General features: G+C 23.2%; 47 protein-coding genes, 1 tRNA gene and 1 other RNA gene (2 of these 49 running past the window's edge). 24 read left to right on the top strand and 25 right to left on the bottom strand.

Going from position 1 to position 57,671, the window contains the following annotated elements; genetic code table 4:
• The 4 genes in view from mnmG to MCAN360_RS05505 are tightly spaced (at most 50 nt apart) and all read left to right on the top strand, a layout consistent with a single transcriptional unit that may run on beyond the window.
• Positions 1-508, top strand: partial view of a tRNA uridine-5-carboxymethylaminomethyl(34) synthesis enzyme MnmG gene (mnmG, locus tag MCAN360_RS01810; protein WP_173402250.1) — the 3' end only. 1,319 nt of this gene lie to the left of the window's left edge; only the last 508 of its 1,827 coding nucleotides appear in the window; the start codon falls outside the window, past its left edge; the stop codon is at positions 506-508.
• Between the two features lie 5 nt (positions 509-513).
• Positions 514-945: a 23S rRNA (pseudouridine(1915)-N(3))-methyltransferase RlmH gene (locus MCAN360_RS01805; protein ID WP_045433910.1), complete on the top strand. Its 432-nt coding sequence runs from the start codon at positions 514-516 to the stop codon at positions 943-945.
• Between the two features lie 50 nt (positions 946-995).
• Entirely contained in the window at positions 996-1,814 is an 819-nt protein-coding gene (locus MCAN360_RS01800; protein WP_045433908.1) for an HpyAIV family type II restriction enzyme, read from the top strand.
• A gap of 10 nt (positions 1,815-1,824) precedes the next feature.
• Positions 1,825-2,910: a DNA-methyltransferase gene (locus MCAN360_RS05505; RefSeq protein WP_045433905.1), complete on the top strand. Its 1,086-nt coding sequence runs from the start codon at positions 1,825-1,827 to the stop codon at positions 2,908-2,910.
• A 214-nt stretch (positions 2,911-3,124) separates the two neighbouring features.
• Here the strand turns inward: MCAN360_RS05505 and MCAN360_RS05500 are convergent, their stop codons facing one another.
• Entirely contained in the window at positions 3,125-4,486 is a 1,362-nt protein-coding gene (locus tag MCAN360_RS05500; protein ID WP_045433902.1) for a variable surface lipoprotein, read from the bottom strand.
• Positions 4,487-5,631: 1,145 nt separating this feature from the next.
• On the opposite strand from MCAN360_RS05500, the gene MCAN360_RS01785 reads away from it, so the two are divergent.
• Positions 5,632-5,723 (top strand) — tRNA-Ser (locus MCAN360_RS01785).
• Between the two features lie 44 nt (positions 5,724-5,767).
• Here MCAN360_RS01785 and MCAN360_RS01780 read toward each other — a convergent pair.
• Positions 5,768-6,298, bottom strand: coding sequence for a cysteine hydrolase family protein (locus MCAN360_RS01780; protein ID WP_045433900.1), 531 nt, complete (start codon positions 6,296-6,298; stop codon positions 5,768-5,770).
• 147 nt (positions 6,299-6,445) lie between these two features.
• Between MCAN360_RS01780 and MCAN360_RS01775 the strand changes: the two genes are divergently transcribed.
• From MCAN360_RS01775 to MCAN360_RS01765, 3 genes are all read left to right on the top strand, one after another.
• Positions 6,446-8,197 (top strand): APC family permease, encoded by a 1,752-nt coding sequence (locus MCAN360_RS01775; RefSeq protein ID WP_231852587.1) that lies wholly within the window; start codon positions 6,446-6,448, stop codon positions 8,195-8,197.
• Between the two features lie 100 nt (positions 8,198-8,297).
• Entirely contained in the window at positions 8,298-11,300 is a 3,003-nt protein-coding gene (gene dnaE / locus MCAN360_RS01770; RefSeq protein ID WP_045433895.1) for a DNA polymerase III subunit alpha, read from the top strand.
• Positions 11,301-12,173 carry a 5'-3' exonuclease gene (locus MCAN360_RS01765; RefSeq protein ID WP_045433893.1) on the top strand — a complete coding sequence of 291 codons (873 nt, stop codon included), beginning with the start codon at positions 11,301-11,303 and terminating at the stop codon, positions 12,171-12,173.
• 21 nt (positions 12,174-12,194) lie between these two features.
• Here MCAN360_RS01765 and MCAN360_RS05495 read toward each other — a convergent pair whose 3' ends face one another.
• From MCAN360_RS05495 to MCAN360_RS01700, 13 genes are all read right to left on the bottom strand, one after another.
• Positions 12,195-17,069, bottom strand: a complete 4,875-nt coding sequence (locus MCAN360_RS05495) for a valine--tRNA ligase (protein WP_245391244.1) — start codon at positions 17,067-17,069, stop codon at positions 12,195-12,197.
• A complete protein-coding gene (locus MCAN360_RS01755; protein WP_045433890.1) occupies positions 17,069-18,076 on the bottom strand; it encodes an ECF transporter S component in 1,008 nt (335 codons plus the stop codon). Before MCAN360_RS01755 ends, MCAN360_RS05495 begins: the two co-directional genes overlap by 1 nt.
• Positions 18,077-18,164: 88 nt before the next feature.
• Positions 18,165-19,244: a YhjD/YihY/BrkB family envelope integrity protein gene (locus MCAN360_RS05490; RefSeq protein WP_045433887.1), complete on the bottom strand. Its 1,080-nt coding sequence runs from the start codon at positions 19,242-19,244 to the stop codon at positions 18,165-18,167.
• Complete coding sequence (gene gatB / locus MCAN360_RS01745) at positions 19,228-20,652, bottom strand: Asp-tRNA(Asn)/Glu-tRNA(Gln) amidotransferase subunit GatB (RefSeq protein WP_045433886.1); 1,425 nt, start codon at positions 20,650-20,652, stop codon at positions 19,228-19,230. Before gatB ends, MCAN360_RS05490 begins: the two co-directional genes overlap by 17 nt.
• Complete coding sequence (locus tag MCAN360_RS01740) at positions 20,642-21,973, bottom strand: amidase family protein (RefSeq protein ID WP_045433884.1); 1,332 nt, start codon at positions 21,971-21,973, stop codon at positions 20,642-20,644. The genes gatB and MCAN360_RS01740 overlap by 11 nt, the downstream gene beginning before the upstream one ends.
• Positions 21,963-22,265: an Asp-tRNA(Asn)/Glu-tRNA(Gln) amidotransferase subunit GatC gene (locus tag MCAN360_RS01735; RefSeq protein ID WP_045433882.1), complete on the bottom strand. Its 303-nt coding sequence runs from the start codon at positions 22,263-22,265 to the stop codon at positions 21,963-21,965. Before MCAN360_RS01735 ends, MCAN360_RS01740 begins: the two co-directional genes overlap by 11 nt.
• A gap of 21 nt (positions 22,266-22,286) precedes the next feature.
• Positions 22,287-23,120: a pseudouridine synthase family protein gene (locus tag MCAN360_RS05485; protein WP_045433880.1), complete on the bottom strand. Its 834-nt coding sequence runs from the start codon at positions 23,118-23,120 to the stop codon at positions 22,287-22,289.
• On the bottom strand, positions 23,113-23,736 hold the full coding sequence (scpB, locus tag MCAN360_RS01725) for an SMC-Scp complex subunit ScpB (RefSeq protein ID WP_045433877.1): 624 nt from the start codon (positions 23,734-23,736) through the stop codon (positions 23,113-23,115). Before scpB ends, MCAN360_RS05485 begins: the two co-directional genes overlap by 8 nt.
• Positions 23,726-24,535 (bottom strand): segregation/condensation protein A, encoded by an 810-nt coding sequence (locus tag MCAN360_RS01720; RefSeq protein ID WP_045433874.1) that lies wholly within the window; start codon positions 24,533-24,535, stop codon positions 23,726-23,728. Before MCAN360_RS01720 ends, scpB begins: the two co-directional genes overlap by 11 nt.
• A gap of 9 nt (positions 24,536-24,544) precedes the next feature.
• Positions 24,545-25,333 carry a lysophospholipid acyltransferase family protein gene (locus MCAN360_RS01715; RefSeq protein ID WP_045433872.1) on the bottom strand — a complete coding sequence of 263 codons (789 nt, stop codon included), beginning with the start codon at positions 25,331-25,333 and terminating at the stop codon, positions 24,545-24,547.
• A 12-nt stretch (positions 25,334-25,345) separates the two neighbouring features.
• Positions 25,346-25,648, bottom strand: coding sequence for a 4'-phosphopantetheinyl transferase superfamily protein (locus MCAN360_RS05480; protein WP_045433870.1), 303 nt, complete (start codon positions 25,646-25,648; stop codon positions 25,346-25,348).
• Positions 25,649-25,748: 100 nt separating this feature from the next.
• Positions 25,749-27,077, bottom strand: a complete 1,329-nt coding sequence (locus MCAN360_RS01705; protein WP_045433867.1) for a C1 family peptidase — start codon at positions 27,075-27,077, stop codon at positions 25,749-25,751.
• Between the two features lie 21 nt (positions 27,078-27,098).
• Positions 27,099-27,788, bottom strand: a complete 690-nt coding sequence (locus tag MCAN360_RS01700; RefSeq protein WP_045433865.1) for a potassium channel family protein — start codon at positions 27,786-27,788, stop codon at positions 27,099-27,101.
• Between the two features lie 279 nt (positions 27,789-28,067).
• On the opposite strand from MCAN360_RS01700, the gene MCAN360_RS01695 reads away from it, so the two are divergent.
• The 13 genes from MCAN360_RS01695 to rpsR all read left to right on the top strand — a co-directional run bounded on the left by MCAN360_RS01695 (position 28,068) and on the right by rpsR (position 45,849).
• Entirely contained in the window at positions 28,068-29,624 is a 1,557-nt protein-coding gene (locus MCAN360_RS01695; protein WP_045433863.1) for a TrkH family potassium uptake protein, read from the top strand.
• 9 nt (positions 29,625-29,633) lie between these two features.
• Positions 29,634-37,727 (top strand): GDSL-type esterase/lipase family protein, encoded by an 8,094-nt coding sequence (locus MCAN360_RS01690; protein WP_045433862.1) that lies wholly within the window; start codon positions 29,634-29,636, stop codon positions 37,725-37,727.
• 86 nt (positions 37,728-37,813) lie between these two features.
• Positions 37,814-38,115, top strand: an RNA gene (rnpB, locus tag MCAN360_RS02930) — RNase P RNA component class B.
• A 102-nt stretch (positions 38,116-38,217) separates the two neighbouring features.
• Positions 38,218-38,961, top strand: coding sequence for a DNA-processing protein DprA (locus MCAN360_RS05475; protein WP_045434407.1), 744 nt, complete (start codon positions 38,218-38,220; stop codon positions 38,959-38,961).
• A gap of 110 nt (positions 38,962-39,071) precedes the next feature.
• Positions 39,072-39,788, top strand: coding sequence for a purine-nucleoside phosphorylase (deoD, locus tag MCAN360_RS01680; RefSeq protein ID WP_045433859.1), 717 nt, complete (start codon positions 39,072-39,074; stop codon positions 39,786-39,788).
• Entirely contained in the window at positions 39,788-41,083 is a 1,296-nt protein-coding gene (locus MCAN360_RS01675; RefSeq protein WP_045433856.1) for a thymidine phosphorylase, read from the top strand. Before deoD ends, MCAN360_RS01675 begins: the two co-directional genes overlap by 1 nt.
• A 31-nt stretch (positions 41,084-41,114) precedes the next feature.
• Positions 41,115-41,777, top strand: coding sequence for a deoxyribose-phosphate aldolase (gene deoC, locus MCAN360_RS01670; RefSeq protein WP_045433165.1), 663 nt, complete (start codon positions 41,115-41,117; stop codon positions 41,775-41,777).
• Positions 41,778-41,818: 41 nt separating this feature from the next.
• A complete protein-coding gene (upp, locus tag MCAN360_RS01665; protein ID WP_045433853.1) occupies positions 41,819-42,442 on the top strand; it encodes a uracil phosphoribosyltransferase in 624 nt (207 codons plus the stop codon).
• A 133-nt stretch (positions 42,443-42,575) separates the two neighbouring features.
• Complete coding sequence (locus MCAN360_RS01660; protein WP_045433851.1) at positions 42,576-43,532, top strand: Cof-type HAD-IIB family hydrolase; 957 nt, start codon at positions 42,576-42,578, stop codon at positions 43,530-43,532.
• 2 nt (positions 43,533-43,534) lie between these two features.
• Positions 43,535-44,230 (top strand): ribonuclease HIII, encoded by a 696-nt coding sequence (locus MCAN360_RS01655; RefSeq protein WP_045433849.1) that lies wholly within the window; start codon positions 43,535-43,537, stop codon positions 44,228-44,230.
• Positions 44,231-44,556: 326 nt separating this feature from the next.
• The gene (gene rpsF, locus MCAN360_RS01650; RefSeq protein ID WP_045433846.1) at positions 44,557-44,982 is read left to right on the top strand and encodes a 30S ribosomal protein S6; all 426 of its coding nucleotides are present in this window, start codon (positions 44,557-44,559) and stop codon (positions 44,980-44,982) included.
• A 50-nt stretch (positions 44,983-45,032) separates the two neighbouring features.
• Positions 45,033-45,503 carry a single-stranded DNA-binding protein gene (locus tag MCAN360_RS05470; RefSeq protein ID WP_045433844.1) on the top strand — a complete coding sequence of 157 codons (471 nt, stop codon included), beginning with the start codon at positions 45,033-45,035 and terminating at the stop codon, positions 45,501-45,503.
• 13 nt (positions 45,504-45,516) lie between these two features.
• Complete coding sequence (gene rpsR / locus MCAN360_RS01640) at positions 45,517-45,849, top strand: 30S ribosomal protein S18 (RefSeq protein ID WP_045433842.1); 333 nt, start codon at positions 45,517-45,519, stop codon at positions 45,847-45,849.
• An 88-nt stretch (positions 45,850-45,937) separates the two neighbouring features.
• Here the strand turns inward: rpsR and MCAN360_RS05465 are convergent, their stop codons facing one another.
• From MCAN360_RS05465 to MCAN360_RS05455, 3 genes are read right to left on the bottom strand one after another with little or no spacing between them, the layout of a single operon-like run.
• Complete coding sequence (locus MCAN360_RS05465; protein WP_045433840.1) at positions 45,938-47,110, bottom strand: ABC transporter permease subunit; 1,173 nt, start codon at positions 47,108-47,110, stop codon at positions 45,938-45,940.
• Entirely contained in the window at positions 47,103-48,056 is a 954-nt protein-coding gene (locus tag MCAN360_RS05460) for an ABC transporter permease subunit (protein WP_045433838.1), read from the bottom strand. Before MCAN360_RS05460 ends, MCAN360_RS05465 begins: the two co-directional genes overlap by 8 nt.
• Positions 48,057-48,078: 22 nt before the next feature.
• A complete protein-coding gene (locus tag MCAN360_RS05455) occupies positions 48,079-49,023 on the bottom strand; it encodes a variable surface lipoprotein (protein WP_045433835.1) in 945 nt (314 codons plus the stop codon).
• A 174-nt stretch (positions 49,024-49,197) separates the two neighbouring features.
• Between MCAN360_RS05455 and MCAN360_RS05450 the strand changes: the two genes are divergently transcribed.
• The 3 genes from MCAN360_RS05450 to recU are packed head-to-tail and all read left to right on the top strand — an operon-like array spanning position 49,198 to position 52,676.
• Positions 49,198-50,046 carry an MAGa7180 family putative nuclease gene (locus MCAN360_RS05450; protein WP_045433833.1) on the top strand — a complete coding sequence of 283 codons (849 nt, stop codon included), beginning with the start codon at positions 49,198-49,200 and terminating at the stop codon, positions 50,044-50,046.
• Positions 50,039-52,117, top strand: a complete 2,079-nt coding sequence (locus tag MCAN360_RS01615; protein WP_045433830.1) for a UU173 family protein — start codon at positions 50,039-50,041, stop codon at positions 52,115-52,117. The genes MCAN360_RS05450 and MCAN360_RS01615 overlap by 8 nt, the downstream gene beginning before the upstream one ends.
• 55 nt (positions 52,118-52,172) lie before the next feature.
• Positions 52,173-52,676 (top strand): Holliday junction resolvase RecU, encoded by a 504-nt coding sequence (gene recU / locus MCAN360_RS01610; RefSeq protein ID WP_045433828.1) that lies wholly within the window; start codon positions 52,173-52,175, stop codon positions 52,674-52,676.
• A gap of 61 nt (positions 52,677-52,737) precedes the next feature.
• Here the strand turns inward: recU and MCAN360_RS01605 are convergent, their stop codons facing one another.
• The 7 genes from MCAN360_RS01605 to topA form a co-directional block, all read right to left on the bottom strand.
• Positions 52,738-53,034 (bottom strand): HU family DNA-binding protein, encoded by a 297-nt coding sequence (locus MCAN360_RS01605; protein WP_045433824.1) that lies wholly within the window; start codon positions 53,032-53,034, stop codon positions 52,738-52,740.
• A 63-nt stretch (positions 53,035-53,097) separates the two neighbouring features.
• Positions 53,098-54,069: an NAD(P)H-dependent glycerol-3-phosphate dehydrogenase gene (locus tag MCAN360_RS05445; protein ID WP_045433821.1), complete on the bottom strand. Its 972-nt coding sequence runs from the start codon at positions 54,067-54,069 to the stop codon at positions 53,098-53,100.
• A complete protein-coding gene (gene der / locus MCAN360_RS05440; RefSeq protein WP_045433818.1) occupies positions 54,069-55,388 on the bottom strand; it encodes a ribosome biogenesis GTPase Der in 1,320 nt (439 codons plus the stop codon). Before der ends, MCAN360_RS05445 begins: the two co-directional genes overlap by 1 nt.
• A 2-nt stretch (positions 55,389-55,390) precedes the next feature.
• Positions 55,391-56,059 (bottom strand): (d)CMP kinase, encoded by a 669-nt coding sequence (gene cmk, locus MCAN360_RS01590; protein WP_045433815.1) that lies wholly within the window; start codon positions 56,057-56,059, stop codon positions 55,391-55,393.
• 57 nt (positions 56,060-56,116) lie between these two features.
• Positions 56,117-56,311 carry a hypothetical protein gene (locus MCAN360_RS05435; RefSeq protein WP_045433813.1) on the bottom strand — a complete coding sequence of 65 codons (195 nt, stop codon included), beginning with the start codon at positions 56,309-56,311 and terminating at the stop codon, positions 56,117-56,119.
• Between the two features lie 13 nt (positions 56,312-56,324).
• Positions 56,325-57,437 carry a hypothetical protein gene (locus MCAN360_RS05430; protein ID WP_045433811.1) on the bottom strand — a complete coding sequence of 371 codons (1,113 nt, stop codon included), beginning with the start codon at positions 57,435-57,437 and terminating at the stop codon, positions 56,325-56,327.
• 94 nt (positions 57,438-57,531) lie between these two features.
• A protein-coding gene (gene topA, locus MCAN360_RS01575; RefSeq protein WP_045433809.1) for a type I DNA topoisomerase crosses the window boundary here: on the bottom strand, positions 57,532-57,671 show its 3' portion. The gene runs 1,696 nt beyond the window's last position; only the last 140 of its 1,836 coding nucleotides appear in the window; its start codon lies off the right edge, out of view — the gene reads right to left on this strand; the stop codon is at positions 57,532-57,534.

The following is a 57,671-nucleotide window of genomic DNA, read 5'->3' as shown; positions in this document are numbered from 1 at the left end:
TAATGTTGACGAAAGACTTTCAAAATATGCGTATGAAAATAAAATGATTAATGAAGAAGAATATCAAAAAGTAGTTAACAAATATCAAGAAATTCAAAATAAAATCAAGGAACTAAAAAATATTTATGTTTCTTCAAAAAGCGAACTAGGAATTAAATACAATGTTATTAACGGGCAATCATATTTAAAATTATTATCTAATCCTGAAGTAAATCCAATTGACATTTTAGGAGAAAATTACCCTTATTTAAACGAAATAACTATTCAAGTTAGATTATTTGGTTACTTAAAAAAACAAGAAACTGCTGCTGAAAAAATGGTTAGATTAGAAAACTTAAAATTGCCTGAAGACATTGATTATTGTTTAGTTGATAATCTTGCTACCGAAGCAAGACAAAAACTAGAAAAAATAAGACCAACTACAATTGGTCAAGCAACACGAATAAGCGGAATTAATCCTGCAGATATTCAAATGCTAATGTTTTATTTAAATAACCGAAAAAAATAAAAATTATGAAAATTAATTTAATAGCTGTTGGATCATTAAATTCAGACAATAAAAAAATATATGATTCTTACATTAACAAAATAAGTTTTTTAGCAACAATAAACTTAATTGAAATTAAAGAAATCGTTAATGAAAATATTGAAATTAAAATCGCTAAAGAAACACAGGCAATTTTATCAAAAATACCTAAAAATTCAAAAGTGATTTATTTATCCTTACAAGGTAAACAAATGAGTAGTGAAGAGTTTTCTGATCTTTTTATAGAAGATAATCTAACGTTTATTGTTGGGGGTTCAAATGGCGTTGATGAAAGTAAATTTAATAACAAAATTTGCTTTTCTAAAATGACCTTCCCACACCAAATGTTTCGATTAATGTTAATCGAACAGATTTACAGAGGATTAGCAATTAAGAAAAATATTAAATATCACAAATAATAGTTTAAGTTAAAAAACTTAAACTTTTTTTATAAAATTAGAATGGTAAAATGATTATAGAATATAAAGAATTTTGTGATTTATTATTAAGTCACATCGAAGAAGGGCAGAATTTTTATATATCCCTTTTAGAAAATATTATTGCAAACCCAAAAAGATATATTGGATTTTTTAGATTATCAAACCCTAAAACAAAATTAATTCAAAATATAACTCAAAGTAGAGAAATAAAATTTGGTGATTTTTTAGAAAATTTAGTTGAAAAATATATTCAAAAAATAGGATATAAAATTTTAAATAAAAATATTAATTCAAATATAAATAATGAAAAATTAAAAATTGATTTGTTTTTTGAAGATAATAATTTTTTATACCTTATTGAAATGAAAGTAAGAGATGACCATGATAGTGCAAAAAAGAGGGGTCAATTTTTAAATTTTATTAATAAATTAACTGCAGTAAAACAAAAATACTTAAATAAAAAAATTAAAGCTGTTATGTGATTTGTTGATGATTTATTAACTAAAAATAAAAAATATTATAATCAAGAAATTTCTTCAGTAAAAATTAAAAATTGTCAAATTTTCCTATGCTATGGTAAAGAATTTTTGAATATGGTAAATAATGGTAAATTAATTTGAAATGAATTAATTTTATTATTAAAGAAATATAACGAAGAAAACATCAAAAATGATGTAAATATTCCTGATTTTGGGAATAGTAAACAAATATTAAATGCTCTTTTAAAGATTAAAAACTCTGCTTGAAAAAAGTTAAATTCAGATAATCAAATTTATAAAATGTTAAGAGAAGAATTTTTTAAAAATGGTAATAATTTGGAAGAAGCTAAAAAAATGCGAAATAAATAAGGTAGGATTTATGGAAATTAAAAATAAGATAATACAAGGCGATTGTATAGAAGTATTAAAAAATATTCCAAGTGAAAGTTTTGATTTTTGTTTCGCAGATCCACCTTATTTTATGCAAATAGATCCTAATAAAAAATTATTCAGAGTAGAAGGTAATGAATTTTTAGGATGCAATGATGAATGAGATAAATTTTTATCATTAGATGAATATAAAAAATGAACTATAAATTGATTAAAAGAAGTGCAAAGAGTTTTAAAAAGAAATGGAACAATTTGTGTAATTGCTGGAATGCAATCAGTTTATGAAATTGGAAATATTTTAAGAGAGTTGGGTTTTTGAGTTATTAATGATATTATTTGGCAAAAATCAAATCCGACACCTAATTTTAGTGGAACAAGATTAAATAATAGTCATGAAACATTAATTTGAGCACAAAAATCTAAGAAATCAAAATTTACTTTTAATTATAAAACTGGAAAATATTTAAATAATGGTAAGCAAATGGGTTCAGTTTGAACATTTCCTGTTTGTTCAGGAAATGAAAGAATTAAAACAAATGATAACAAAAAACTCCATACAACCCAAAAACCAGAAGCTCTTCTTTACAGAATTATTACCTTATTTACTAAAAAAGATGATTTAATTTTAGATCCTTTTGGCGGAACTATGACAACTGCTGTTGTTGCTAAAAAAGCCGGTAGAAATTTTACAATGATAGAACTTGATTCTGAATATATAAAATACGGACAAAAAAGAATAGATGAAACTAAAATTGAAATTGGTGATGTTGAAAATGCGGTTTTTGATAAAAAACCACTAAAAGTTTCAATCGCTGAAATGATAAAAGAAAATTATTTGCATATTAATGAAATCTTTTATCACAAAAATGGAAAAGAAGCAATTTTAATTAATAATAAGGGACATTTAAGATACAATGATTTAGAAGCATCAATGCATGAAATAGCAGGTAAAATTTTAAATATAGAAAGAAGATTAAATGCTTTTGATTATTTCTTTGTTAAAAGAAACAAAAAATTAATTTCAATTTCAGAAATTCGCGAAAATTATCGTGAAAAATTAAAACAATTAAAATAATAATAAAAGATATAGCGTTATTGTTTGTAGTAAATAAGAAACGCTATATCTTTAATTTTTATAGACTTTAATAATTTTTAAAAAATTGAAAAGTTTATAACATATATAATGAAGCCTAAAAGTTGGACCAAGTAAATTAGAAAAGATTTGGGGTTCATTATAAAAAGTTAACTTTTTTTTATGTTTAAAATGCTTATATTTTTAATTGCATAACTTACTTTATAAAGTTATGGTCTTCGTGACCTACCAAATATAATTTTGTTAGTTTAAAATTTTGTGAGTCATTTATTTTTTCTACACTAGTGATAAAATATTTCAACATTTCACCGTTTTCGTTAGAACTCGGATATTTAAATTTTCGGGTTGTAAAATTTAATTTTTTAATATGATTATCTTTATCACTATATTCACCTATAAATTGTAATTTTTCAATTAATTTATAATCATTTTTAGAAATAGTAAATACAATAACAACGTTTTTATCTTCGGGTTGTATACCGGATTGTATAATATTTATTTTAACTTGTTCACTATCATTGAACATTCCGTCGTTTTTGTCATCTCCAAGATTTGGTTCAAATATTTCTTCGTTAGCAATAATCTTCTTCGTTTTTGAATGTATTTTATTTATTAATGTTTTATCAATGTTTTTTATTACATGTCAACGATCATTTTCTTTTTTAGGATTAACAGGTGCAGGAGAAGTATCAGAAGGAGTTTGTTGCCCATCAGATGCTGAAGGTGTTACTTGTTGTGCTTGATCTTTTGATCCTGCTTCTGTTGAAGATGTTTGTTGTTTTGTGTCTTTTTCATCTTTTTTACCATCATCTTGTTTTGGAGTGGTAGGTGCCGGTGTAGAAGCAGGAGAGGTTGGTTCTTTGGTTTTTTCTTCAGTTTTTTCTTCAGATTTTTCTTCAGATTTTTCTTCAGGTTTTTCTTGCTTTTTAGCTTCTTCAACTGCTTTTTGTGCTTTAGTTTTAGCAGCTTCAATAATTTCTTTTGCTTTTTTATAATTTTCTTCTGTTTGAGCTTCTTCTAATAATTTTTTAGCTTTAGCAACTTCTTCATCAAAAGTTTTCTTAATTTCAGAATATTTTGGATCATTTAAATCATTTTCTGAAAAGCTATTTGCATCACTTTGAACACCTTCGTATAATTTTTTAGCTTCAGCTGTTTTTTCTTTGTTTTTAGTTTCTTCAACTGCTTTTTCTGCTTCAGTTTTAGCAGCTTCAATAATTTCTTTTGCTTTTTTATAATTTTCTTCTGTTTGAGCTTCTTCTAATAATTTTTTAGCTTTAGCAACTTCTTCATCAAAAGTTTTTTTAATTTCAGAATATTTTTGATCTTTTAAATCATTTTCTGAAAAGCTATTTGCATCACTTTGAACACCTTCGTATAATTTTTTAGCTTCTTCAGTTTTTTGTTCAGAAATTGTAGGTTTTTGAGGATTGTTTAATTCTTCATTTTCTTTTGGAGTTTCTTCTTTTTTATTATCACAAGCCGCTGATATTATTGGCAATGTGGTTAAAGGAGCTAAAAAACCAAAAGTTAATAAAAATTTCTTTAGTTTTCTCATTTATATACTAATTTACCTTTCATAGTTTCTTAATAACTAAAATTAATTTTTGACTTAATTTCTTATCAATTATCCTCTTTTTTTTTTTTTTTGAATTTGGTAAAAAGTAGTACTAAATATACACAAAAAATTAACAATATTAGAATATAACTTTTTATATTTATTTAAAATATTAAGAATAAAAAATTAAAAATTGATTTGTTTTTTTGAAGATAATATTTTTTTATACCTTATTAAAATAAAAACAAGAAATAACCATGATAGTACAAAAAAAGAGTGATCAGTTTTTAAATTTTATTAATAAATTAACTACAGTAAAACAAAAAAATAAAGTTATTATGTAATTTGTTGATGATTTATTAACTAAAAATAAAAAATATTATAATCAAGAAATTTCTTCAGTAAAAATTAAAAACTATCAAATTTTCCTATGTTGTGGTAAGAAGTTTTTTAGGATGTAATGATGAATGGGATATTTTTTTATCATTAGATTAATATAAAAAGTGGACAAAAAATTTATTATAAGAAGTACAAATAGTTTTTTAAAAAAATGGAACAATTTGAGTAATTGTGGAATGCAATCAGTTTATTAAATTGGAAATATTTTAAGACAGTTAGCTTTTTGTTTTATTAACGATATTATTTGGCAAAAGTCAAATCCTACACCTAATATTTATTTAAATAATAGTAATGAAACATTAATTTGAGCACAAAAATATAAGAAATCAAAATTTACTTTTAATTACAAAACTGAAAAATATTTAAATAATGGCAAACAAAAGGATTAAATTTAAACATTTACTGTTTATTCAAAAAAATAAACAATTTTAATTAACAATAAAGGGTATTTAAAATACAACGATTTAGAGGTATCAAAACATGAAATAGCATGTAAATTTTAAATATATAAAGATGGTTAAATGCTTTTGATTATTTATTTGTTAAAAGAAATAAAAAATTAATATCAATTTCATAAATTCGCAAAATTATAATAAAAAATTAAAACAATTAAAATAATAATAAAAGATATAGCGCTATTGTTTATAGTAAATAAAAAACGCTATATCTTTATTTTTCATAGACCTTAATAATTTTTAAAAACTTAACAAACTTTATAACATATTATATAATTATTTTATTAAAACGGGCAATTACCCAAGTTGGCTGAAGGGGACAGTCTCGAAAATTGTTAGGAGTTTAAAAGCTCGCAAGGGTTCGAATCCCTTATTGCCCGCCATATCATTTTTATAATGTTCAAAAGATCGCATGATGTGATCTTTTTTATTTAATTATAATTCCAGAATTTTCCATTAATTTCAAAGCAAATTTATGAAATTTTTTTCTATTATGATTTTTTGTTTGAAATGTATCAACTAAATTGCTATAAACAATAATGTTTTTATCTTGATTTTTTGAATTAAAATATGTTTTCAATGTTAATGCAAATTGTAAAACACATATATCTGTGCAACATCCTATGATTTCAAAATTATCATAATTATCAAAAAAATTTTTATTTTCAAAGGCTCAAAAAGAGTTTGTCGTATTTTTATACACAATATTTTTTGCAAATTCTTTTAAATCATCAACAATTTCAACTTCATCAGTATTTTTTAAACAATGTTGGCAATAAGTCTTAAGCTCAATATCATTTATTGAATGCCAATCATTCATAAAAATAATTTCTTCATTTTTATTATTTAATAAAAAATTTCTTATTTTAGGTACTAATTTATCAATATACATACTGGATAAATTTCCAATTTTACAAAAGCCATTTAACATATCAATTACAAAAATAATTTTTTTCAATATACACCCCTTACAAAATTCTGTTACATTTTTTTATGAATTATTATGTTATATTTTAACATAATGACAGACCATAGTATAATATTAACGGTTACATCTTTTGTGGGACATAATGTTGATGTAACTAAAATTCGAATTTTATTTATCATGAAAGGAAAAAATATGGCCGAAGAACAAATGGTTGTTACTTCAAGCACAAAGAAGAAAATTTCTTTCTTTGCAGCTATTTTAGTTGTTATCGGTGCTACAGTTGGTGTTGGTATTTTTCTAAGATCTAAATCAGTTCTAGAATATTCAGCTGGAAATATAGCTTTAGCACTTGCAACCTGATTAATAGCTGGTTTTGCTATAGTTACTTTAGCTCTTGCTTTAGTTGAAGTAACATCAGGACGTAACGACAACTTAGGTATGATTGGTTGATCAAAAGCTTTCAATACTTTAGCTATTTATAAAGCTAATAAGTTCTTTATGACTTATCTATATCTACCATTTACATACTTCTTTATGCCTTACTATGTAATTGTACAATTCCAAGATGCAGTTGCTGGTTTCGGTGGAAATACAAACTTTGGAGAAACCACATCTGCTCCATGAATTTACTTTGCTATTGGTTTAGCATTAACATTATGAATGATTTTTTCAGCTGGTTTAAGTGGACGTGCTGGAAACATTCAAAACTTAATTATTACCTCAGTTAAGTTTATTCCATTAGTTGCTATTGTTATTATTGGTTTTATCTTCTTTAAACAAAGATTAGATGCTAGTGATGCATCATCACCAATTTGACAACCTATAACAAAAGAAACATTATTTAATAAGAGCACAAACTCATTCTTGAAATTAACACCAGTTTTAGGTATTTTTGGATCATTAGCAGGTATTTTCTTTGCTTTTGATGGATTTTATGTTTCAGCTGGTATTCAATCAGAAATGAAAAACCCTGAAAAAACTCCTGCTGCTTTAGTTATTGGTTTATTCTCAATCACATTTATTTACATCTTAATTGCTGCAGCTATGTCATTAGGAGCTAAATCAGGTGGTTTCTATGACTTTGGTGATTTATTAAAAGAAAAAGGTCATGGATGATCATTTGGTTTATTAAATACATTTATTGCTTTAGGTGTTATTGGTGTTCTAAACGGTTTCACAATGTGAGCTACCCGTTTTGTAGAAGACTTAATTAAGGAAGGTGAAATCTACGTTCCTGCTAAAGCATATAGATACATGAAACAATCAAACACCCCAATCGTTGGTGCTTTATTCTGTCTATTCTTATCACTACCATACATGTTATTATTCACAATAATCGGTGCTTATGCATACATCGATAGATGAGATGTTGATAATGATAATATTTATGGATACCACATCGGTAGACTATTATCATTCTCAGACTTAATGGCTGACTGAATGGCTGTTTATGCATTTGTATTTATTGCTATGGCAATCGTTGGTACACTAGAAAATAGAAAGAAAAACTTTATAGCTGTTCAACGTAACAAACACACAGTTTGAGCAGGATATACAGCAATTATAATGGTTATGCTAACATTATTATTCAAGATGTTAGATCCATTTGTATCTCTAGGATTAACATTGGCTCAATACGCTAAAGCTGATGCTAAGGGAAAAGAAGGATTAACATCAGACTTAATCGCTTATGGTTCTACTTCAGGTTTATTTGTTGTTTACCTTGTAATCATGTTTGGTTTAACTCCATTAGAAAAGAAAATTGCTTTATACAAAAAAGCTAAATATGAAAAAATTCTAAAAGGTGAATACTGCTCATGCCAAGCAGAACACTACTGCCCATGTGTAATTGCTGACGTTCAAGAAGCTCAAGAACTAAATAACTTAGTTCTACAAACTTTTGAAACAGCTCGTAAATACAAAATGTAATTATTTTATTAATTAAAATAGCTAGTGCTTTCAATAGCACTAGTTTCTTTTTTATAAAATTGGTTTTTAATTAAATAAAAAAATAAACTATAATTAAATTATGAAATTATTAAACATTCATTTAAATACAACTTATTCTTTTTTTGAAAGTACGATTACCGTTGATGATGCTATAAAAGAAGCTATAAATAATAAAGTTGAATTTCTTTCTTTCACAGAAAAAAATAACTTTTTTAGTTTAGCTGAAGCTAATTTAAAGTGTCAAAAATATAATATTAAACCAATTTTCGGTCTTGATGTAACATTAAATGTTGATAATAGTTCTTTTAAATATGTTTTATTTGCAAAAAACAAGAATTCATTCAATGATTTAAAAACTATTTCACATGAACTTTTAAATAATAATCAAATAACTTTAAATAAAATATTAAATAACTTTCCTGAAATTTTAATAATTGAAAATCCTATCCAAAGCTATTTTAAAAATACTAATAAAGTAATTACACAAAAAAACTATTTTATTGGATTATCAATTGATGAAATTGATTACAACTATAAAAATAATCTTGAATATAAAAATCTAATTGATAATTATGAAAATATTTTAATTTTTAATAATTTCAATACATTAGATTTTCAAGATTTTTCTATCTTAGAAACGCTTTATAAAATTAATAATAAGCAAAAAAATCCTGAATATAGTAATTCATTATTTTTTGAAATGGATAGTAATAATTTAGTTACACAAAAATTAATTATAAAAACAAATGAATTTATTAAATCATTATATTTTCCTATTTTAAAAAATGATTTTTCATTACCTATTTTAAAAAACAAAGATAATATAAATTCTAACGAATTTTTAAGATCAATATTATGAAAAACAATTAATGATAATTTTGAAATTAAAAATTTATTTAAAAACAAAGAATATCGATTAAGATTAAAAAAAGAATTTGAAATTATATCATTATTAAAATTTGAAGACTATTTTTTAATTATTCAAGATTGAATACAATGGGCTAAAAAAAATAATATTTCTATTGGTCCTGGAAGAGGTTCGTCTGCAGGTTCTTTGGTATCATATATTTTAGGCATAACTGAAATAGATCCGATTAAATACGGCCTAATTTTTGAAAGATTTTTAAACCCAAAAAGAATTTCTATGCCAGATATTGACGTTGACGTTCAAGATGACAGGAGATATGAAATAATAAATTATTTAATAAATAAATACGGTTATCAAAAAGTTGCTAATATTGTAACATTTTCAACACTTGGCAAGAAATCTGCAATTAGAGATATTTTAAGATCATATAATATTTCACCAACTAAAATTAATCAAATATCAAAGCTTATTTCAAGCGATAATATCAATTTAGAAACTGAAGTTAAAAATAATATTTTATTAACAAAAGAACTTGAACAACTAAATCCAAATGATTCGACTTTTAAAAATAAAATAATTAACCAAACATCAAGAATATCAGGTTTTTATCGTCAAACCGGAACGCACGCAGCAGGAATAATAATTTCTAAAGAACCAATAATTAATTTAATTCCTACTTTTAAAAACAGCGAAAACTTTCAACAAAGTCAAATAAGCATGGAATACCTTGAATATTATGGTTTAATAAAAATAGATATTCTTGGTTTAAAAACATTAACCACAATTAAAGAAATTGAAAATAATATTCAAAAAAATCATAATTTAAAAATCAATTGACAAGAAATTAACTTTTATGATCAAAAAACATTTGATATTTTATCAAAAGGTAATACGGTAGGAATTTTTCAAGTTGAAAGCCCTATTATGGTTAAAGCCTTAAAATTAATTAAGGTTAACTCATTTAATGATATTAGTGCAATTATTTCGCTTAATCGTCCTGGTCCAATGGCTTATGTTAAAAGCTATGCTAATAGAAAATTTAATCTTGAACAAGTGCCAAAAATTTCTTTTGAATATGATGAAATTTTAAAAGATACATATGGGATAATAGTTTATCAAGAACAAATTATGCAAATTGCTCAAAAAATTGCTGGAATGAGTTTTGAAGAAGCTGATTTATTAAGAAAAATAATCTCAAAAAAACAATCATCTGAAATGCAGCAAATAAAAAATAATTTTATTTCTTTAGCTATAAAAAATAATTATTCATTTAATGTTGCTAATGATATTTTTAACAATATTGAAAAATTTGCAGATTATGGGTTTAATAAATCACATGCGGTTGCATATTCAATGCTAACTTTTAAAATGGCATATTTAAAGGCTAATTTTCCTTTAGAATTTTATGCTTCTTGTATAAGTTCTGCAAATGGTGCACAAGATACAATTTCAAAATTTGTCAATGAAGCCAAAAGTATTGGAATAGAAATAATTTCACCGAATATTAATCTTTCAGAAGAAAACTCAATTATTAGTGGAAATAAAATAATTCTTCCTTTTGGGATAATTAAAGGTATTGGACCCGAAATTATTAAACTAATTTGTGAAAATCGTAAAAAAATAAAACAATATAAAAATTTTTTACATTGTTTTTTCAATCTTTCACAAATAAAATCTTTCGGAAAATCAACAATGGAAATTCTTATAAAATCAGGCGCCTTGAGAGATTTTAAGCTAAGTCAAAATACAATGCTTGAAGAAATAAACCCTAAATCTGATTCATCATTATTTATTAAACAAAATATTTTAAAAAATTCAAATGAAATAATGGATATGTTAATAAATTTTGAACCATTAAACAATCTAAAAGATGATGAAAATGAAATACAAAAAAATGAAATAAACTTATTAGGACAAGTTTATAATTATTCAACAATAAAAAACTATGAAATTGAAAATAATCGCTTAATAGATACTAGACCCGGCAATGAATATTTAATAATAGTACAATGTATTAATGTTAAAATAGGTAATGATAAAAAAAATAAACAATATCAAAAAATAGATTTTCAAGATTCTAGTTACAAAGTTGTATATTTTAATTACAACATTGATGAAAAATTAAATCAATTAAAAAATAAAATTGTTCAAATTAAATTTATAAGAAAAAATGATGATATCATACTTTTAAAAGAATGAAAGGTAATAAAGTAGATGAAAAATAAAATTTTAATTATTGATGGAACTTATTTAGCTTATCGTTCTTTTTTTGCAATGAATACTAAAGTTTATTTAACAAATAATGAAGGAAAACAAACTAATACAACATATTTATTTTTAAAAACTATCTTAAATCTTTTTGCGTCATATAAACCAACTCATATATTTATTGCATTTGATTCAAAAGAAAAGACATTTCGACATAAAATGTATAATGAATACAAAAGTGGAAGAATAAAAATGCCGGACGAATTTTATGAACAAATCAATTTAACAAGAACTATATTGTCATATTTAAAAATTGAAAATATTGATAAGGTTGGATTTGAAGCTGATGATTTAATTGCTAAAATATGTAAAACTCATGAAAATGAAGAAAAAATAATTTTTTCAGCTGATCAAGATTTAAATCAATTGATAGATAAAAAAACAAGTATAATAAAAAAACATAAAAATGAGATTATTTTACTAACCAAAAATAACTTTAAAGAAATTTATGATTTCGAACCATATCAAGTTATTGATTATAAAGCAATTGTGGGTGATAGCAGCGATAACTTTTTTGGAGTTAAGGGTATAGGTCCTAAAACTGCTTGTAAATTATTATCAGAATATAAAAATTTAGAAAATATTTATAATAATCTTATTAATATAAAAGAAACAATTGCTAAAAAATTTATTGAATACAAAGAAAATGCTTTTAGAGATCAAAAAATTGCAAGGCTTGTAACTGATTTTGAATTAAACAATATTGAACTCGAAAATCTCGATATTAATAATATTAAAGTAGATGATGAAACAATTAAAATATTAGATAATTATCAACTTTATTCAATTAAAAATGCTTTATTAAAATTTAAAAAATAAAATTGGGTCTTAATCCCAATTTTATTTCGATTTTTTAATTTCAAGCTCAGTTAAATAAATTGCTAAATTCTTTTTATGCATAGCTAATTTATCTTGTTTTTCTTTTATTTTTTCACTAGTTGCATTTTTCATAAATTTAGGATTTTTTATAAATTGCTCATTGAACTCTATCTCTTTTTTTGTTTTTTCAATTTCTTTTTCTAAAATGATGATCTCGTTTTCCTTATCTTTAATACTTTGCTTAATAAATACCTTAGCGAATGATGTTTGGAATGAAAGATCATTATTTTGAGTTAATGTAAAATTAGATAATTTAAAAATAATTAATTGTTTTATTGGTTCTAATTCATTATTTTCAACAAAGTAATTTAGCGTTTCTGCTTTTGAAATTTGTTTATCTTCACGATATTTTCTTAAAAGGGTGATTAATTCTATTAAATTATCAGTTTCTTTAATGTTTATCTCATCATCAAGATTATAAAAAATAGATTCATTTTGAAGTAATTCCTCTTTATAAATTTCTTCAAATAAATAATCAGTTAGAAAAGGCATATAGGGATGTAATGCTATTAAAATTGCCCTAAATAGATAATGAATAAAGTAATTATTATTTTTAAATTTTAAAAATTCTAAATATCATGACGAAAATTTATTAATTATAAAATCTTGAATATGTTTATAAATAACTGTAAATTCATAATTTTTCATAGCATCATCAATATTTTTGTTCATTTTGTTAAACTCAAATAATATTCATTTATCAAAATTATCAATTTTACTCTGATTAAGTTTTTCATTTATATTAACAGGTATATTTTTTATCAACCTAGCTATATTTCAAACCTTATTAATAAATAATCTTGCACTTTGAATTTTTTCATCTCCAAAATTAATATCAAGACCAGGAGTGCAATTAAAAATTAAAGCCATTCTTAAAACATCGGATCCGTATTGATCTATAACAGCAATTGGATCTATTCCGTTACCAAGGGATTTTGACATTTTTCTTCCTTGGGAATCACGTACTAAACCATGCAATAAAACTTCTTTAAATGGAATTTCTTCCATAAATTCTAATCCTTGAAAGTACATTCTCGAAACTCAAAAAAATATAATATCATAGCCAGTTACTAATAAATTTGTTGGATAATATCTTTTTATTTTTTCATCTTTTTGCGGTCAACCTAAAAAAACAAAAGGTGAAAGAGCTGATGAAAATCATGTATCTAAAACGTCACTATCTTGAATTCAATCTTCTCCTGGTTTTTCAATTTGAACTAAGATTTCATTATTTTTATATCAAGCAGGAATTCTATGACCTCACCAAATCTGTCTACTAATTGTTCAATCATGAACGTTTTCCATTCATTTTACTAAATTGTCTTTAAATCTTTGAGGAATAAATTTAACCCCTTCAGATGAATCAAGATTTTTTAATAATTTTTCAGATAAATTTTTCATCTTAACAAATCACTGAGGCTTAACTAAAATTTCAATCGGTTGTTTTGAACGATCACTATATCCAACATTTGATACAACATCTTCAATTTTTTCAATAAAACCATTTTCTTCTAATTCATGTGCGATTTTAATTCTTGCTTCGAAACGATCAAGATTATGATATTTACCAGCTAAGAAATTCATTTTACCTTCATCATCAATACATTCAATAATTTCAAGATTATTTTTCTTAATTATGTCAATATCATCAATTGCATGTGCTGAAACTTTCATAACACCAGTTCCAAAATTTAAATCAATACTACTTGATGAAATAATAGGAATTTCTTTTTTTGTCAATGGATGTATAATTGTTAAATTCTTCAATTGCTTTAAGCGAGAATCAAATGTATTTAAAGCTAAAGCAACATCAGAAAACATAGTTTCAACACGTGTTGTTGCTACTACTAAAAATTCGTTATTCATTCCCTTAATTGGATATTTAATATAATACATTTTTTGCTTAATTTCAGTTGGAATAACTTCAATATTTGAAAGAGCTGTTTTTAATTTAGTATCTCAAATAATAGCTTTTGTATCACGGTATATCAAACCTTTTTTATACATTTCAACAAATACTTTTAAAACTGCTTCGTTAGCATCTTTATCAAGAGTAAAACGTTCCATTGTATAATCTAGAGCTAATCCTAATTTACCCCACTGTTTATCAATATTATTTGAATATTCATCTTTTCATTTTCAAATTTCATTAACAAAAGCTTCTCTTCCTAGGTCATATTTATTTTTATTTTGTAATGCTATTTTTTTTTCAACAACAGCTTGAGTTGCTATGCCAGCATGATCTTTGCCAGGAACTCACATAACATCATATCCTTTTAATTTCTTATATCTAATAATTGTGTCTGGGATATAATTGTCTAGCGCATGACCGATATGCAATTTACCAGTAACATTTGGCGGTGGTAAAATAACTGTAAAAGGTTCTTTATTTAAATCATGGGTTGAAAAAATCTTCATATCAATTCATTTTTTATTACGACCATTTTCAACTAATTTATGATCAAAATTTTTATCCATTTTTCCTCCTATATTTACATTTAAATTACTAAAATCAATAATCGTTTTATCATCATAATCCCTTTTATCAATAATGTCTTTTTCTAAATAGTCATTTTCAGAATTTAAAAAAAGTAAATCTCTAAATTTTTGATTTTGAATATTATCTTTACTTATTCATTCAATTAATTGGTTTCATTTGCACCATATATAATGATCTGGTTCAATTTCATATTTAAAAATATTTTCATAGTCATCTGTTTTTTCAATAAAATCTTGTTTGAAATCACTTATTTTTTCAGAATCAGAAATTAAGATTTTTTTAACAAAGGGATTTATTGGATTATCTAAAATTTTAGTAGTCTTACCTTGTTCAATAACTTTTGAATTATTTAAAATACATAATTCTGTTGTTAAATTTTTTAAAATTTTTATATTGTTTAAGAAATAAATTGCTAATGCTTCGTTATCTAAAACAAATGAATTAAGTTTGTTAATAATATCTATTTGAACATTTTCTTTTAATGTTTGAATTTTTGTTCCAATAATAATCAAACTAGGATTGTTGATTAAAATTTTATTAAATTCTAAAGTTATTTTTTCATCTAGAGTTAAATATGATAAATTCATTGATAATTTATCTAATGAAATATTTGAGTTAGCTAATATTTTATAAATTGTTGATTTAAGAATTAGCTTAATAATTTCTTTCTCACTCTTTTTAAAATTTTCTAAAACTTTTTTGTATCCATTAAATTGATCAAATAAATTAACAACTAGATTATTAATTTCTTTTAAACTATAAAATATTTTTCAAATTGGTTTTGAAATCAATAATTTAAAATCAATTTCAGTTTCTTCGCTATTTAAAATGCTTATTTCATTTAAAAGTTCAGAAATCTTATTACTTATGAATTTTAAAATATTATCTTTTTCTAGAATATTTTTTGAATTTTCAGAATATAGCTCTTTAATTTGTTGCTTTATTTTTTTGCCTTCGTTTTCAATATTTCAATAATAGTCTGCTTGTTTTTCAATAAATTCATATTCATATTGTTTTATTTGTGAAAGATTAATATAATTTTCTGGTTTAATATTTTGATCATCAAAATTTAAATTAAATTCTTGAGTTATACTTTCGTCTTGCTCATTTTTTAGCAATTTAAAACGTTCAAAATATCTTTTTGAGCTATTTTCTAACATTTTATTAGAAATATATTGAATACGTTTTTTTAATTCTTTTTTAGTTTCAAAGCTACCTATAGAATTTATTTCACTAATTACACTATCTCTTAATGAATAAGTTTCTTTAATAAATTCAATAAATGTAATGTGACTTAAATTTTGAATTTTTGAAATATATTTTTTAAAAAATGAATAATAAATTTTATTAATATAATATCTTGAATAATAATGTAAAAAAGAATCTTGTTTTAAATTCTTACCTAGATAAAATTTATTAAATTTTGTTTCCTGAAAAAAACCATATTTAAGCTTAGAAAAATATTTTTTAATTTCATTTCTTTTATCATTTTTAATTTTAAAAATTTTAAAATTTTTTAAAAAAAGTCTTTTTAAAAAGAATGTTTTAGATTTTGAATTAATTAAATATCTTTTATTATAAATTTCAAAATATTTATTTTTAGCATCTTTATATTCCTTATATTTCATTAAGGTTATGCCATTTTCATAATTTTTAATTATATTTTCTAAATAAATAAAAAATTCTTGTTCTTTACTTTGAATAATCTTTACTATTTTTTTAATTAAATAAAATATATTTTGCATTAACAAAATTTGATCATTATAATCTAATTTTTTAATTACTTCGGAACCAATTTTATCAAGAATACTATTTAGCTCTACAACAAAAGGTTTTATCTCTTTTTGCATGCTAATATTAATTTTTGTATATTCTAATCTTAGATGATATTTTGAATCTTGATAAACATCAAGCCAGCTTTGGTTAAAAACATTAACTAAACTTTCAGCAAGTTTACTTTCTTTTATGTAATTTTCTAAATAAGAAAATAAAGTTTCCTTAGTTTTTGTATCAAATAAATTATCATCATTAAAACCATATGATAAATTTTTTTGATATTCTGAATTATTATGAATCAAATGAAATTTATTATCATCTGTTTGAAATTCAATAAATCCCTTAAATTTAGTATTTTTTTTATCCTTATCAACTAATAAATTAAAAATAGTATCTTGTGTTTCTAAATTATTTCCAAAAATACCTAAAATACTATTTTTTGAAAGATTTAAATTTAAATTATGTATTAATGTTTTAAAAAAGGATGATTTATTTTTTTTAAATTTAACTCTTTTTTCTAATTCCAAAATTCTTAGACCTATAATTTTTTTCTTATTCATTAGAACCTATCGCCTTCCTTTGATTTTACTAATGAAGAAACTACTTTATAAGTTGCTAAAATAATACCTAAATTAAAGAATATTTTTATTGGGCTTGTTAAAGTTTGTCCAGTAAAATTAACTCAGAAATCTGTTTTTAATGTTGCAGTATCAGCTCATGCTAATAAAACAGTATTTACTAATTCTAAAATTGCACAAAATGTTATTATTGCCATTACCTCGATAAAAGTTTGATAATTTTTTTTCAAAAATAAACGATAAATAACAACAAAAATAATCATTCCCATAAATCCAGATGTTGTTAATAACATATAAAAATTTTTATTTTTAATAAATCTATTATGCTCAAAAATTGAGTTATCCAATTTATAAAATATTGCCATAATAATTAAAACCTGCAAGGCTAAAAAAACAATTGTTGAAATAAAAGAAAAATTAATCATTGCTGTAGGTTTTTTCTTTGTTTCAAGCAAAATTATTTTTACTTCATAAAACGCTATTTTTTCTGAAAAATATTGTAAATCTTCAGAATTTCCTTTTGCTAATGCTTCAGAAAATTGAATTTTAAAAAACTCAACAATTTGTTTATATTTAAAAATACGATAATTTCTTGAGAAAAATAAACCATTAATATTAAAAAAGTAATATGCAGCTAATCCAGGAACAAAACCGGCTATTGAAACAGCAATTGTATAAAGAAAATTATAATATGTCGGTACTAGTGCAAATGAAATAAAATCAGCTAAAATTCCCGTTATTATTCCAACAATCGGTCCAAAGATAAAACCAGTTATTTTAATAGGCAATCCAATGAAACTAAATTTAAATGTTGGAAGTGCGCTTATAGGCAAAATTCTAACAGATATTAAAAAGAAAACAACGGAAATAGCAATCAAAACACCCACAAAAGCAATTCTTTTGGGGTTTCATTTTTTAAAAGAAATATTTGTTTGTGATCTTAATCAATGTAAATAATGAGTTAAACCACCAGGTAATTTTGAATTCATATTGTTTCCTTTAATTTATTTTTATACTTAAAAATAATTATATTATTATTTAAAATATATATTTTAATAATAGAACTTTGATTTCTACTTATCTTCGAATAAATCATTTACTTTTTTCTAAAATTGGTAAATTAATAAAAATTTTGTAAAAACTTGAATTTACTATTACACCTGTATATATGAAATATGATGTCACACTTAAAAGCAAAATAATATACATAAATGATGCTACGACACCAAATTTATCATAATTAATTAACGATGTTAATGAACCAAAAATTAATATATAAAGAGATGTGGGGATAGCAACAACTAAAGCCCCTGGGCTAACATGTGAAAATTTAATTTTAAAATTCGGAGCAAACTTAAAAAAGAATAAAAAACTTAAATAAGTAATAATAGGTAAAAATAATATTGTTGGTAGTCAAAAAATAAGTTGGAACTCTCAAGGCAAACTCTTTAACGTTATCGCCTCAGTAATTGCTATATTAAAAACATTTTTTAAGATAAAAGTTAAAAATGAAGAAATTATTAATAAAAATACAATTAATATTCCGGTTATTACAATTGATGTTAAAAAACCTTTAATTCTTATTTTTCAAAGTGGAATTTGATTTTTATGTTCGTATAAAGCATCAAATGAAAAAATAAATTTACTATATCCTTTCGATCCTATCCACAAAATAGAAATTGTTAAAAGAATAAAAGCTACAGCACCTCCAGGACTATTTCAAATATGTAAAAACGCAGGAATAACTTTTTCAATACCAGGAATTAATTGACCTAATATTGTAACTTTTATAATTATTTCAAATTCAGGGTTTATTGCCCCGATTATTCCAATAATAAGACCAAGTGTTGGAATAAATGATAAAAACATATACATGGCGTAACCAGATGGTACGAATGCAAATTCATTAGAATTAATTTTGGCGTACGCAGATTTAACAATTTCTTTACCTTTTATTTTAGAACTTCTTAAATAATTAGGAATTGCTATAAATAAAATACCATAAATAATAGTTTTTATCATTTTTTCAAGAATATTTTGTTTTTGTTTGTTTTTAACAATTTGTTTCGAGACTAAAGAATTATTTAATATTGGTTTTTTTTCTAAATTATCGTCATCTCAACCAGTTTTTAAAAAATTCTTATTTTTTTTCTTCATATAATTCCTTAATTAATTGATTTAATTTTTGAATATCTGCCTTTCCTGAAGTTTTTTTCATAACCTGCCCGGTTAAAAATTTAATTGCTCTCTGATAATTATTTATAAACTCTTTTTCTAATGTTGGATTTTCGTTAATAATCTCAGTTACTATATCAGATAATGATATTTCTTTTATTTGTATAAAAAAATTATTTTTCTTAGCTATTTCAATAAAAGATAAATTAAAATCTACTAATCAAATATTAAGAATTTCTTTAATACTATTTTTATTAATTTTATTATCTAAATATCAATTTATTAATAAAGAAATATCATCGATTTTTAGATCTTTTAATTCTACTACTTTTGAATTTAAATTTAAAAATGAAACTATTTCTGAGAAGAAAATGTTAGCTGTTTTTTTAAAATCATTAGTTTTTAAATTATCTAAAAAATTAGCATATTCTAAATTATCAATAAGTTGTGAAATTTGCACATTATTTAAACCCAATGAAATATACCTTTTTTCTTTTTCAAAAGGAAGTTCCTCAATTGAAATACTTTTTACAAATTCAGGATCAAGGTTTATATAAGGAATATTAGGTTCTGGAAAATATTTATAATCAATTGCATCTGATTTTGAACGCATTGAAATAGTAATATTTTTTGATTCGTCAAATCTTTTAGTTTGTTGTTCAAATGTTAGATTATTTTCATAGCAATTAACTTGATACTCAAATTCATAAGCAATTGCTTTTTCAATATTTGAAGTTGAATTTAAATTCTTAATTTCAACACGAGTGTTTAAATCTGAAGTTCCTTTTTTTCTAACAGAAATATTTAAATCAACTCTTAAACTTCCTTCGTTCATTTTTGCATCAGAAATATTTAGTGCCAAGGCTGTCTGTCTAATTGCTTCAACGTAAGCGATTGCTTCTTTTGATGAATGAATTACTGGATTTGAAACTATTTCAATTAATGGAATTCCAGAACGATTGTAATTTAAATATGTGTTGCTGTTTTCATGCAATGACTTTGCTGTATCTTCTTCAAGATGTATTCTTTCAATATTAATTTCTTTTCATTCATTATCAACCTTAATTAAAATTTTTCCATTTTTTCCAATTGGGTTAAATTGTTGAGTAATTTGAAAACCTTTTGTTAAGTCAGGATAAAAATAATTTTTACGATCAAAACGAACATTATGATCAATTTCCATTTTTAAGGCTTTTGCTAATTTTATTCCTTTAACAATAGCTTGCTTATTTACAAGAGGTAACGAGCCTGGATATGCTAAATCAATATGAGAAACATAAATATTAGGATTAGAAGTATACAAATTAGGTGATGAAGAAAACATCTTAGTTTTTGTATTTAATTCTAAGTGAATTTCAATTCCAATAACTAATTCTCAATTATTTTTCATTTAATTCTCCTAATTTTTTTTCTAAATAAAGTGCATGCGAAAATAATTTTGTGTCTTGATTTCTTTTACAATCAATTGCAATATTAAAAGGTAAATTTGTTTTAGAATCAAAACCTAATTTAATTGATAATGATGGATTACCAACTAAGTTTGCATATGTCAGAATATAATCTAAATATGAAACATATTCTGGCTTTTTATTTATTTCTGGAGCTACATCATTTGAAGCTGGAAAAATAAAAACATCAGCCATATTATGAATTTTTTCAAAATATTCAATTAACACTCGACGCATTTTTTTAGCTTTAACAAAATATTTAATTTGATTTGAAGCCTCTAAAAAATATGATCCAAGAATTAAACGTGATTGTACCATTTTGCCCAAATATTTAGAACGCGTTTTTTGAAAAGTTTCAACTCAGTTTTTTCCTTCTTCTCTTTGTCCAAAAGAAACTCCTGTTAAGTTGGCTAAATTAGAAGACGCTTCTGAAAATGCTATAACTTTATAAATAACATCAATAGAATTTAAGATCTTAATATCTTCAAAAATTTCAATTAATTCTATTCCTGCATTTTCTAGTTTATTTAAAAATTTTTTATAAGCATTTGCTATTGAAGGATTCAACTTATCAAAACAATTTAAATATGCAACTTTTTTTGGTTTAACTTCTAAAATATCTTCAGCATTAAAGCTTAAATTTAAAGATGTCATATCTTTTGAAAAATCCTGCTTATATAAAATTGACGATATCTCAATTAAATCTTTAACGTTATGTGTAAAGTAAGCAACTGTATCAAGTGATGAAGCAAAAGCAAATAATCCATATCTACTTATTGCACCATATGATGGTTTAAAACCTATTTTTCCAATATTTGAGGCTGGTTTACGTACTGAATCTCCAGTATCTGAACCAATTGCAAAATCAATATCTTCGTCAAATGTTGCAGCCGCCCCTGAAGATGAACCTCCAACCAAATGATTTAAATTAAGTGGATTTTTAATTAAGCCATGCGCTGAATATTCCCCTGAACCACCCAAACCAAACTCATCTAAATTAGTTCTTGCAACACAACAAGCACCATTTTCTTCTAATAATTTAATTACAGTTGCTTTATATTGCGGTTTAAAGTTAGATAAAAATAAACTCGAACCAGTACAAGGAACATTAACATCCGCATAATTATCTTTAACTGTAAAAACCTTATTTGCTAATATTCCATTTTTATTAAGTTTAGCATCTTTAAAAACATAGGAAACTGCATTATTTTTGTTATTCAATAATTTGTCAATTATTAAAGAAATATCTTTTTTATTCTCCATTTACAACTCTTTTCATAATTACTAAATTATCATCTGATTGATAAGCATTTTCTAAAATATTTTCTTTTGTTATTTTTGTTTCATCATTGATTTCATCATCTCTTAAATCAAAAAAAGATATCTTATTTTCATTGATATGTGAAATTGGTTTTACATTATCCAAATTAATTTCATCTAATTCTTTAAGCTGAGTATCAATTAATGATAATAAATTTGATGATAATTCAAAAACTTCCTTGCTTGGTTCTAATAATAAATTATTTGCTAATTCTTTTAATTTTTCGATCGTCATTTTATGTCCTTAAAAATAAAACTATCATCTTGGTTGTGAGATAAAAATTTGATTATTATATTCTTCGAATTCTTCAGGTAAAGATAAAAACTTAACAGAATATGAATGTAAATAAAGTCTTTTTGCTCTTTTTCCATTATATTTAGTATCACCTAAAATCGGAGTTTTTAAATATTCGAGTGTTGCTCTTATTTGATGTTTTTTTCCTGTTATTATCTGTGCAAAGCTTCTATTTCCTTCTTTATAAAAAATTGTTCTAGCCTTAACTCCAAAATCAGGATTTACTCTCATTTTTTCATTTTTAATATCTTTTTCAAGTCTTACCGTTATATCAAGTTTTTCCTCGTTAAATTCAGATACAAATTGATAAATTTTTTCAAAATTTTTTTGATATTCATCAAATACAACTAAAGTTCTATAATTTTTAGCATAAACAACTAAACCACTAGTTTTTTTATCAATTCTTCCTATCGAGGCAGGTTTAAAAGAGGAAGTTTTTTTAAAGTTTAAATATTTATAAACCTGATCATCTAAGCAATTTTCTTCTGAATGCATTGCAACATTAGTTGCCTTATCAATAATTAATAAATTCTTATCTTCATAAATTACTTTAAAGTTAATATTTGCATTATTTCTTTTTTCCGGTTTAGCTATTTCTGAAATTCCATATACTAAAATCTCATCACCTAATTGTAATTTATATTGTTTATCATTGGTTCTTATACCGTTTACTTTAATATCTTTTTCTCTGAAAATTCTTTCGATTCTTGACTTTGGAACATTATCACAAACTTTTAATAAATATTTAAAAAGAATTCTTCCTACATCATCTTTTTTTGCTTTAAATTTATTCATTGAAATCCTCTTGTTCTAAAAATACACCATCATTATTTGTATCACTTCTTTGTGAATCAAACAAGTTAAAATCTTTTTCAATCATATCCTCATCAACATCGCTATAACGACTAAATTCAGGAAATGGTGGTAATTCTGCTAAAGTTTTTATTTTGAAATAATCGTAAAATTTATTCGTTATTCCATATAAAATTGGATTCCCAGGAGTTTGCGCTACTCCAACTTCTTCAATAATTCCTTTTTCTAATAAACTTGCAACAATACCATCACTTACAACTCCTCTTATGTTTGAAATAATAGAACGCGTAACAGGTTGTTTATATGCAACAATACCTGCAACTTCAATAGCAGCATTTGATAATCTTTGTTTTCTAGCAATTGTTACTAACTCTGAAATATAATCTTTAGCAAGTTCAACAGTTAGAAATTTATAAACATCGTTAAATTCGTAAACCTTAATTCCACGATCTAAATTATTAAAATATGACATAAAATCTTTTAATAATTTTCTACCTTCTTGAATTGTATTTAATTTAAAAACATCCTTGATTTGCTCTGAACTTATTCCTTCACTACCTTGAATAAAAAGCAATGCTTCAATAATTTTATTCTTCATATTCCAATCCTTTTTTAAATGTAATTATCCCTTCATCTTCTTTTTGTTCTAATATAACAATCTGTTGTCTAGCTAAATCTAAAACAGCTAACAAAGTTATAACAAAATGTCCAACTGATGGAACATTAAAAATTTCTTTAAATGAAAGTTCATTTTTATTTCTAAATAATTCAATAATTCTTTTCTTTTGTTCTTCAGGGCTTACCGCAACTGTGGAAATAGTAATATTTCTAATTAATTCAGAATATGTTCTTTCAAACATTTTTCTCAAAGTAATAACAAGTTTAGAGCTGTTAGAGTGACCATCTAATACTGACGAATCAATTTCTTTTACAAATTCCTCTGTTTCTTCAGGTTCTTTTGAATACAAAAATTGTCTTTTTTCTTCTTGTTCTTTCAAAAGCAATGATATTTCTTTAAATTTTTCGTATTCTGCTATTTGTTCTAAAAGTCGTTTCTTTTCTTGTTTAATTTCTTCCTCAGCTTCAGGATCTTGAAGAAGCATTCTGGCTTTTAACTGTAAAAGTGTGGCTGCCATTACTAAATATTCAGATGCTATATCAATTTCATATTCCTTAATGTTCTTAATAATTTCTAAATATTGAGTTGCTAATTCAAATAAATCAATTTCAAAAATACTAATGTTTTTATCTTTAATTAAAGTAACTAGTAAATCTAGTGGTCCGTCATAATTTGATAATCTAAAAATATGCTTATCACTTTGAAGTTCAGATGTTTTATCACTAATTTCATCAAATGAAACATCATCTATTATTTGCTTATTAATTTCTTCATTCATTTTAGAAACCTATTTTCTTTTTGAATATGTGTTATTAACTGTTTCTTTTGAAGTAATTATTTGCTCAACATAATCTTTTGAAACAATTTCTTGTACTCAATTTGCAAAATCCTTTTTGTCTAAAGTTTGAAATTGTTGAGGTTTAATAGCTGGGTGAAATTTAACAGTTACAACTAATTTTTTAGATCTGTTGTTATCTAAGCAATTACATGCATTATTAATTGTAACCGGAACAACTGGAATGTATGTTGATTGTGCAGTTAAAAATACTCCTGTATTAAATGTATGAATTTTTCCATCTGGTGTTCTATTACCTTCCGGAAAAATAACTCCACATGTTTGATTCTTTTTAACATGTTGACCAAAATCCTTCAATATTGCTAATGCCTCTCTTGGTTTTTTTGTATCAATAAAAAATGTATCAATCAATGAAGCAATTTTTTCAATAAATTTCTTTTGTTTAATCTCTTGTCTTGCGATAAAATTAGCTGATCTAGATTTTCTTTGACCATCTCCGTGATTTCATAATGCCGAAACAATGATTAATGGATCTAAATAAGTTGAATGGTTAGGTGTTAAAAAACAAGGTCCACTTGGAATATTTTCAAATCCTTCAACTTTTACTTCAATATTTAAATGTCTTAATATGTTTGATCCATATTTTTGAACAAAAAAATGTTTTTCTTGTGGTTTGTAATATTCAGGCATATTTTTATTTCTTCTTGCTTTAGCTTTTAATGTTGATATGTTATGAATTAATGGAATAAGTCTAAAAAACTTTCTTGTTCTTAATTTCATATTTAACTCCTTTTATTTTTTAAATGCTACAGCTACAACATAACCATCTTCATTAGTTGTTGAGAGCTGAAAATCTTCAAAAATATATCTACCTTGGTTAGTTTTTTTTATATGTATTTTTTTAAACTCATATAAGTTATTATCAATTTTAAAAATACATTCTTTTAAAGCTCATCTTGTGGCTAAAAAAGTTGCTTTTTTTTCTTTTTCGATTTTAATATATTCTTCGATTTCATTTGGATGTAAAAATCTATTTAAAACTTCTTTTTTTATTTTTTTAAATCTTTTAATTTTTGTTAAATCAATTGAAATCATAAAAACTTCCTAGTAAATAATTATTAATTATAAATTAATTAATAATAAATAAACAACAAAAAATAAAAAATGCATAAGTTACAATCTTATGCATTATATATTATTCATCACACAATGGATCAAATGGAGTAATTATTGAAATCGGTTTGTTAAATGCTTCTAAAACTTCTTCGGGAAGATATTTTTTATCAATAATTGCCATGTAATTATAATCAGTAAATCATTGATCGCTCATTGATCAAAAACCTTTGTTCCCAACATCAGTTCCTCAACTATTTTCAACTTTCCAATATAAAGGATTTCCGTCTTTATCTAAATTAACCCCAACCATATTCATTGCATGTGCTATAACTGATGCCCTTGATTCAAATTTTTCCGCTTTTGAAAATTCGGGTGTTTTTGTTAAAGTTAAATCATAATTGTATAACTCTGAATCTAAAATCCCTTCCTTATTTGAAAACGATGACACATCACATGCAAATCAAACAGGTTCCCCAGCCTTAATTTGATTTATCATAACTCTCTTCATTAATTCAATATCTACATTAACCATTGTAAAAGGTTGCCCACCAACCATATTGTTACTTAACGGAGCTTGAATTATTGAATTTAACGGAAATTTATTTCTAGGATCTGAAATTAAATCAATTTTATTATCTAAAAAATCACCAATATATTTTTCATAAAATTGAATTGGAGACATCTCGTCAAGTGATATATATTTTTTATCTTTATCCATATATTCAAATTTGAATGTTTTAGGTGGTTTTCCTAATGATTTAACTAAAATGTTATAAACATCTTCCAAAGCCTGAACTCTTAATTTTTTTACATTGTTTATATTTTTTGTTTCAGAATATACTTTTTTCATTTTTAAAGTATAAGCTTTTAATCTTCAATTAATTTGTGTAACCATATCATTTGTAGCTTCAGAACTAAATGATTCATTCATTGCGTTTTTTGTTACGACTCCATATTTTTTAACTAAATTAACAAAAAATTCTCAATAACCACCATCTGAAATCGGACTTGCGTTAAAACGTCTAAATAGTCTATCTTCATTATCAAGTTCTAAACCATTATTTTCAATTCAATCTAAGTAGAAATTTGCTTTTTCTAGCTTATCAAAAAAGTGAATATAGTTTTGTGAAAGTTCTAGTGATTCAATATTTAAATCATCCATTAATTTTGTTCTAATAGAATTAATTCCGGCAAAAATTCAACATCTTCCACTAGCTTTTTGATTTGTAATATTACCATTTTTTGTTTCATTAGAAAAAACAAAATTATGCTTTTTAACAACTTCGTTATTTAATGAACTTTTTCTTAAACCATTTTTAAAAATAGAAGACTCAATTATTTTATTAGTTAAGTCATTTTCATATTTTTCTTCCATTTTTTTTAGCATTTCTTTACTTATAAATTCCATAAAAACTCCTATATTTTTATATTATTTTGTTTTTGTACAAAATTCAGTTACTTTAATAATATCTTCTAATTTTCCTATAAAAGTTATTAAATCATTTTCTAAAATTTGAAAATCTCCACTTGGTAAAAAGAATTTTTTATCCCTTTGAATTAAAGAAACCGAAACATCATATTTACTTCTGAATGCAGTATCACTAATTTTTTTATTAATAATTTCACTATTTTTAATAAATACTGTCGAGCTAACAAAACCATCTTGTATTTCTACAATTCCTTCAGAAAAATGAGTTAATGTATTATCCGAAACTAAAATAGCAGTTTTTTTGCCAGCTTCTTCTTCTGGAGAAACTATCCAAGTTACACCTATTTGTCTCAAAACACGAGCATGACGTGGATTTGATGCCCTAGCTATAATTGTTTTAGCACCAATTTCAGATAAAGCTGCAACAGTTTCGATATTGTCTGATGCCGCTACAATAACTACATCACATTCCATAATATTAAGTGATTCTAATGTTTTTTTATCTGAACAATCGGCAATATAAATATTATCAACTTCATCTTTAAAAGGTAAAAGTGGTTTTTCTTCTTGATCAACTAAAACTAAACGAATATTATTTGATCTATCTGACAATATTTTCTGTACAATTGCTTTACCAAAACGACCTATTCCAATAATACAAATTTCTCTTGCTTTTTTAAAAAGTTTCATAATTTTATCTCCAAAATTATATAAATTAAATAATAATAAATCTTACCATATTATTAATTTAAAATAGTTTTTGACAATAAATTACTATATATAAAATAACTAAAAATGCTGTTTAAAAAATAAAATTTTTCTAACTTTTTATTTTTACTAACATTTTTTTATGATTTCTTTTAAAATTTAGGTCTTTTTTTAAAAAATATCTTTTTTATGTTTTTTTGAATTTTTACTAGTAATATTATAAATATAATATTTTTGTGTTTTTAAGTTATAATTTACCACATGAAAAATAAGAAACTTAATCCTAAGAAAACAAACATAGTTTTAAGATTTTTACGTAAATTAGGTGCGGTAAGATATATTTTTATAATTTACATTTTATTTACAATCTTAATATCATTGTTACTTTTTTGAAATGTTTCTCACAAATCTGATTTAAAGGAACCAATTAAGTATATTGATGCATTATTTGTTTCTTCGTCTGCATTTAGTGATACGGGCTTAACGCCAGTAGTTATTTTGAATACTTTTAATTCATTTGGACAATTTTTAATAGCTATTAGCATGGTCGTCGGTGGGATAGGGATATTTACTTTTAAAATTTATATTTTTCAATCAATCTTAGGATTAAAATCAAATATTTTTAGTAACACTGTTTCACAAACAGAAAGAGGAGCTATTACAGTTAGTGAAACAAGAAAAATGATTAAAATAGCAATTTCGTTTTTAATAATTTCAACAATAATTGCATCATTCATTTTTACAATGATTTTATATTTAAAACCAAATAATAACTTTATAACAGAAGAACTGGCAAAAAAAACTAACCCATTAATATTTAATAACAAAGTTGTTATGAAAGCAAATGAAATTCCTTATAATAACTTTTTTCAATCACTAAAACTAGGAATTTTTCATGCTATAAGTTCAATTAATAATGCTGGTTTTGACTTATTTGGAAACAAAAGTTTACAGCCTTTTTATAATGATTATACTTTTCAATTAGTAACAATTATTACTTTTTTAATTGGTGGAATTGGTTTTCCTGTTATATATGACATTTGAAAGAAAATTGAAAGTCTTAAAAAAGATAAACCAAGACATAGATTTCAATTATTTACAAAATTTACAATAATAACTTATTTAAGTACAACAGTTTTAGGCTTTGCTTTAACAGCAATTTTAGAATACTCATCAAAATCAAAGGATACCTTTTGATATCAAGAAGCATATGGGAACGTTGGTGATAAATTATTTGCAATTTATTTTCAAGTAAGTTCAACAAGATCAGCTGGATTTTCAACAGTAGATTACATTAATTTTACCCATTCAACAATTTTATTACATAGTATTTTAATGTTTATTGGTTTCTCACCAGTTTCAACTGCTGGGGGTATTAGAAATACTACAGTAGCGGTTATTTTCTTAAGTTTAGTTACAATGCTAACTGGGAGAAAAAAAATTAATGCTTTTAAAAGACAAATTGGTAAAGAAACTTTGATAAAAGCAGTTAACGTTTTTGCTCTTGCTATTGTTTTAGTTTTCGCAGTAACAATAATAAGTTACTCAACATTACCTAAAGAAACTAAATCTATAGATAATACTCATTTACCAATGATTTTTGTATTATTTGAAGCTTGTTCTGCTTTTGGTAATACTGGTTTATCAACTGGTCTATCATCAGGTATAAATAATTTACATATTGCTGGAAAATTAAGCCTAATTACAATAATGATTACAGGTCAATTTGGTATTTTACAAACAATTAGAATATTTGGTCGTGAAAAATCAAAACCCGAACATTACCAATACATTTATGAAGATGTATCTGTTGGTTAGGAGAATTTTATGAAAATAAATAAACTCGTTAAGAAAATTAGCAAAATTTCAGCCGCTTTAGCTCTATCAATCACTTTTCCTACTCTTTCTATTTCGTGTGGAAATAAAGGAAAAGATCCTTATAAAAAGCCAGATATTGATCTTTTAAAGCCACAAGAACAAAAACCAGTAAGTGGAAAAATCAATTATATTGCTATAGGCGATGATTACGCTACAGGAAATAACAATAGCGATAATTCTAAAAATAGAAACTATTTTGACAAAAATACTAATGAAGTTTATGGCACATCATATGCATCATATTTAGCTAATTCAATTCGTTTAATAAATGACGAAAAAACAACATTAGAAAATTATGAAAATTTAGGATTATCATTTTCAACATCAAGTAATTGATTACATCTTTTAAATCCAGAACAATTTAAAAGTACAAAATCATTTGAACAAATAATAAGATTAAACAAGGAATTAGAAACTTATAATCCAAGACTTAATTCTTATGAAAATCTTATTGAAAAAATTAAAAAATCTAATCTAATGACAATCTCATTAGGTTTTAATGATATTTTTAAAAAAAGTGAAATTTTAGGTTTAAATCTAAGAGAATTTTTAACGGATGAAGAAAGAAACAATTTAATTTCAAATTATGAAAAGAAAATTTCAATAAGACTTTATAACCTAAAGAAAAATTATGAAGCTATTATTGATAGAATAAAATCAATTAATCCTAATATAAATATAAACTTAACCGGATTTATTCCTCCATTACTACATTCAATACAAATTAATCATTCTCAAATAATAAATCTCTTAAAAAATACAACAGCTAGATTAAATCAAATAATTCAAGATGTTGCAAATAATAAAAAAGTTAATTATTACAATATTGAAGATAAAAATTATATTTTAAACAACGCTAATAAATTTTCTACTGACTTCTTAAGTATTTTACCTAATAATAATTCTTATAAGAAATTAGCTCAAGATATTTTTTCAAAAATGTCAATTTCAAATGATGAATATCAATTAATTTTCAATAAAAAAAGCAATGAATATCAAAAAGAAAATAAACACAATATAGCTATTGAATTTAATAAAAAAGGAACAACAATTAAATCTTTAATTTTTGGAATTATTGGAAGTGATTTAGATACATATAAAAAACCATATCCTTTTGAATCTATTACTAAAAACAAAGAAATAATTCGTTCTGAAGAAAAAAATACTTTTACTCAAAAAATACTTTTAGAACTTAAAATAAATTTATCAAACATAGATATTACAAATGCTAATGAAATTAAATTTTTTACTGATAATTTATTCTCAATTTTGGGTATTGATATTCCTGAAATTAAAAAATGATTTTTTGATTTAATTGATAAATTGCATTCAGTAAAACAAACTAAAATTTTAATCGAATTTCTAAATCAAATTTTATTATCAAAATTCACAGATAATCTATTAAACAAAGCAAATTTAAAAATTTCAGAAACTATAGCAAAAAAATCTCACAAAAATATTTCTTTTGAAGAAATAAAAAAAATTTTCAAAGATGAATTTAGAAACAAAGAAAGTATTTATCAAATCTTTAAATCCGTTTTAAATAATATATATCTTTCAAACAATGAAAATAAACAATTTATAAAGAATAATTTACAATCACTTACTAAACTTATTTTCTCAAAAGAAGTTGTTAAAAAAATATTTCCTAATAAATTAATTAATCTTTGAAATAAAGCTTCAACAAATGAAGTTGTAAACAAAAAAATTGATTTACTAATTAACAAAATAATTGATAATTTATTATTAAACTACAACAGCTATTTTAAAAATACTCATTTTGAGGGTTTTATAAATGCTATTTTTAAGGATTCTAAAAAAGAAACCATTGAATTATTTTCGTCAATAATTGATTGACTAAAAAATAATAAGCCTATTTTCGATGAAACTTTAAATAACTTAGTTAATGATATAAAAATAATTTATGCAATTCCAAATAATCAAATTGAAAATATTAAATATTTCTTAAAAAATACAATCGAAAATCTTAAAAATTTTAAATATTTTTATGAACTATTAGATTTATTTGTCGAAACCATTTTAGATATTCCTAAAACTAATTCTGAATTTAAAACTCAACAAATTCTTAAAGCATTTGTTGATGGTTTGATTTTAAACACAAAAGATGCTAACACTAATAACAAAGTATTTTTTAGTTTAATTAGTACTATTCCGAAGAATAATAATTTAAATTTAGAAAAATATGATAACGGAATGAAATATCTAGGCCTTGGTTTAATTAAGGTTCAAAATTACTTTACACCTGAAAGAATTAATAGTTTATTTAATGAAAAATTAAGAAATTCATTACTAAAATTTTTAGAAAATATTTCAACCAATAAAAATAACGAACTAAATCAAAGAGGAAAAGATTATATTAAAAGCTTATTTTCATTATTGATCGATGATATTTCAAAAGATAGTAGTTTACTTAATCAAATATTAGACAAACTAGGAACTTACGTTGCGATTTATCCTTTGTCAAACTTTATTAAAAAAACAAAATTTGAAAAACAAATTTTACAATCAAATCCACAAGTTAAAAGCATCGAAGAGTTTATTAGAAATGGATACCAAAATCTTTATAAATCAGTTAATAATACAATAATTATTGGTAAACTAAAAAATGTAATTTTTGATATTATTGATAACGGTAAAGAATATAATAAATCGTCTGCCTATAACTTTTTTATCTCGTTTTTAAAACGTATTAAAGAAAACGGAAGCATTGATCTTGTTAAAGCGATATTTTCTCAAATTGCAACACAAAAAAATAGTGAATTATTAGTTGATATTTTAGCAACATATACAAATACATATTTAAATTTACAACTAACTCAAGGTGATCGTGAGCTACTTATTGTTTATATAAAAAACTTTTTGTCAAGCATTGTTAACTCAGAAATATTTCAATATTTTATTAATAATTTTAGTGAAATACTGAAAAAAATTGATACAACCCAAATTGATGATTTTAATAAGTTAGAAATTTATCTAAAAAATAATTTAAATATTTTATTTAACAACTCAAAAAATCCTAAAGTTATTCAATACATTTTAGATTTATTAAGTTTAAAAAATACAACGGTTGAAAATAACTTTAATAAATTTATTAATGTAATTTCAATCTTCTTGAATAATGAAAAAGTTATTGATTTAATTATTAAAAAAATTAATTTAAAAAATATCATTTCAGATTTATCTAACAAAATTAACCTAGAAAAAATTCCAAAAGATATTCATCCAGATTTAGAAGAGTTATTAAAAAATACAACTAACAATATTTTAAATAAATGAGATTCAAATATTGAACCAAAAATTAAAGAATTAATTAAAAAATTAGTTTCAAATGAACAAGTTAAAAAGAGCAATAATTTAAACCAACTTTTTTCACTAATATTTAGTGAAAATAAAGAATATTTTAAAACACTAATTATTGACTTGGTTAAGTCAATAATTCTTTCGAGTGATGAAAATAAAAATAAAATAGTAAATATTGCAACATATTTTATAAACGGAACTAATAATTATAAAAATCTTAGAGAAGAAGAAAAAACTCAAATTAAATCAATTCTAAAAAAAGGTATTCAATTTATTGAAAATAAAAAAATTATAGATATATTAATTGATGCAATTTTAAATACTATTGAAAAAAATATTAATAATTTTGGAATTGATTTTTCAAAATATTCATGATCGAAAATTTTTGAGCATATAAATACAAAAAATATTAATATTATTGAATTAATAACCGAATTTATCATTAATAAAAGTAATGAAAATGAGAACTTAACAAAAGATGAACTAAAAACTCTTCTAAAAACTATTTTAATTAATGTTTCGAATATTCTTCCATTAATAAAAAATAAAAATGTTGAATCTAAAGAAAACGAAAATGAAAATGCAGATATTAGAAGAAATGAAAGAAAACAAAAAAATAAAAATTCTGAAAACTTTTTAAACAATGCACTAGAATTATTTAAAAATGTTTTAAATAAACTATCAAAACAAAATAAAGAAGAATTAATTCCTTATTTAGTTGATGCTTTATATGAAGTTAAAAAAGATAATAATATTAAACAAATTATTATTAAAGAATTAGAAAAAATATTCAAAACTAAAGATCAAGACTATATAAATTATTTAAGTGATAATAAAAGAAACCCATCTTTTGAACTATCTAAAATAATTACTGAAAAAATCTATAATTTAATTTTAAGTGAAGAAAATAAACAAAGCATTATTGAAATTTTAAAAAGTATTTTTGCTAGCGAGGAAAATATTGAGTTAAACGTTGATAATTTCGTTTCAAAAATTTTAAAAAATATTAATGCTGACAAATTTATAGAATTTATTGAAAATATTATAAAAAATGCATTTGAAGATAATAATGTATTAGTTTTACTTTCAAAAACTGCTATTATCTTAATAAAAAAACAATTAAAAGTTGACTTTGATGAAAATGAAACAAAGACTTTGCTTTCATACTTAAAATTACTTTTAAAATCTTTTCCAAATAATGATTTATTTAAAGAAATAAAACAAAAATTATTTAATTTATTAAAAGAAAAACAAAGCTTTTCAACATTAAATGAGTTTAGAGATAAAATTTATGAAACAATAAAGGAATTAATAAAAATTGACAATCATAAAATTTCAAAAATTTTAGATCTAATATTAATAAAAAATAATCAAGAAATAAAAAATGGTGAAACACATTTTCTTAAATCATTATTTGTTTTACTATCAAAAAAACCTATATTAGATTATTTATTAACTAAAATAGATCTAAAAAATTTAATTTCAAAATCATTGGAAAACATTGAAATTAAAGATTCAACATTAAATGAAAACGAAAAACAAGCTTTAAAAGATATTATTTTCGAAATTAAAAGTTATACTGAAATTAATTTTGATAGTTTAATAAATAACAATATTCATGAATTAATTGAAAAATTATTATTAAAAGAAGTAATAAATAACACAAATACATTTAATCAATGAGCACAAAAATTTATTAATGTGAATAAAAATTGATTAAAAGAAAAAATTAATTCAATTTTTAATGAGTTTTTAACTTTAGAAAAAGCTAAAAATTTAAGAGAGAAAGTATCTAAATTTTTAGTTGAATTTTTAGCAAAAAAATTAAATAATTTAAATATAGAACAACAACAAAAAACAACCCTAACAGATTTAATTCTAAAAATAATTGAAGGAATTGAACCATTAGGATTTGTTGAGAAAATAACAAACTCTGCAGTTGATTTATTAGACAAAAATCTTAAAGAATATAAATTAAAATACAATGATTATAATTTTAATGGCTTAATCAATATTAATGAAATTTTAACTAATACAAGCGAAGAAAAAATTAATGATTTTATAGATAATTTAGAATCAAAACACTTATCAACAATTTTTATTATAATAATCAAAAATTTTGAAAAAATTGAACAACTATTTAAAACAAATGAACAACCAATTTCTCACAATTCAAAACCTGTTAACAATATAAATAATGAAAAAAATAAGCAAATTGTTTTATTTAATCAAAACAAAGGTATTCCATGAAATTTAGAAAAAGTTTTTAGAATAATTAAAAAATCATTTTCTATAATGACAAACAAAGAAAGAGAAGAAATTAAAAAATTAATACCTGAATTAGTTAAAAAAATAAAAAATTCACAGTTAATTAAAAACTGATTAAATGAAAAATTAGGTTTTATTGAAAATAAAATTTCAAATCAAGATCCAACCTCAATTGAATTTGCTAAAAATACAAAAGAAAAAATTATAAAAATTATTTTTGAAAACCCTCACGCTGAAGATTTTTTAACCAAAACAATTAATTACTTTATTGATCTTGATAAGGAAAAATTGAACTCCATAAATTCAATGAATGATTTATTTAAAAATATTCTTAAGGAAAATAAAAATAACATTCAAACTTTTATTAAAGAATCTATTAAAGAAATTACCAAAGATGAAAACTACATAAAAAACTTATTTAAATTTATCTTAAATTTAATAAATAAACAAAATTCATTTGATGCTTCGAGTGACGAAATAGAAAATATATCATCATTAATTCAAAGAGTAATAAAAGATTTTAGCAATAAAGATATTGTTTCAGAGGTTATATCTAAATTATTTGAAAGTATAATTAACGTTGAAGTTTTTGACAAAAATGGTTACTTTGATTCAAAAAACCTGTTAAATAATATTCTTTCTAACTTAAAAATAATTGACTGAAAAACATTATTTAGTCAAAAAAATGTAAATGATCTAGCAACATCATTTTTTGAAGCAAATGAAGCTAATGCTAACTTGGAAAAAGAACTTATTTCTTTATACGATGTTTTAGCAAGAAGCTTACCTAAATTAAATAATAAAACCAATAAAAAACTTTCTCAAAATAATTCCCCTTCAACAAACAATCAATCTGATGAAAAAACAAAGGAATTTTTAACCAATATTCAAGGCACTATTTTAAATATTTTAGTTGGTCTAAGTGGTACTTTAAAAACAAATAGCAATACTGCTAAAAATGCAATAGTAAATGTTATCCATAAAGTTTTCAAAGAACAAATTAAAAAAATAAACTGAAAATCAATAAAACAAGATGTTATTCAAAAAGATAAAATTCAAATTATTGTTGATAAATTTATTGAAAAACCTATAATTAAGACTTTAATCGATGACATCGTTACTGATTTTTTAACGGGTGAAAAAATAAATAATATAAATACCATTGGTGAAGTAATTCATAAAACATTGCAAAAAATATCAGAAAAATTAAAAAACAATGTTACAAATGTAATTCATGAAGTTATTAAGGATAAAGAATTAATCAATTTAATTGTTGAAGATTTAATTAAATATTTAAAACTTGAAAATACTGATCAAAATGACAAAAACTTTTTATCTGAATTAATTATTAAAATTGTTGAATCATTAATAGATACTGATTTTTATAAAAGAAAAGTAGTTAAAAGAAGTGTTGATCATGTAGTAAAATACAGTAAAAACTTTACAATTTTTGAACCTTTAAAATGATTAAATGATGCAATAACAAAAATTAAATCTGGTTTTAGTTTTGCAGATCTTAAAATAATCGGTTCATTAATTGGTGAGAATAAACCAATAAATGGAGAAAAATTAGTTAAACTAATTAATTTGTTATTCGGAAAAAGTAAATTAGAAGATTCTGTTTTATACAATGCATTAAGAAATATCAATATGAATGCAGATAAATCAAAACGTACTAATATAGAAACATTAATTAATTTTGTAAACGGTTCTATAAAAAATCTTGTACATTCAAATAATAATTCACACTCAAATAATAATGACGATCCAGATAACATAACCCCCGATTTAGATCCACTAAAATTAATGGATGATATTTTTAGAATGCTTGCTGGTCAATACAACAAAAATCCACAAGTTAAAAATAATAGTTTTAAAATAAGATCAAAAACAGAAGAATGAAAAGCCGTTTATCGTTTCAAAGTTGCTATTGATTTCATAATATTCGAATTTTTTGGTCGAGAAACATTAATTAATAATCGTGATGTAAGCCGTAGAGTAATAAACCTTTACACTGGTGTAAGATCAATTTTATGAGAATTGCAAGAAGGAACTAATATTAAGGCAATACCAGGATTAGGTTCAAAATTCTCTGGTATGCAAAGATACTTTACCTCTGAGAGAGATAGACGTCAATTTACCAACTATTCAACCGCTGAAACAGGATGATTATTTGTAAAAAATTGAGAATACTTTAATGAAAATAATTATGGACCTGAATCAATAACCTATATTATTACTAGTTCAGGTTATAATGAAAAAGAAAGAAATCATTTAAAAAACTTTAAATATAAAGTTAAAGAAAATGGAAAAGAAAATGAAATTTCTAAAAAAGATTATATTCTTTTAACCTTAAAAGAAGGTGGATATGGAAAATTTATGAAACTAAATAATAAAAACTCTTCTATATCATCGTGGTCTAAGTTAAATGAAGTAAAGGACGGTTTCTATTAAACAATAAAAAAACACAAACTCCTGAACCAGGAGTTTGTTTTATTTAATTATTTCAAACATTATTTTAAATTAATGTAAAATAATTTATGCACAGCCAACTGCTGCATTTTTGTAGAGGAAAATCCGCTCTAACACTTGCTGAGATGCAAGTAGTGTTCATGCTAGGATTAATAAGCCTAGGCAATTATTTTAATTGACGACTAGTGCAACAGAGACGAGCTTATTAAATTAAGGTGCAACGATGTAAACTCCATGAGTTAGAAACCCAAATTTTGGTAGGGGAACCTAGTTAAGATAAATGAATTAAGACTAGGAAGTTTTATTCAAAACTTAGATAAATAGTTGGCATTGTTTTATTTTTAAACAATACAAAAAGCGGTTTATCGTGCAAAAGGCATTCGTGCCTTTTTTATTTTCTCTATTTTTTCTCTTTCGTAATTTCTTAATTATCAAAAGTAATAAGATTATTGCAAAAGAAGGAATTAAAAAAATGAATGAAATTTTATTATATTTTGTAACAAAATACAAAGGGGAATGAAATAATATTTTTAGTGCTATTAAAAATAAAGAACTAATTAATAAAAATGATTATTTATTATTTCTAGAAAAAATAAATGAAAAAAAACTAAATTACTTAACCGTTTTAGATAGTTCTTATCCACAAAAATTATTAAGACTTAATCAACCTCCATTTATTTTATTTTACAAAGGCAATTTAGATATTTTAAAAGAAGAAAATAATTCTATTTATTTAACTGGTTCATACAAAACTGAAGAAATTAAAAAATATCTTGAAAATTTAAAATACGATAACCAAACAATATTTTTTAATTGTCTTTGAAGTGGACTAGAAAAAGAAATTTTAAAAATATTATTTACTAAAAAATTTAAAATTGTAATTATTTTGCCATGTGGTATCGAATGAGGTTTAAATAACTTAAATTTAAAAGAATTTGACAATGAAAATTGTTTATTTTTATCAGAATTTCCTAATGATTATCACGTTTCAAAAACTGCGTTTATTTCAAGAAATCGAATTAATGCTTGTTTTTGTAAAAAATTAGTTTTACTTTCATCACTGGAAAATAAATTTAATAATTTAGTTAATGAATTTTTAGATCAAGGGAAAGATATTCAATGCCTTTTATTCAAGGATAGAAATGAAAATGATACAAATATCAATTTAATAAATCAAGGTGCTGAATTGATTAATGAAAATATTAATATTTTATAATTTTGCTAGTGTGATACTAAAACTAGAATAACAAAAAATAAAATTGTATTACAATTTTTATTATATACAAATATTAAATTTAAAAAAATAATTAAAACTTAAGGAGAGATATGACACCTCATATTAATGCAAAAGATGGTGCTTTTGCAAAATTAGTCTTAATGCCTGGAGATCCATTAAGAGCAAAATATATTGCTGATAATTACTTAGAAAATGTAGAATTAGTTTCTAATGTAAGAAATGTTCTAATGTATACAGGATTTTACCAAGGAAATAAAGTTTCAATTTGTGCTTCTGGAATGGGAGTACCTTCAATTGGAATTTATTCATATGAATTATTTGATAAATATGGCGTAGAAGCTATTGTAAGAATTGGTTCAGCAGGATCATTCAAGGCTGATGTAAAGAACTATGAAATGGTTTTAGCTTCTTCAGCATATAGTGAAAGCAATGCTTTTAGATCTTCAATAATAAGAGGAGATAAAAACAATATCGCAACTCCAAGTCGTGATTTAAATGAATTAATTTTAAAAAATGCTAAAAATTTAAATATGAACTTACACTTCGAAAGAATATTAAGTGAAGATGCTTTTTATGCTGATGAAACAGTTGAGGAAAGAATTAGAAAATCAGGCGGTGCCGTTTGCGTCGAAATGGAAGCTTACGGACTATTTACAGTTGCTGAAAAACTAAATAAAAAAGCAGCAACATTACTAACAATTTCAGATAACCTAGTAACTCATGAATATACAACAAGTGAGGAAAGACAAAATTCATTTAACGATATGATGAAATTAGCTCTTTCTTTAGCTAAGGACTTTCAATAATGAGAATAATTGACATAATAAATAAAAAAGCGGAAAAACAAGAGTTAACCCAAGCTGAAATTGAATTTTTTATAAAAAATTATGTTGAAGGAAATATCCCTGATTATCAAGCTTCAGCATTGTTAATGGCAATAAGATTAAATTCATTAAATGAAACTGAAACATCTTATTTAACAAATGCAATGATTAATTCAGGAGATACTATTGATTGATCATATTTAAACACTACAATTGTTGACAAACATTCTACCGGGGGTGTTGGCGATAAAGTAAGCATTGTTTTATGTCCTATTTTATCAGCCCTAGGCCTAACTGTTGCTAAAATGTCTGGAAGAGGACTAGGACACACTGGCGGAACACTTGATAAACTTGAATCAATTTCGGGATATACTATTTCTTTAACTGATGAACAATTTAAAAATTCTGTTGAAAAACATAATATCGCCATAGTGGGACAAAATCAAAAATTAGTACCCGCTGATAAAAAAATATATGCTCTAAGAGATGTTACCGGAACAGTTCAATCAATTCCTTTAATTGCATCTTCAATAATGTCTAAAAAGCTCGCAACAGGATCGAATTGCATTCTTTTAGATGTAAAGTGTGGCAACGGTGCATTTATGAAAAATCTAGATGAAGCTAAAGAACTTGGTAGATTAATGATTGAAATTGGTAAAAAATTAAATCGTAAAATTGCTGTTGAAATAACAAATATGGAAAAACCTTTAGGAAGAGCTATTGGTAATAAAATAGAAATTCTTGAAGCTGTAGAAACCCTTAATGGAAATGGTCCTAAAGATTTTACAGAAATTATTTATTCTTCAGGCGCAACGCTGCTATTACTAGCTAACAAAGTTAAAACTGAAGAAGAAGCAAGAAAAAAAATTAAAGAAGTTATCAATAATAAAAAAGCTCTTGAAAAATTTAATGAATGAATCAAGGCTCAAAACGGAAATGTTGATGAAATTTATTGTTCAAACTGATTTAATCCAAAATATAAATTTGAAATTATTTCAAAAGAAGAGGGTTATTTAAAAATAAATTCAGCTATTGAATTTGGATTAGCAGCTATGAAATTAGGGGCTGGAAGATCTAAAAAAGAAGATTCAATTGATTTTGAAGCTGGTATTTATCTAAATAAGACAACAAATGATTTTGTAAGAAAAAACGATGTTTTATTCACTTTATACTCATCAAACCCTATTGATGAGAATTTAGGACAAAATTTAATTAATAATATTCAATTTAGTGAAAAACCTTTCGAAATTCAAGAAGTTTTATCAAAATTAATATAAAAACATTTAAATAAATAAACAAGGAGAAAAAATGTTAAATAAATTAATCGATCATACATTTTTGAGTCAATCTGGAACAACAAAAGATATTGATAAACTAATAGATGAAGCTAAAAAATATAATTTTAAATCAGTTTGTATCGCACCTTCATACATCAAATATGCTAAAGAAGCTTTAAAAAATACTGATGTTTTAATTTGTACAGTTATTGGTTTCCCTTTAGGTTACAATGTAACTAGTGTTAAGGTTTTTGAAACTAAAATTGCTTTAGAGCATGGTGCTGACGAAATTGATATGGTTATGAACGTTGGCCGTTTCAAAGACAGACAATATGAATATGTTTTAAATGAAATTAAAGCAATTAAAGAAACTTGTGGAAATAAAGTTTTAAAAGTTATTATTGAAACAGCTCTTTTAACAAATGAAGAAATTGCTAAGGCTACAGAAATAGTTTTACAATCAGGAGCAGACTTTATTAAAACTTCAACCGGTTTTTCATTTAGAGGAGCAACATTTGAAGATATTAAAATTATGAAATCAGTAGCTGAAGATAAATTATTAATTAAGGCTTCTGGTGGAATTAAATCTAAAGAAGATGCAGTGAAAATGGTTGAACTAGGAGCAAATAGATTAGGTACTTCTAAATCTGTAACTATTATTGAAGGTAAAATAGATAATAGTTCAAATTATTAGTTTATTTTTAAATATTTATTAAATTAGTTTAAGGTAAAAATATGGTTAAAATTTTTCAACACCCACTTATCAATGCTAAATTAACTAAAATGCGTGATAAAAACACTACTCACAATGAATTTAGACAAAATTTAAATGAAATTGCATCTTTAATGGTTTATGAAATGTTAAGGGACTACGAAACCAAAAAAATGCAAGTAATAACTCCAACTGGTTGCACTTTTGATGGAGAACAACTTGACAAAGAAATTGTCATTATTCCAATTTTAAGAGCAGGATTAGGAATGGTTAATGGTATTTTAGATTTAGTTCCTCAGGCTCGTGTTGGCCATATAGGGATTTATCGAACCGATGACGTTAAAAGTGTTGAATATTTCTTTAAAATTCCTGATGTACCCAAAGATAGTTATATTATTATTGTTGATCCAATGTTAGCAACAGGTACATCTGCTTGTGATGCGATTAATAAATTAGAAAAACAAGGTTTTACAAATATAAAATTAATTTGCTTAGTAGGGGTTCAAGAAGGTATTAATAAAGTTCAAATAAATTATCCAAATGTTAATATTTATTTAGCCTCTAAAGATGAAAAATTAAATGAGAATAATTATATTATACCTGGCCTCGGAGATGCTGGAGACCGTATTTTTGGAACAAAAAAATAATAAAAAGGAGGTTTAAACTCTCTTTTTTTAAAAAACAATGCTTATTTTAAAAAGAAATATAGTAAAATTTTTAAATATCAATTAGTTAATTTTACATTTATAAAAATAAATAATAAAGAAAGGAATTAAAAAAATGGCTTTTAATAAAGAATCACAAAAAAGAAGATTTTTATTTGCTATTGATTTAGACGGAACACTATTAGCTGATTCTGGGGCCGGAACAATACACCCAAAAACTGAAGAAGCAATTAAAAAAGCAGTCAGCGAAGGGCATATTGTTTCAATAATTACTGGTAGACCTTGAAGAAGTACAATGCCAGTTTATCAAAAATTAGGTTTAAATGCAATTGTTGGTAACTATAACGGAGCACACATCCATAATCCTGCGGATCCATTTTTTATACCAACAATTACTTACTTAGATTTAAATGAAGTTTTATACATTTTAGGCGACGAAAAAGTTAAAAAAGAAATTTCTAATTATGCAATAGAAGGACCTGACTGAGTTCAATTAATGCATAGAGATCCAAATTTAGAAAAGGTTTTCGGGTTTAATCAAGCAACTAAATTTAGAGAATCAATTAATTTAGAAAAACTTCCTTTAAAACCAACAGGTATTGTTTTTGATTGTCAACCAACAACTAATGTCTTAGAATTATTGACTTATTTAAAAAGAAGATACGGTGATTTAGGTGAATTTTCATCATGATCGAAAGGTGAAGGATTGAGCCCAGTGTTTGACATTACTTCAATCGGTGTGGATAAAGGTAAAGTTATTTCATTAATGATGAGATATTACAACATTGATATTAATGATACTATTGTAATGGGTGACTCATATAATGATTTAAGTATGTATGAAATTGGAAATGTTGGTGTCAGCCCAGCAAATGCTGAAGATGCAATCAAAAATGTTTCAACTGTCGTAATGAAACAAACTAATAAAGAAGGTGCTGTAGGATACTTTATTGAAGAATTCTTACAAAACCCAGATAAATACATCAAAATAGCAAAAGAAAAAAAAGAAGAGGCTAAGAAAAATTTAAAAACTGTTAAGGCAGATAATTTCTTTAATAAAGAAGAAAAATAAAGATGTTATTGAATGATTTAGATTATATCGGTGTTGATGAAACTGGGGTAGGAGACTATTTTACCCCTATTGTTTCTGTGGCATGTTTTATACCTAAAAAAAATATTGAATTAATAAAAAAATTAGGTGTTAAAGATAGTAAAAAAATAAGTGATAACAAAATAAGCGAAATTGCAAATTACATTATTGAAAATAAATTAGTTATCTTTAAAAAAACCATTTTAACTCAAAAAGGATACAATAATTTAACAAATTTAAAAATTAACAATAATGCTGTTAAAACGTTAATTCATCTTAATTCAATTAAAAGACTTTTAGAATCACTTAACAAAAAAATTCCAATTATAATTGATCAATATGCAAATTTAACAAATATTTCAAAACATATTGATACATTAAAAAATAAAAAAATAATAACAACCGTTGAACTAAAAGATTTTGAATTAATCTTAGAAACGAAAGCAGAAGAAAAATATTTATCAGTTGCTTGCGCTTCAATATTAGCTAGATATATACTTTTAGAAAAAATGAAAGAACAATCACTATATTATAAAAATTTTTCTTTCAAACTAGGAGCAAGTAATTCAATAATTGATGTAGCAATTCTTTTTGTTAAAAAATTTGGATTAGATGAACTTAAAAACGTTGCTAAAATATCATTTAAAACTACCAATAAAGTTTTAGAAAAACTAGTTTAAAATTTATAAAAATAGAAATAAAATCATAATACTATTTTTTAACATGGTTTTATGATTTTTTATTATTCTTATTTATTTAAAAAATAAACTAAATATATTAATTTTTTATTAATTTTATTAATAAAATTGTCTTTTAACTAACTTATTAGTCATTTGTGTATTAAATTAGCAAATTATTATTAATATTATTAGCGCTAAATTAACCCTTTTACAAAAAAAATTATACTTTTTACTATAATTATAAAGTTAAAATATTTTAATATTTATATTAACAAAGGGTGAGACTCCTTGGTCGTATGACCCAAAAGTCCGAAAGGAGAACTATAATGTCAAAATATGAAATTATGATTCTATCAAACCCTAATAATTCTACTGAAGAAAGTGTTAAAGAACTAGTTTTATCAGTTCTAGATGAAAAAAACACTAAGTTTGAAAAATTAGAGAGAACAGAATTAGCTTATCCAATTAACAAATTAAAACGTGCTAACTATTTTCTAGTTTTAACAAAGGCACAACCTGAATTAATTAAAGAATTAACAAGAAAATTTAATATTGATAAATCAATTTTAAGAACTTTAATTATTAATTTAAATTCTGAAAAAGGCTTAAAACCAAAAAAACAAAGAAAATTAACAAAAAGAAATTTCGATAATAGAAAAAACTTTGAAAAACATGAAAACAAAGAAACAACAGAAGATAAAAAATCAGAATCAAAAACAAAATTTGTAAAAAAAGAAAAATTAGAAAAATAATTTTTAATTTATATTTGTATTTTTATATTACTTAATTAGGAGATCTTATTATGAATAAAGTTATTTTACTTGGTAGATTAGTTAGTAAACCTTATAAGGGCTTAGCTGGATCTGGCATTGAATACTCTAGATTTACAATCGCCGTAACAAGAAGCTATTCAGCGCCTAATGCTGAACCGGTATCAGATTTTATACCATGCATAGCTTGAAGAAGTAATGCAACATTTATTAATAAATATTTAGATAAGGGTTCTTTATTATTCATTGAAGGAAGTTTTCAATCTTCAAGATTCACTGACGCAAATGGCCAAGCTATTAATAATTATGTAGTTTCTATTGAAAAAATTAAAAGTTTAGAATCAAAAGAAATTACTGAAGCAAGAAGAAAAAATAATTCAAAAGAATTTAGCATTTCTAATGAAGAAAGTAAAGATATAATTGAAAATCAAAAATTTATTGAAGCAAACCAACCAGAGGATACAGATGTGTATGATGATGGTTTAGTTTGGGATAATATGTAATTAAGGAGATTTTATGGCAAGAATTGTTCGTAAAAAATTATTTGTTCGTAAACGTCCATGTCAATTTTGTTTAAGTAAATCACCAGTTGTTTATGTTGATTATAAAAATGAAGAGTTGTTATCAAAATTAGTTAATTTACAAGGGAAAATTATTTCATCAAGAATTACAGGAACTTGTGCAAAACACCAAAGAGCAGTTGCACTAGCAATTAAAAGAGCTAGATTAGTTGCTATTTTACCTTATATCGGTAGCGTAAAAAAAGAATTTGTTAAAAAAGATGCTATTAAAGAATCAAAACCAGTAGTAACAACAAACGAAACTACTACAACCCAAGAAAATAAATAATTTTATTAATTTATTTAAAATAAAATTAGACACAAACAAAAAATGTGTCTAATTTTTTATTATTTATATTTAAAAAAATGTTTAAATTTTAGTTAAATTTAGGATTTAAAGAATTTGATAATCCAGAAGATAAAAGCTTTAAATTTAAACTAAATAAAATAAGAAAAATTGAAATAAAAATTAAATATGATGGATTTTCAGAAACTAAGCCAATTGCTTCTTTTAGAACTGAGCCAATATTTAAATTATTTGAATCGTTTATAAAATCTAAAAATGCTAACGATGATACTATTAAAATATTAATCGAAAATCTTTCAACTAACATAATCATAAAATTAGCAAAAATATATCTAAAAATATGACTATATGCTATTTTTCATTTTGATAAGCCACTTGCTTTAGCGGCAATTATAAATTCTTTATTTAATATTAATTTTATTTCATCTTTTGCAAACTTATAATACGAAAATCAACAAATCAAGGATAATAATATAAGCATTGCATATCAAGTTGTTCCTATAAATATTGATAATAAAAATATTCAAATTATCTCAGGTATTACACTTATTGAATTTATTATTTTGTCAATAAAATTAATAAACCAATTATTTTCATAAATATTTACTACTAAGGCTATATTAAATGCAATAAAAATATTTATAAATATAGCTAATAAAATTAAAGAAATAGTTATTCAAATTGTTGTAATTGATCTTGAATAAATATCGATTCCTTGGTTATTTGTTCCTAAATATAGACCGTTTGGAATATTTATAGTATTATTTGTGTTTTTATTTAAAATATTCACTGCTTTTATTAAATTATAAGGGTTATAAATTAATGTTACAATGTCTGTATAAACCGTTTGATCTCCACCTATTTCTTTAGACGAATCAAAATCAATCCAAAAAACAAGTTGACGATGATTTTTTAAAGCATCAGCATATTCAATGTTAGCTATGTTTCTAATAAATTCTAGTTCTTTACCACGATTAAAATTTCTAGTAATTGTTTGATTAAAATAAGATGGCAAATTATTTACTAAATTAGTAGTATGATCTATTGATTTTGAAGGTGAGTTCTTAATAAAAAAAGTTGCAACTAATAAAGATAAAATAAGGATTATAAATAAAATAAATCAACTTAAATTTAATTTATTACCAAAAAATCTTTTTCAATATTGTTTAGTTGAATTTGTATGAATAGTATATCCAATTTGATTATTTATTTTTCTTTTTGAAAATCTGAAAAGGTTATTCATATAAACCTCTTTTTTTATTCTTTATTTTAATAAAACTTTTCTTTATTAAAATAGGATTTAACTTTTGAATTAATAGTTTATTTATTATCAACAAAATTGAAAGTAAAACAAAATTAAAAGTAAAGTAAAACATTATAATATCTAACTCACCTTTTTGAAAAGCAAAGGAAATTAACAAACTCTGACCTGGAATTGAAAAAATTCTTTCTATTAATATTGTTACAGTAAATAATAAAACATAAATTAAAAAGAACAAATTTAGCTCACTAATAAATAATTGCTTAAAAACAATTTTTCTTAATAATTGTTTTTTATTTAGACCAATTGTTTTTCCAAAAAGATAATAATCAGATTTTAAAATTTCAAGTGTTCTTTTACGTGATTTTGAGAAAAATATAGCAACAGTAGGAAATGAAGAAATTAATATTGGAACTAAAATAGATACAAATGTAAATTTATTATTTAGAAATTGTGAAGGGTAACCAAATATTGAAGAATTAGTTAAAGCTAGTAGTGCAATTATTAAAAGTGGTAGTGCTCCTAAAAAGGAAATAAATATTGAAATTAAGACATCGAAACTTTTATTTATTTTATAAGCTGAAGTAATTCCTAAAATATTTCCGAGAATAAAACTAAATATAAAAATTAAAAAACTTAGTAAAAAAGTTCATTTAAATTGGTTTATATACAATAGAAATATATTATTTTGTGCATTTGATAATTCAAAAGAATATATGATACCACTTTTAAAAGTAAAAAAATTATTGAAAAAATGTTTTAGCCTATTCCCATAATTTGAAGAAATTTTTGAATAAACCGCTAGGTTTTTTTTAATTTGTGGTTCGATTAAAATATTAATTGCAAAAAATATAATAATTAACGCAATAAAAAAAACAAAAAAATAAAAGACAATATTTCTTAATAATTTTAATTTATTATTAAGCATAAATTAAGCCTCCTATTTTTTATTAATCATGTTCTTGAGTGTTGTTTTCTAATTCAATTATCAATTGCTTTTCTAAAATAATATTTTTATGATCATTATTACTATAAAAACTCATTAATAATTTCATTTTATTTTTTTCAATTATTGTTTTTTGTTTATTTTCGAATTCAATTTTAAAATTAGTGTCATGATCATTAGAATTTATTTTACTAATTTCTATATATTCTTTAAGCTTTTTAAGTAAAGAATTAAATTCTTTTTCCTGTTCGTTTTTTAATAAGCTTAATAAATTAGATTTTTCATTATTATTTAATTTTTTAATTAATGAAGTACCAAATTTTCAATCTAAAATAATTTCTGATAATTCAACTTTTTTAAAACCATTTAATTCAAATCTCTCAGTTTTATTTAATAGTTGAAATTTAATATCTAGATGTATTTGTCCACTCTTGTCATGAGCATGTGTTGAAGATGCTATACTTAATTTTTCATTTTCGGCTAAATCATTTTCTTCAACTGAAATTGAGTATTTTTTAAAAATTTCTTTAGCTTTTTCTCATGAATTAGCATTTTTTAATTCATTAACAACTTCACTGGCTTTAACATTGCCTTGATTTTTAACTATTTTTTTAACTACAAGACCCGATTTCTCTTCGGTATTTCTATTATTAAATGAACTAATAGAATTTTCAATTTTTGTTATTAAATCATTTAGTTTTTGTATATCGCTTTCATCTTTTTTTATATTATTAATTTCATTTAATAAATTTTGAGCGTTATTTTTTTCATTTTCATCTTCTTCGTATTGAACTATCATGGTTAAATCAGAAATTTTATTTTTAATTAAACTTATTTTTTCTGAATTACTTTCTTTATTTTTATTTGCACATGAAGCTGCAATTAAAGGAAAAGAAAAAAATGTCAATAGTGGTGATAATGTTAAAACGATTTTAATATTTTTTCTCATGATTATACCTTTATTTAATATTTGAATTATATAAAATTATAACAAATTTTTCTTTACTATATTTTTATTATTTTTGCAAAAAAATAAATAATATTTAATTTTTAATTAATATATTTATTCATAATAAAAAAGTTAAATTATATTTATAATTTTCTTATAAGAGGTACTTTAAATATGGAAGAAATTAAAAATATTAAAATTCCAACAAGAAAACATTACAACGGAAATCAATATAATATTGATTTCCAAAATAAAGTTGTAAGACTAACAGAAGAATATCATAAAAAACTACTTTTATTAAAACCAGGCAGCATCGGTGGATTTAGAAAAATAACTGGTTCTGCATTAGGCGATATTTTAAAATTAACACCTTTTAATAGTGAATTTGCTGCTTTTGCAAGACTTGCTAATTTTGCTTTACCAGTTTTAGATAAAAAATATGTTAACGCTGGAGTAGTATTAGAACCAAAAATTATTGATAAAATTGAGAAAAAATTTAATTTTAATATTAAAAGATTTGAAGCACATCAATATAACTACGATTTTTTTAAGGATAATACTTTATTTGGAGGTTTGCCTGATGGATATTTAGAAGATCAAAAAATAATTATTGAAATAAAAACAGCCGGTATTAAAAAATTAGAATCATGAAACGAAGGTTTAATAAACCCTGCTTATATTAAACAGGCACAACTTTATTCTTATTTAATGGGAGTAAAAAAATTTACAATAGTTGCATGTTTTTTGGAAGAATCTGATTATTATAATTTAGACAATGTTGATATTAATAAAAGAGTGATAAAAAATTGATTTTTCAATGTTAATGAGCAACAAGTAATGGATGATATGAAAACTTGCGAAGAGTGGTATAAGAAATATACAATTTCAGGAATTAGCCCCATTTGAAACGATACGCTTGATCAAGATTTAATAAAATATTTATCGTGCTCAAATTTTGAGGATTGAAAAAATCTTTATTTAGAATGAGTTGAAATTGGAAAAGCCATACCAGAATATGAATAAAGACAAAAAATATTTTACATTTAAAGATTTTTTAAAAGCTAACCAATCTCACCCATGATTTATTTTTAATAAAGTAGAAGATTTAGTTTTTAAACTAAAAAATAAAAAGAAAGATGATATTTTTGATCAAATAAATTTTTATAATGAGGAAATAAATAACTTAATTTTTAAAGCAAATAATGCTAAAAAAATATTAGATGACAAAGAAAAAGAAAAATATAATCAATTAACCATTTATGAAAAAGTTGATTGAATTCTTCAAAATAATGTACTGAGCAATAATGATAATGATGAACAACAAGAAGAAGATAATATTGAATTTCTAAAGGATTTATTTGTCGAATTTGAACTTATCGCCTCTGGTTCTGATCAAGTTTTTAACCAAGCAGTAAAATGAATTTATGACTTTTATAAAAATGAAAAATCTATTGATATCAATAAAATAAAAATTATATCAATTAAACAAAATACAGAACAACGATTAAAAGAAACCAAAAAAGCGATTGAAGATGGTTTTTTATTAATTATTAATCCTGTTTTTGAATGAGAAAATTGTTGCTGTAATTTATTGTTTGCGGATATAAAAAATAAATGTTTTGGAAATTTAATTTATTCAAACAAAACTGAAGTTAAAAATATTTTAAAGTCATATTTTGATTATCATATTACGAAAAACTATATAAATAACTTAGAAGAAATTTATATTTTAAAACCTGCGTATCAAAAAAACAAAAACATAAAAAAAGGAATTTTAAAATTTAATCTTACTCCTTATTGTTCATACAAAAATAGTAAACCATCTATTGATGAGGAAAAAATAAAAAGATTATCAGAAAAAGAAGTTGAATCTATTTATACAATGGATCCAAATTTCAATTATTCATCAAACAAGACAAAAAAAGATAATATAAAAATTATTGATCATGTTCTCAGTGATTTAACTAATACTAAAATTGATTTTAATGAAAAAAAATTACCGGATGTAAAAATTAATAGCGATAATAAGTATTCTTGTTCGTTTAATGAATTTATAAAAATAATTAAGAATAAAGATAATATTAAAATCGACATAAATTTAAATAACGAAGATTCTTTTAATGAAATATGCAGCAAATTTGACATAAAAGAAATAATGCCGATAAAATATCCTAATTATTCATTTTCATCTAAAAAAGTATTAGAAACAATATCAAATTTTGATTGTCAAATAGACATCTTAAAGCAAAAACAAGTCAAAAAATTTTATGATAATAATTTAATTTCTATAAATCCTGAAATTGAGAATTGTTTTGAATATCAAGTTATTTTAGATAATAATTCAAAAATTATTTGATTTGATTTTGAAGGTGTAACTTTGTCTGCTCCAATGTTGGATTATTTACCTGGATTTAGACAAGTAATTTCTCAAACATCAATAATAAAAACAAAGAATAATGAAATTTATGAACAAAATGATTATGTCTATGACCCTTTAAAATTTGATTTAAATACTTATAAAAAAATAATTGATGATCTATATGATGAAGAAGCTAAATATTATATTATTTACAATATAGGATATGAAAGAGCTAGAATTAAAGAAATTCAAGAACAATTTGATATTTATTTTGAAAAGGGAGATTTAAAAGAAGATCAGTATAAAAAATATACACATAAAATAAAATTTATAATTGATAAATTAGTTGACTTATATAATTTATTTAAAGGTGTATCGAATAACAAAAAAAAGTTAATTTCAGATCGAATTATAAATATTGGTTTTATAAAAGGGGTTGCATCTATTAAAAAAATTGAATATTTTGTTACCCATAAAAAAATTGACAAATACTTAAAGCATAAAATAATTCCATATGCGACACTTGCTGTTAAAAACGGTTCTGCAGCATTATCAATAGCAGTTACAAGAGCATTAAATTTAATAAAAGATAATGAATGAAATAAAAAAATAATAGATTTAAAAAAATATTGTCACAACGATGTTATGGCAATGCTAATGACGGCAGATTTAATTAAATTTTTAATGGAAAATAAAGAAGAATATTTTAAAAATTTTAAGGACTATAATATATAAAAAAACAAGAATAATTAGGGAAAAATAATCCCTAATTTTATGTTTTAATTTTTATATGAGCGGCAATTTTAAAAATAGAGGAATGCTTTTAGAAACAATAATAAATCAAACAAATGAATTTTATTTTAAAAATAATATTTGCTTAATACATAAAAAAAATCTTGATGTAAGCTTTAAATCGGTTTCATTAAAAAATAAAAAACTTAATTTGCAAGAAGCTACTATAAAATGTAAAAGTTCGGTTGATTACTATGGTGTTTTTCAAGGTAAATTTATAGCTTTTGAAGCAAAAAGCACTGAGGATAATGTTTTACCGTTGAGTAATATAAAAAAACACCAAATTGAGTATTTAAATTTAATTATTAAAAATAAAGGTATTGCTTTTTGAATATTTTATTTTAAGGTTTATAATACTTTTTTACTGGTAATGCATGCTGATTTTTTAAAATTTTTAAATAAGAAAAAAGTGATGCATTTTTATGATGCACAAAAAATGGGAGTTAAATTAAAATTATCATTTCCAGGAATTTTAGATATCGTTGAAAATATCACTTTTTAATTTTTTATAATAAAAATACTCCTTAACATTAATCAAAAAATGTTAAGGAGTGAATTTCTTATTATTTTTTATTTTTTTTATAAATTCGATCGACTTCTGATTTTAAAACATCGGAAAATTTAAATCTAGGGTCTAATTTTGCTGGAACTTCTATGTTTTCTTTAGTGATATTATGTTGTTGAGATTTAGCGGGAACAAATTTGGAAGAAAATACACCAAAACCTGAAATGCTAATTTGTCTTTCATTAGCTATTTCTTCAATCAAAATTTTTATCATTTCATCAAAAATTGATTCAACCATAGCTTGTTGAAATCCAGTTTCTTCTGATGTTTTTTTAATTAGCTCTTTTTTTGTCATAATATTTCCTTTCTAAATTTGTTTTAATAGTCTTATTATTTATAATAAAATAAAAAATAATTATTAAATTTTTTTAATTAAATTATTAATTATTTTTTGTGGGTTTACTTTATTATATACTATTTTATAAACGGCATTAATTAATGGTAAATTAATTTTTAATTTATTTTTATTTTGAAAATAAACATATTTTAAAGCATAAAGCCCTTCAACAGTTGTATTTTTATTATTACTATTATTAAAAAAATTTTTTCCAAATTGGTAATTTCTTGATTTATTAGATAAACCCGTTAACATCAAATCACCTACTCCACATAAATCATAAACTGTTTCAATATTACCTTTTAATGCGTGTACGTATTTTTTCATTTCTTTTAAGCCGAATGTTAAAATTGCGGTTTGTGTATTTGTTGAATACCCTAATCCTTCAGCCATTCCTGATGCTATTGCTAAAATATTTTTAAAAATGGAACCAATTTCAGCGCCAATAACATCATTGTTTATAGATACACCAAATCAACTATTAGAAAAAATTTTTTTAACTTTTTTGGCATAAAAAATTTTTTCGGAAACCGCATTAACAATAGTAATATTTTTATTTATTATATCTATAGCAAAAGAAGGACCTATTAGCGAAACTATTTCTTTTATATTTTTATTTTTCTTAGCTATTTTTTTCATACCTTCGTGAATAAAATTTTCACTATTTGGTCAAAAACCTTTAGCAACATTAATAATAACAGTAGGATTTTTAATTTGATCTACTAAATTATTAAATACTTCTGGAATAAAACGTGTTGGAATTGCAATAAGAATATAATCAGCATTTTCAATAGCTTTATTTAATACATTAGTTGTCTTAAAATTTGTAATTAATTTATTATTAAAGTGCTTAGAATTAAAACCATTTTTTAAATCATTTAATTCATATTGATCAATACCATAAATTATTACATCATGTCCGTTTTCTTCTAAAATAGATGCACAAGCTGTACCCATAGCTCCGCTACCTAAAATAGCAATTTTATTTTTCATTATTTATTTTCCTCTTTTTTATTTTTGTTTTTTAAAATCAAATTAATAGGAGTTCCTGAAAAATTATAGTTCTGTCTAATTTGATTTTCAATGTACCTTAAATAAGTAAAATGAGCACATTTAACATCATTTACAAAAAGTAAAAATGTAGGAATTTTTCCATCTATTTGTTTTGAAAATGTAATTGATAATCTTTTTCCTTTAATTGGCGATGCAGGTTTAATCATTTGAGCAGTCATCATTATGCTATTTAGTTGGTTAGTATTAATTTTCCTTGAAATGTTATTTTTAACATTAATTATTTCTTCTTTAAGCTTATTAATTCTTTGTTTATTTTTAGCTGAAATAAAAATAACTGGAGCTCAATCAACAAATTTTAATTTTTTTGATAAGTTTTTCTTGTAAATAGCCATTGTATTTGTATCTTTTTCGATTAAATCTCACTTATTTACAATAATTATTAATGGTTTTTTTAATTCATAAGCAATACCAATAATATTTTGGCTAAAGTGACTTACTTCTTCGGTTGCATCTAACATTAGTAAACACAAATCTGCTTCTTGAATAGAATCAGTAGCTCGCATAAGTGCATAGTGTTCAATGCTATCGGTTAATTTACTTTTTCTTTTTATTCCGGCTGTATCTATAATTTCAAATTCCTCATTATTTATAGTAACAAAAGAAGAAACTGAATCTCTTGTTGTTCCGGCGATATTTGAAACAATTGATCTTTCTTCGTTTGATAGACAATTTAACAAAGTTGACTTTCCTGCATTAGCTGGACCTAAGATAGTTAATTTAAAATTTTGAGAATTATTTTCTTTATTTGTAACAAAATTATTTATAACTTCATCTAATAAATTTCCAATCCCGTCACCATGTATTGCACTTATTGGAAAAATTTTTTCAAAACCAAGTTTATAAATTTCACTATCAAAAAAATAATTATTATTTGATTCTAGTTTATTTAATGCTAATAATACTATTTTATTTGATCTTCTTAAAATGCTAGCAACAAAAAAATCTTCTGTTGTTAATGGTTGACGACCATCAACAATAAAAATAATAATTTGTGCTTCATTAATAGCAATTTCAGCTTGCTTTTTAATATCTTCCTTAAAATTACCATTTTCTTGTGTAATTCCGCCAGTATCAATTATATTAAAATTATATCCCGATCAATTAGCAACATCATAAATTCTATCTCTAGTTACTCCAGGAGTATCATAAACAATTGACTTTCTTTTATCGATTATTTTATTAAATAAAGTTGATTTTCCAACATTAGGTTTTCCAATTAATGCAATTGTATTTTTCATAATTATCCTAACCTTTTCATTACTTCATCTAACATAACTTTAAAATTCTCTTCAACACTCATATCTGTTGAATCAATTTTTATACTACCTTCAGTTACCATCAAAGGATCAATAGCTCTATTTGTATCATTGAAATCACGTATTTTAATGTCTTCTAATATTTTTTCATAATCGCATTGAATACCTAAATCAATATTTTGTTTTTGTCTTCTTTTTGCCCTAATTTCGGGTGTTGCTCATAAAAAAAATTTAACTTCTGCATCTGGTAAAATACGATAAGTTGCATCACGCCCATCAACGATTATACCTTTATTTAAACTTCCGAATTGTTGTATAAATTGATTTATTTTTAATCTTAGAGATTGAAACTTTGCAATATTTGAAGCAGCTAAGGAAACATAACTTTCTCTTATTTTTAATGAAATATCTTCATTTCTTAAAAATACTTTTTCATCGGAAGTTATATATAAATCATTAAAATTTCATGAATTATTAATTGCTTGTTCATCTTTTAAATCAATATTATTTTGAAGAGCATTATAAGCAACGGCTCGATATAAATTACCGCTACTTATAAAATTATACCCAAGCTTTTTCGCTAACATTTTTGACATAACAGTTTTTCCTACTCCTGAGGGTCCATCAATAGCTATATTAATTTTCTTTTTCATAATTTAGTTTCTTTTCTCCTTAAAATTAAAAATATTAATTTAAAAAATAAATCAAGATTACTTTAAATCATTTAACCTATTTAAAAAATCTTGACAATTTTTTTTGTGTTCATTACAATCAACAAGAGGATCTTTCAATAAATTTATTTCATTATCTAAATTAATTTTTCATTTGTTTTTTTTAACAATTTTAATTAGTTTTTTATTTTCTTTTATTTCTTTTTTTATTAATTTTAAAATATTTTTTTTCATATTTATTTTTTACTTAAACTTCTAAAGTAAATATTTTAATTTGACTTTCACTTTTTATTATTTTGTTAGTTTTATTTTCGAATTTATATACAATTTTTAATTCATTTAGTCCTTTTTTTGGATTTCAAGTTACAAATGCATCGTTATCTTTTTCGCTTCCAGGAATAATTTTAAAATTATTTTCTGGATATATATCTGGAAAAGCATCTGTTTTATTAATTGCATCGATAAATCAATTAAATATTTCATTTTGAAAAGAAATATTTGTAAATACCTTCTTTTGTTCTTCTTTTAAATTATTTATTTTATCTCTTAATTGATTAATTTCTTGTATTTCAGAATTACTTTTATTATTTATTTTTTCAATATATCTAATTCTTTGTTCTGAAGATAATATTTCTTTTTCGAGTTGTTTATTTAATAAATCATACTTTTTAATAATTTCTTCTGCTTCTTTTTTAATTTCTGATCATCTTTTTAAAAATTCAGAACCTTGATATGTTTTTAAATCATTTGATAAAAATTTAACTATTTGACTTGATTTAAAATAATATTTTGAATTTGGAGTTGATTTTATTTTATTAGTTTCAAAAACACCAGTAGCATATTTATAATTTAAATATATCTCAAAATGAACTCTTAATGAATTTTTATCCTCTTTTACTTCTTCCAAACCAATATATCTAAAATCTAAGAATTTTGTTTTTTCAAAGTCTAAACGATTATTAATTTTATTATTCAAAAAAAGATTAGCATCAAATGGTTTTGGTTTATTTTCAATTATTTTTTTATATTTATTTTTATTTTTTTTGACTTTTGATTCATCTTTAATTTCTGGATATTTTTTAAAATATTCATCTAATTTTTTTTGTGATTTTTCTTTTTGATCATTAAAATCTGTTAATAAATCTTTAGCAATAATTGCGCCAACTACACGATTTTCAATTTTTATTTCATTTACTGCTTTATTAAATTTTTCAACACTTCAATATTCCTTTTGAATACTTCTTGAATTCTTAATTACAAAATATGTTGCACCAGCTATAGCTGATAATGTAAGCGTCGGAATTATAAATAAAGTTCATATCCCAGAAATTTTTTTAATTCTTTTGATTTTAGTTTTCATGATATCAATTTTACTATTTTAAATTAATATTTAAAATAAATATTAAAAAATAAAATACATTTAGACTTTTGTTTTTAATGTATTTTATTTAAAATTAAGATTTTTTTCGACGATAATATTTTTTATTAGGATTATCAATATTTTTAATATAGCGACAACTAGGGAATGCAGAACAACCAATAAATTTTTGCTTTTTAATTTTTGTATATCGATAAACTAAGTTTGCATTACATT

The organism is Metamycoplasma canadense (assembly GCF_000828855.1).
Taxonomy (GTDB): domain Bacteria; phylum Bacillota_I; class Bacilli_A; order Mycoplasmatales; family Metamycoplasmataceae; genus Metamycoplasma; species Metamycoplasma canadense.
Note: the sequence above shows the minus strand (reverse complement) of the source record. Positions and strands in the feature narration are given on the sequence as shown.